At 67.9% G+C, this 55,389-nt stretch carries 55 protein-coding genes and 1 riboswitch (2 of these 56 running past the window's edge); of the genes, 25 read left to right on the plus strand and 30 right to left on the minus strand.

The genetic code is table 11. The annotated features are described in order from the left end of the window. Window positions 1-72, plus strand: the final stretch of a protein-coding gene (gene hisD, locus BLQ77_RS02805; RefSeq protein WP_089955130.1) for a histidinol dehydrogenase. 1,221 nt of this gene lie to the left of the window's left edge; only the last 72 of its 1,293 coding nucleotides appear in the window; its start codon lies beyond the left edge, outside the window; it ends in the stop codon at window positions 70-72. A 101-nt stretch (window positions 73-173) separates the two neighbouring features. Here hisD and BLQ77_RS02810 read toward each other — a convergent pair whose 3' ends face one another. After that, entirely contained in the window at window positions 174-521 is a 348-nt protein-coding gene (locus tag BLQ77_RS02810) for a hypothetical protein (RefSeq protein ID WP_008886155.1), read from the minus strand. A 172-nt stretch (window positions 522-693) separates the two neighbouring features. Between BLQ77_RS02810 and lepA the strand changes: the two genes are divergently transcribed. Continuing rightward, the gene (gene lepA, locus BLQ77_RS02815) at window positions 694-2,496 is read left to right on the plus strand and encodes a translation elongation factor 4 (RefSeq protein WP_040383928.1); all 1,803 of its coding nucleotides are present in this window, start codon (window positions 694-696) and stop codon (window positions 2,494-2,496) included. A gap of 207 nt (window positions 2,497-2,703) precedes the next feature. Further along, the gene (locus tag BLQ77_RS02820) at window positions 2,704-3,339 is read left to right on the plus strand and encodes a hypothetical protein (protein WP_089955135.1); all 636 of its coding nucleotides are present in this window, start codon (window positions 2,704-2,706) and stop codon (window positions 3,337-3,339) included. A 60-nt stretch (window positions 3,340-3,399) separates the two neighbouring features. Here BLQ77_RS02820 and BLQ77_RS02825 read toward each other — a convergent pair whose 3' ends face one another. Beyond that, the gene (locus BLQ77_RS02825) at window positions 3,400-3,852 is read right to left on the minus strand and encodes a DUF4168 domain-containing protein (RefSeq protein ID WP_089955138.1); all 453 of its coding nucleotides are present in this window, start codon (window positions 3,850-3,852) and stop codon (window positions 3,400-3,402) included. Window positions 3,853-4,147: 295 nt separating this feature from the next. On the opposite strand from BLQ77_RS02825, the gene BLQ77_RS02830 reads away from it, so the two are divergent. The 7 genes from BLQ77_RS02830 (at window position 4,148) to BLQ77_RS02860 (ending at window position 10,263) form a co-directional block, all read left to right on the plus strand. After that, window positions 4,148-4,486: a PA2433 domain-containing protein gene (locus tag BLQ77_RS02830; protein ID WP_207545807.1), complete on the plus strand. Its 339-nt coding sequence runs from the start codon at window positions 4,148-4,150 to the stop codon at window positions 4,484-4,486. A gap of 176 nt (window positions 4,487-4,662) precedes the next feature. Continuing rightward, entirely contained in the window at window positions 4,663-5,262 is a 600-nt protein-coding gene (locus BLQ77_RS02835) for an outer membrane protein (RefSeq protein ID WP_089955142.1), read from the plus strand. Window positions 5,263-5,392: 130 nt separating this feature from the next. Beyond that, a complete protein-coding gene (locus BLQ77_RS02840) occupies window positions 5,393-5,662 on the plus strand; it encodes a hypothetical protein (protein WP_089955823.1) in 270 nt (89 codons plus the stop codon). Between the two features lie 111 nt (window positions 5,663-5,773). Further along, window positions 5,774-7,732: a DNA topoisomerase IV subunit B gene (parE, locus tag BLQ77_RS02845; protein WP_008883717.1), complete on the plus strand. Its 1,959-nt coding sequence runs from the start codon at window positions 5,774-5,776 to the stop codon at window positions 7,730-7,732. A 262-nt stretch (window positions 7,733-7,994) separates the two neighbouring features. Further along, window positions 7,995-8,669 (plus strand): adenosylcobinamide amidohydrolase, encoded by a 675-nt coding sequence (locus BLQ77_RS02850; RefSeq protein ID WP_089955146.1) that lies wholly within the window; start codon window positions 7,995-7,997, stop codon window positions 8,667-8,669. A gap of 142 nt (window positions 8,670-8,811) precedes the next feature. Further along, the gene (locus BLQ77_RS02855; protein ID WP_089955150.1) at window positions 8,812-9,522 is read left to right on the plus strand and encodes a DUF1194 domain-containing protein; all 711 of its coding nucleotides are present in this window, start codon (window positions 8,812-8,814) and stop codon (window positions 9,520-9,522) included. Window positions 9,523-9,567: 45 nt separating this feature from the next. After that, window positions 9,568-10,263 carry a hypothetical protein gene (locus tag BLQ77_RS02860; RefSeq protein ID WP_008885550.1) on the plus strand — a complete coding sequence of 232 codons (696 nt, stop codon included), beginning with the start codon at window positions 9,568-9,570 and terminating at the stop codon, window positions 10,261-10,263. Between the two features lie 25 nt (window positions 10,264-10,288). On the opposite strand, the gene BLQ77_RS02865 is transcribed toward BLQ77_RS02860, so the two are convergent. Together BLQ77_RS02865 and BLQ77_RS02870 are read right to left on the minus strand one after the other, a co-directional pair. Continuing rightward, entirely contained in the window at window positions 10,289-10,696 is a 408-nt protein-coding gene (locus tag BLQ77_RS02865; RefSeq protein ID WP_089955153.1) for a c-type cytochrome, read from the minus strand. 92 nt (window positions 10,697-10,788) lie between these two features. Continuing rightward, on the minus strand, window positions 10,789-12,222 hold the full coding sequence (locus BLQ77_RS02870; protein ID WP_089955156.1) for a bromoperoxidase: 1,434 nt from the start codon (window positions 12,220-12,222) through the stop codon (window positions 10,789-10,791). Window positions 12,223-12,599: 377 nt separating this feature from the next. On the opposite strand from BLQ77_RS02870, the gene BLQ77_RS02875 reads away from it, so the two are divergent. Next, a complete protein-coding gene (locus BLQ77_RS02875) occupies window positions 12,600-14,657 on the plus strand; it encodes a S8/S53 family peptidase (RefSeq protein WP_089955160.1) in 2,058 nt (685 codons plus the stop codon). 118 nt (window positions 14,658-14,775) lie between these two features. Here BLQ77_RS02875 and BLQ77_RS02880 read toward each other — a convergent pair whose 3' ends face one another. Continuing rightward, complete coding sequence (locus BLQ77_RS02880) at window positions 14,776-15,858, minus strand: phosphatase PAP2 family protein (protein WP_089955164.1); 1,083 nt, start codon at window positions 15,856-15,858, stop codon at window positions 14,776-14,778. Between the two features lie 195 nt (window positions 15,859-16,053). On the opposite strand from BLQ77_RS02880, the gene BLQ77_RS02885 reads away from it, so the two are divergent. Next, complete coding sequence (locus BLQ77_RS02885; RefSeq protein WP_008885508.1) at window positions 16,054-17,655, plus strand: AfsR/SARP family transcriptional regulator; 1,602 nt, start codon at window positions 16,054-16,056, stop codon at window positions 17,653-17,655. Window positions 17,656-17,688: 33 nt separating this feature from the next. Here the strand turns inward: BLQ77_RS02885 and BLQ77_RS02890 are convergent, their stop codons facing one another. After that, window positions 17,689-18,186, minus strand: coding sequence for a MarR family winged helix-turn-helix transcriptional regulator (locus tag BLQ77_RS02890; RefSeq protein ID WP_008884378.1), 498 nt, complete (start codon window positions 18,184-18,186; stop codon window positions 17,689-17,691). 270 nt (window positions 18,187-18,456) lie between these two features. Between BLQ77_RS02890 and ectA the strand changes: the two genes are divergently transcribed. Genes ectA through BLQ77_RS02910 form a run of 4 tightly spaced genes read left to right on the plus strand, consistent with a single transcriptional unit; the run spans window position 18,457 to window position 22,160 of the window. Continuing rightward, window positions 18,457-18,993 (plus strand): diaminobutyrate acetyltransferase, encoded by a 537-nt coding sequence (ectA, locus tag BLQ77_RS02895; protein WP_008883608.1) that lies wholly within the window; start codon window positions 18,457-18,459, stop codon window positions 18,991-18,993. Window positions 18,994-19,052: 59 nt separating this feature from the next. After that, entirely contained in the window at window positions 19,053-20,327 is a 1,275-nt protein-coding gene (gene ectB, locus BLQ77_RS02900; RefSeq protein ID WP_089955167.1) for a diaminobutyrate--2-oxoglutarate transaminase, read from the plus strand. A gap of 6 nt (window positions 20,328-20,333) precedes the next feature. Next, window positions 20,334-20,726, plus strand: a complete 393-nt coding sequence (locus BLQ77_RS02905) for an ectoine synthase (RefSeq protein ID WP_089955170.1) — start codon at window positions 20,334-20,336, stop codon at window positions 20,724-20,726. Between the two features lie 3 nt (window positions 20,727-20,729). After that, window positions 20,730-22,160, plus strand: a complete 1,431-nt coding sequence (locus tag BLQ77_RS02910; protein ID WP_089955176.1) for an aspartate kinase — start codon at window positions 20,730-20,732, stop codon at window positions 22,158-22,160. A gap of 118 nt (window positions 22,161-22,278) precedes the next feature. On the opposite strand, the gene nrdF is transcribed toward BLQ77_RS02910, so the two are convergent. The 7 genes from nrdF to katG all read right to left on the minus strand — a co-directional run bounded on the left by nrdF (window position 22,279) and on the right by katG (window position 30,733). Further along, window positions 22,279-23,253, minus strand: a complete 975-nt coding sequence (gene nrdF / locus BLQ77_RS02915; protein ID WP_008884045.1) for a class 1b ribonucleoside-diphosphate reductase subunit beta — start codon at window positions 23,251-23,253, stop codon at window positions 22,279-22,281. Window positions 23,254-23,404: 151 nt separating this feature from the next. Further along, the gene (gene nrdE / locus BLQ77_RS02920; protein ID WP_089955180.1) at window positions 23,405-25,528 is read right to left on the minus strand and encodes a class 1b ribonucleoside-diphosphate reductase subunit alpha; all 2,124 of its coding nucleotides are present in this window, start codon (window positions 25,526-25,528) and stop codon (window positions 23,405-23,407) included. Continuing rightward, window positions 25,513-25,926, minus strand: a complete 414-nt coding sequence (gene nrdI / locus BLQ77_RS02925; protein WP_089955182.1) for a class Ib ribonucleoside-diphosphate reductase assembly flavoprotein NrdI — start codon at window positions 25,924-25,926, stop codon at window positions 25,513-25,515. Before nrdI ends, nrdE begins: the two co-directional genes overlap by 16 nt. Window positions 25,927-25,934: 8 nt before the next feature. Next, the gene (gene nrdH / locus BLQ77_RS02930; RefSeq protein WP_089955186.1) at window positions 25,935-26,159 is read right to left on the minus strand and encodes a glutaredoxin-like protein NrdH; all 225 of its coding nucleotides are present in this window, start codon (window positions 26,157-26,159) and stop codon (window positions 25,935-25,937) included. A 101-nt stretch (window positions 26,160-26,260) separates the two neighbouring features. After that, window positions 26,261-26,452: riboswitch (cobalamin riboswitch) on the minus strand. A gap of 128 nt (window positions 26,453-26,580) precedes the next feature. Continuing rightward, window positions 26,581-27,933: a PepSY-associated TM helix domain-containing protein gene (locus tag BLQ77_RS02935; protein ID WP_008883698.1), complete on the minus strand. Its 1,353-nt coding sequence runs from the start codon at window positions 27,931-27,933 to the stop codon at window positions 26,581-26,583. Window positions 27,934-28,034: 101 nt separating this feature from the next. Beyond that, on the minus strand, window positions 28,035-28,385 hold the full coding sequence (locus BLQ77_RS02940) for a hypothetical protein (RefSeq protein ID WP_131821983.1): 351 nt from the start codon (window positions 28,383-28,385) through the stop codon (window positions 28,035-28,037). 173 nt (window positions 28,386-28,558) lie between these two features. Further along, on the minus strand, window positions 28,559-30,733 hold the full coding sequence (gene katG / locus BLQ77_RS02945; protein ID WP_089955192.1) for a catalase/peroxidase HPI: 2,175 nt from the start codon (window positions 30,731-30,733) through the stop codon (window positions 28,559-28,561). A 174-nt stretch (window positions 30,734-30,907) separates the two neighbouring features. Between katG and BLQ77_RS02950 the strand changes: the two genes are divergently transcribed. Further along, the gene (locus BLQ77_RS02950; RefSeq protein ID WP_089955195.1) at window positions 30,908-31,876 is read left to right on the plus strand and encodes a hydrogen peroxide-inducible genes activator; all 969 of its coding nucleotides are present in this window, start codon (window positions 30,908-30,910) and stop codon (window positions 31,874-31,876) included. On the opposite strand, the gene BLQ77_RS02955 is transcribed toward BLQ77_RS02950, so the two are convergent. From BLQ77_RS02955 to BLQ77_RS03015, 13 genes are all read right to left on the minus strand, one after another. Further along, the gene (locus BLQ77_RS02955; protein ID WP_089955199.1) at window positions 31,813-32,937 is read right to left on the minus strand and encodes an alpha/beta hydrolase; all 1,125 of its coding nucleotides are present in this window, start codon (window positions 32,935-32,937) and stop codon (window positions 31,813-31,815) included. The genes BLQ77_RS02950 and BLQ77_RS02955 overlap by 64 nt on opposite strands. Before the next feature lie 121 nt (window positions 32,938-33,058). Continuing rightward, window positions 33,059-33,979 carry a PHP domain-containing protein gene (locus tag BLQ77_RS02960; RefSeq protein WP_089955203.1) on the minus strand — a complete coding sequence of 307 codons (921 nt, stop codon included), beginning with the start codon at window positions 33,977-33,979 and terminating at the stop codon, window positions 33,059-33,061. 62 nt (window positions 33,980-34,041) lie between these two features. Continuing rightward, entirely contained in the window at window positions 34,042-34,953 is a 912-nt protein-coding gene (locus BLQ77_RS02965; protein ID WP_089955206.1) for an ABC transporter permease, read from the minus strand. Continuing rightward, the gene (locus BLQ77_RS02970; protein ID WP_089955208.1) at window positions 34,950-36,023 is read right to left on the minus strand and encodes an ABC transporter permease; all 1,074 of its coding nucleotides are present in this window, start codon (window positions 36,021-36,023) and stop codon (window positions 34,950-34,952) included. Before BLQ77_RS02970 ends, BLQ77_RS02965 begins: the two co-directional genes overlap by 4 nt. Continuing rightward, complete coding sequence (locus BLQ77_RS02975) at window positions 36,020-37,528, minus strand: ABC transporter ATP-binding protein (protein ID WP_089955211.1); 1,509 nt, start codon at window positions 37,526-37,528, stop codon at window positions 36,020-36,022. Before BLQ77_RS02975 ends, BLQ77_RS02970 begins: the two co-directional genes overlap by 4 nt. Continuing rightward, window positions 37,529-38,620: a BMP family ABC transporter substrate-binding protein gene (locus tag BLQ77_RS02980; protein ID WP_089955214.1), complete on the minus strand. Its 1,092-nt coding sequence runs from the start codon at window positions 38,618-38,620 to the stop codon at window positions 37,529-37,531. It lies immediately after the preceding gene. A gap of 13 nt (window positions 38,621-38,633) precedes the next feature. Beyond that, window positions 38,634-39,989 carry an amidohydrolase gene (locus BLQ77_RS02985; RefSeq protein ID WP_089955217.1) on the minus strand — a complete coding sequence of 452 codons (1,356 nt, stop codon included), beginning with the start codon at window positions 39,987-39,989 and terminating at the stop codon, window positions 38,634-38,636. A gap of 1 nt (window position 39,990) precedes the next feature. After that, a complete protein-coding gene (locus BLQ77_RS02990) occupies window positions 39,991-40,665 on the minus strand; it encodes a glutathione S-transferase family protein (protein WP_089955221.1) in 675 nt (224 codons plus the stop codon). Beyond that, window positions 40,662-41,507: an aromatic ring-hydroxylating oxygenase subunit alpha gene (locus tag BLQ77_RS02995; RefSeq protein WP_089955224.1), complete on the minus strand. Its 846-nt coding sequence runs from the start codon at window positions 41,505-41,507 to the stop codon at window positions 40,662-40,664. Before BLQ77_RS02995 ends, BLQ77_RS02990 begins: the two co-directional genes overlap by 4 nt. After that, window positions 41,504-42,142, minus strand: coding sequence for a Rieske 2Fe-2S domain-containing protein (locus BLQ77_RS03000; RefSeq protein ID WP_089955228.1), 639 nt, complete (start codon window positions 42,140-42,142; stop codon window positions 41,504-41,506). Before BLQ77_RS03000 ends, BLQ77_RS02995 begins: the two co-directional genes overlap by 4 nt. A 157-nt stretch (window positions 42,143-42,299) precedes the next feature. After that, window positions 42,300-42,548, minus strand: a complete 249-nt coding sequence (locus BLQ77_RS03005) for an acylphosphatase (RefSeq protein ID WP_040383921.1) — start codon at window positions 42,546-42,548, stop codon at window positions 42,300-42,302. A gap of 74 nt (window positions 42,549-42,622) precedes the next feature. Continuing rightward, complete coding sequence (locus tag BLQ77_RS03010; protein WP_175583710.1) at window positions 42,623-44,083, minus strand: sensor histidine kinase; 1,461 nt, start codon at window positions 44,081-44,083, stop codon at window positions 42,623-42,625. Then, complete coding sequence (locus BLQ77_RS03015) at window positions 44,080-44,817, minus strand: response regulator transcription factor (RefSeq protein ID WP_089955231.1); 738 nt, start codon at window positions 44,815-44,817, stop codon at window positions 44,080-44,082. Before BLQ77_RS03015 ends, BLQ77_RS03010 begins: the two co-directional genes overlap by 4 nt. Before the next feature lie 243 nt (window positions 44,818-45,060). Here BLQ77_RS03015 and BLQ77_RS03020 point away from each other — a divergent pair, with 243 nt between their 5' ends. The 4 genes from BLQ77_RS03020 (at window position 45,061) to BLQ77_RS03035 (ending at window position 49,252) form a co-directional block, all read left to right on the plus strand. Next, on the plus strand, window positions 45,061-46,305 hold the full coding sequence (locus BLQ77_RS03020; RefSeq protein WP_089955234.1) for an ABC transporter substrate-binding protein: 1,245 nt from the start codon (window positions 45,061-45,063) through the stop codon (window positions 46,303-46,305). 68 nt (window positions 46,306-46,373) lie between these two features. Then, entirely contained in the window at window positions 46,374-47,249 is an 876-nt protein-coding gene (locus BLQ77_RS03025) for a carbohydrate ABC transporter permease (protein ID WP_089955238.1), read from the plus strand. Further along, window positions 47,242-48,150: a carbohydrate ABC transporter permease gene (locus BLQ77_RS03030; protein WP_008885338.1), complete on the plus strand. Its 909-nt coding sequence runs from the start codon at window positions 47,242-47,244 to the stop codon at window positions 48,148-48,150. Before BLQ77_RS03025 ends, BLQ77_RS03030 begins: the two co-directional genes overlap by 8 nt. A gap of 4 nt (window positions 48,151-48,154) precedes the next feature. After that, on the plus strand, window positions 48,155-49,252 hold the full coding sequence (locus tag BLQ77_RS03035) for an ABC transporter ATP-binding protein (RefSeq protein ID WP_008886191.1): 1,098 nt from the start codon (window positions 48,155-48,157) through the stop codon (window positions 49,250-49,252). A gap of 100 nt (window positions 49,253-49,352) precedes the next feature. Here the strand turns inward: BLQ77_RS03035 and htpX are convergent, their stop codons facing one another. The 4 genes from htpX to BLQ77_RS03050 form a co-directional block, all read right to left on the minus strand. Next, a complete protein-coding gene (gene htpX / locus BLQ77_RS03040) occupies window positions 49,353-50,282 on the minus strand; it encodes a zinc metalloprotease HtpX (RefSeq protein ID WP_089955242.1) in 930 nt (309 codons plus the stop codon). 118 nt (window positions 50,283-50,400) lie between these two features. Further along, window positions 50,401-50,559, minus strand: coding sequence for a hypothetical protein (locus tag BLQ77_RS28655; protein WP_165617014.1), 159 nt, complete (start codon window positions 50,557-50,559; stop codon window positions 50,401-50,403). A gap of 6 nt (window positions 50,560-50,565) precedes the next feature. Beyond that, a complete protein-coding gene (locus tag BLQ77_RS03045) occupies window positions 50,566-50,853 on the minus strand; it encodes a type 2 periplasmic-binding domain-containing protein (RefSeq protein ID WP_131821984.1) in 288 nt (95 codons plus the stop codon). Window positions 50,854-51,087: 234 nt separating this feature from the next. Then, window positions 51,088-52,164, minus strand: coding sequence for an ABC transporter ATP-binding protein (locus BLQ77_RS03050; protein WP_089955250.1), 1,077 nt, complete (start codon window positions 52,162-52,164; stop codon window positions 51,088-51,090). Between the two features lie 135 nt (window positions 52,165-52,299). On the opposite strand from BLQ77_RS03050, the gene BLQ77_RS03055 reads away from it, so the two are divergent. The 4 genes from BLQ77_RS03055 to BLQ77_RS03070 all read left to right on the plus strand — a co-directional run. Further along, window positions 52,300-53,001 carry a GntR family transcriptional regulator gene (locus tag BLQ77_RS03055; protein ID WP_089955252.1) on the plus strand — a complete coding sequence of 234 codons (702 nt, stop codon included), beginning with the start codon at window positions 52,300-52,302 and terminating at the stop codon, window positions 52,999-53,001. Then, entirely contained in the window at window positions 52,998-53,906 is a 909-nt protein-coding gene (locus BLQ77_RS03060; protein WP_089955254.1) for an alpha/beta hydrolase, read from the plus strand. The genes BLQ77_RS03055 and BLQ77_RS03060 overlap by 4 nt, the downstream gene beginning before the upstream one ends. Window positions 53,907-53,936: 30 nt before the next feature. After that, the gene (locus BLQ77_RS03065) at window positions 53,937-55,151 is read left to right on the plus strand and encodes an ABC transporter substrate-binding protein (RefSeq protein WP_008885863.1); all 1,215 of its coding nucleotides are present in this window, start codon (window positions 53,937-53,939) and stop codon (window positions 55,149-55,151) included. Between the two features lie 70 nt (window positions 55,152-55,221). Beyond that, on the plus strand, window positions 55,222-55,389 hold the 5' portion of the coding sequence (locus BLQ77_RS03070) for a carbohydrate ABC transporter permease (protein WP_089955256.1). 756 nt of this gene lie beyond the right edge of the window; 168 of the gene's 924 nt are visible here — the first part of the coding sequence; its start codon is at window positions 55,222-55,224; its stop codon lies off the right edge, out of view.

The following is a 55,389-nucleotide window of genomic DNA, read 5'->3' on the forward strand; positions in this document are numbered from 1 at the left end:
ATGGAAGGCCATGCCCGCGCCTGCGATGCCCGCCTGCCCGACCGCAACGCCGGTCGCTGCTGCGGGTCCTGAGGGGCATCACATGAAGACGCCAGGCGCCGCCCAGCGGACGAGAAAGGTCCGTGGGCAGCGCTGAACGGCTGTCATCGAGGTCGACGCCGAGCCGACCCGGCTCACAGTCCGCTGCAGAGCCTTTCGGCGCGCGCGACGTATTTGGCGTAGCGCTCCCAGAAGCTGCGGTCCGACGACCGGTCGGACTGGCGGACCTCCTGCGCGCTGTGCGGGTCCTGGTAGAACTTCACCGCCCGGCGCTGGTCGCCGTTGCTCAGTTCCTCGTTCGCCGCGGCCTGGATGCAGCCGCACAGCTGCGGGTTCCGTGCCGTCCGGTCCGAGGCGATGCAGGCCTTGCTGATCGGCCCGCTGGCCATCCGCGTCACATAATAGTCGCTGCCCGACCTTGATCCGCCACCGCCGCAGCCCGCCACGACGGCCAGTGCCACCACACAGGAAATGGTTCTCATACGCCTGTCTTCCTTACGCTCGACACCACCCTCGGGGCTTTTCGCCCTCGCTTCGGGGTGGCCTTTTCCACAGACTGCCGCAAAGACCGGAGGAATTCAATTCACCAGCCCGTCAGGTCATCACGCGATCCGCCTTGACCGGCCCGTGATTCACCAGCATATCCAGCAAATCATGACCGATCTCGCGCATATTCGTAACTTCTCCATCGTCGCCCACATCGACCACGGGAAATCCACCCTGGCCGACCGGCTGATTCAGCTCACCGGCACCGTCGCCGAACGCGACATGCAGGAGCAAATGCTCGACTCGATGGACATCGAGCGGGAGCGTGGCATCACGATCAAGGCCAACACCGTCCGCATCGAGTACCCGGCGCAGGACGGCGAGACCTATGTCCTGAACCTGATCGACACGCCCGGCCACGTCGACTTCGCCTACGAGGTCGCGCGCTCGATGCACGCGGTCGAAGGCTCGCTGCTGGTGGTCGACGCGACCCAGGGCGTCGAGGCCCAGACCCTCGCGAACGTCTACACCGCCATCGACGCCGACCACGAGATCGTGCCGGTGCTGAACAAGGTCGACCTGCCGGCCGCGGAACCCGAGCGGGTGAAGACCCAGATCGAGGACGTGATCGGCATCGACAGCCAGGACGCCTGCCTGATCTCGGCCAAGACCGGCGTCGGCATCCCCGACGTGCTCGAGGCCATCGTCAAGCGCCTGCCCGCCCCGCCCGAGGGCGACCGCAACAAGCCGCTCAAGGCGATGCTGGTGGATTCCAAGTACGACCAGTATCTCGGCGTGATCTGTATCGTGCGCATCATCGACGGCGTGCTCAAGAAGGGCGACCGCATCCGGATGATGAAGACCGGCGGCACCTACGACGTGGACGACGTGGGCGTCTACCGCCCCGCGATGACCAACGTGAAGGAGCTCGGACCGGGCGAGATCGGCTATCTCAATGCCTCGATCAAGCAGGTCCGCGACACCCGCGTCGGCGACACCATCACCCACGAGAAGAAGCCCTGCGCCGAGCCGCTGCCGGGCTTCAAGCCCTCGGTCCCGGTGGTGTTCTGCGGCCTCTTCCCGGTCGATGCCAACGATTTCGAGGACATGCGCGACGCCATCGAGAAGCTGGCGCTGAACGACGCGTCCTTCACCTTCGAGATGGAGACCTCGGCAGCGCTCGGCTTCGGCTTCCGCTGCGGCTTCCTCGGCCTGCTGCACCTCGAGGTGATCCGCGACCGGCTCGAGCGCGAGTACAACATCGAGCTCATCACCACGGCGCCGTCGGTGATCTATCACCTGTTCACCAAGGACGGTGAGCGCCGCGACCTGCACAACCCGGCCGACATGCCGGACGCCTCGACCGTGGACCACATTGAGGAGCCGCGCATCAAGGCCACCATCATGGTGCCCGACGAGTATCTCGGCGACGTGCTCAAGCTCTGCCAGGAGCGCCGCGGCATCCAGATGGACCTCACCTACGTCGGCGGCCGCGCGATGACGGTCTACGACCTGCCGCTCAACGAGGTGGTGTTCGACTTCTACGACCGGCTGAAATCGGTGACCAAGGGCTATGCCTCGTTCGACTACGAGATGATCGGCTACCGCGAGGACAGCCTCGTGAAGATGTCGATCCTCGTGAACGACGAGCCGGTCGACGCGCTGGCCATGATGGTGCACCGCGACCGCGCCGAGATGCGGGGCCGTGCCATGTGCGAGAAGCTCAAGGAGCTGATCCCGCGCCACATGTTCAAGATCCCGATCCAGGCGGCCATCGGCGGCAAGGTCATCGCGCGCGAGACCCTCTCGGCCATGCGCAAGGACGTGACCGCCAAATGCTACGGCGGCGACGCCACGCGGAAGAAGAAGCTGCTCGAGAAGCAGAAGGCGGGCAAGAAGAAGATGCGCCAGTTCGGCAAGGTCGACATCCCGCAGGAAGCCTTCATCTCCGCGCTGAAGATGGACAGCTGACCGAGCCCTGCCCCACGTGATCAAGGAATGGCCGCCCCTCGGGGCGGCTGTTTCGTGGCCGGGCACGGCTTGCGGATCACGGCTTCGAGAGACGGCCGCCTTGCACCCCCGCGCAGGCCTGCGTCGCGATTGCGAATCCCGCGGATTTGCCGTTCAGATCGCGCGGGGCCGCGGTGGCCCATGCACATTGCTCACTGGCGGTCCATCATGCGTCACGTCACGATCCCTCTCCTGCTCTCCCTGATCCTCGCCGCCGGCACCGCCCGGGCCGAGGTCTGCGACTATCGCCCCAGCCGGCTGCTCGGCGAGGCGGTAGGCGAGGCCGCCGGGGCGGTCTCGAAGCTTGGCGGCAACGCCATCGCGGGGGACGGCGGTTTCTACACGCTGCTCAACGCCACCAGCGGGCTTACGCTGCTCGGCACCAAGCTCGCCGCCTCGGGCACCGCCGCAGGCGTCGGCAGTTCCGGCAGCGGCGCGGGCGTGGCCTCGGTGGTGGCGAACCCCGGTGTCTGGATCCCGGCGCTGGTGATCGGCGCGGGCGGGGTCGGTTACGAGGCCACCTGCGCGCTCTTCGTGGACGAGCGCATCACCGACTACGACGCGGTGCTCAAGGTCATGCGCGATTTCCAGAACCACTCCGACCCGCGCGCCTTCCGGCTGGTCGAGGACAACCTGAACCCGTTCATCGAGCTTCACGACGCCGACGGCACCCGCAGCACCTACAAGGTGGCCGATCTCTACATCGTCGACGGCATGCTCCGGCACCGCGCCTGGGGACCGAACCGCACCATCGGGCGCGTGGTCTTCCTCCCGACCGAGATCTCTCCCAACTCGCTCTACTGACCCGTCCCAACGAAAAAGGCCGCCCCGAAGGGCGGCTTTGCACGATGAGGGAGACAGGGGTCACTCCGTCATCGTGGCCCCCGCGCCGTCCTGCTGCTTGGTCTGCAGCATCGCGAGCAGGCGTTCGTTCAGCTCCGGGTCGGCCTGGGCCGCGGCGCTGATCTGGTTGTAGGTCTGCACGTCCATGCCCTCGGTCTCCTCGACCGCGGAGGCCATCTCCTGCTGGGCTTCCTGCACCAGCGCCTGCTTGCCTTCGGGCTCTGCGGTGCCGTCGATGCGGGCGGCGTAGTCCTCTTGCACGTCCTGCACCTGCATCGCGGCGTCGATGAAGGACGTGAGCTGGGCTTCGCTGAAGTCCGCCGCGGGCGCCTCGGGCGCGGCCTGCATCGGAGCCGCCTCGGGCGCGGTCTCCGTCGCGCTCTCGGGGGCCGTCTGGGCCAGTACCGGCGCCACCGGAGCGGCGATCAGGGCTGCGATGACCGTGGACTTGAGCAGGATACCGTTGCGTTTCATGCTGTTTCCTTTCGGAGGTTCTGATCTTCCGACACGGGAGCATCCCGTGCCTTCGACCCAGAGCTATGCACCGTCCCCCGGCGCATCAAAGGGCATCCGGCGTTCTTGCCGCAGGGCAGCAAACTCCTGCCGGAACGCGGATTTTGCGGTGGCAACGCTCCGCGCAGCGAATTTGACTCGCGGATCGCCGCCGCCCCCGCCCCCCGCATCCGGCGGGAAATCGCGGCTTTTGTTTCCACGTCCGGGCGATCACGGTCCGTGCGATCCTTGGCGCCCACACAAGGAGGGCTCATCCATGATCCGTCGCGCAGTTGCAGCCGCGCTCTGTCTCGCGGCGGCCCCGGCCTTCGCCTTCCACTGTCCCGCCGACATGCAGAAGATCGACGCGGGCACCTCGCTCTCGGACCCCGACCTCACCACGGTGCGCGAAGGACGTGCCGCCGGAGAGGCGCAGCACAAAGCGGGCGATCAAGACGCCCCGGTCGCGACTCTGGCCCGCGCGACGAAGGTGCTCGGCATCCGGCAACGCCCCTTCGCGGCCCTCGCGCGCCCGAGACAGCCCGGAGCGCGCGTCAGCCCGGCCCGAGGTGGTTCCATTGACGTAGCGTCAGGTCGGCCAAACCCTGCCGGATGACGCTCACGTGGCGGCTGTTCTTGGCGCAGAGGCCAGGAAAGCCGCAAATCTGTCCCGGTTCCGCAACAGCAAAATGATGTGAGCGCTTCGTGTGGAGCCGGACGCCCGGCTCGTCGTTATCTCCCCAGTCGCCGGCCCCGACCATGGGCCAGACAGAACGACAAAGGAGCAGACACATGACTCTCAAATCTCTTATCCTCGTGCCCTTCCTCGCCACGCCCGCTCTGGCAGGCTCGCTGGAGCCGACGCCGGTCGAGCCCGCGCCCGTGGCTCCGCTCGCCCCCGTAGCCTCGCCGGTCACCGGTGACTGGACCGGCCCGTCGGTCGGTGCCCAGCTGGGGTACGGCAGCGTCGACACCGACGGTGCGGGCGACGATTCCGAGGACGGCATGGTCTACGGCCTGCGCGCCTTCTATGACCACGACTTCGGCAACTGGGTCGCCGGTGCCGGCGTGCAGTATGACGCCACCGACATCGATCTCGGCGACGCCGGCGATCTCGACGGCATTGCCAAGGTCGGCGGCCGTGTGGGCTACGACCTCGGCCGCACCATGGTTTACGGCACCGGCGGCTACGCCCACGCCACCACCGACGGCGGCAGCCTCGATGCGGGCAGCTCGGGCGGCTACTACGTGGGTGCCGGCGTCGAGACCTTCGTCTCCGACAATGTGACCCTGAACGGTGAAGTGAACTACAACGAGTTCAGCGACTTCGACGACGACGACCTGGAAGTCGGCGCGACCACCGCCACCGTGGGCATCAACTACCGCTTCTGATCCGACCGCGGATCGAGCACCGTCGCGCCCGGCCTCACCGCCGGGCGCGGCCTTTCGGATTGCTTTTGCAGATCGTCATGACGCCGTTACACTTTGGTGCATGCGGCCCCTCTTCCTGATTCCCCTCACGATGACCCTGGCCCTCGCCGCCCCGGTGCAGGCGGCCTCGCCCATTGCCGACGTAGTCTGCGAGCCGGGCGCACGCATGACCGAACGCATGACCCGCCGCCAGGGCGCGACGCTGAGCTCGACCGGGCTGCGCAGTCCCGAAGAGGTCGTCGAGCTCTGGACCTCGCCCGACGGCGACTGGACCATGGTCATCGCCTATGCCTCCGGCACCTCCTGCATCGTGGCCATGGGAGAGCACTGGTCGGTGCTTGCGCCACAAGATCCGGCATAATCCACAGCATTCTCCCCACCATCATGGGGTCGCGCGGGGTTCCGGCCTTTTCCAGCCCGCCCTGCTCTGACATACTGCCTGCCAATCAACGAACCAAACGAGCAGCGGACCATGGCAGACGATCTCCTCGCGGCAACCGAGACCACGACCTACGATGCGTCCTCCATCGAGGTGCTGGAAGGGCTCGAACCGGTGCGCAAGCGTCCGGGCATGTATATCGGCGGCACCGACGAGCGGGCCCTGCACCACCTCGTGGCGGAGGTGCTCGACAACTCCATGGACGAGGCGGTGGCGGGACATGCCAACCGCATCGAGGTCGAGCTGCACGAGGATTACGCCCTCACCATCCGTGACAACGGCCGCGGCATCCCGATCGACCCCCACCCCAAGTTCCCCGGCAAGTCCGCGCTCGAGGTCATCCTCTGCACCCTGCACGCGGGCGGCAAGTTCTCGGGCAAGGCCTACGAGACCTCGGGCGGCCTGCACGGGGTCGGCGCCTCGGTGGTGAACGCGCTGTCGGACTCGATGGTCGTGCAGGTGGCGCGCAACAAGGAGCTGTTCGAGCAGCGCTTCTCGCGCGGGATCCCCCTTGGCGGGGTCGAGAAGATCGGCGCCGCCCCCAACCGCCGCGGCACCACGGTGACCTTCCACGCCGACGAGCAGATCTTCGGCCACCACCGCTTCAAGCCCGCCCGGCTGTTCAAGATGGTGCGCTCGAAGGCCTACCTGTTCTCGGGCGTCGAGATCCGCTGGAAATCCGCCATCGAAGACGGCGAGACCCCGACCGAGGCCACCTTCCACTTCCCCGGCGGCCTCGCGGACTACCTGAGCGAGACCATGAACGGCTCGTCCACCTACGCCGACAAGCCCTTTGCCGGCACCGTGGATTTCAAGGAAAAGTTCCAGACCCCGGGCAAGGTCGAATGGGCGATCAACTGGACGCCCTCGCGCGACGGGTTCATCCAGTCCTACTGTAACACCGTCCCCACCCCCGAGGGCGGCACTCACGAGGCGGGCTTCTGGTCCGCCATCCTCAAGGGCATCCGCGCCTATGGCGAGCTGGTCAACAACCGCAAGGCCAGCCAGATCACCCGCGACGACCTGATCACCGGCGGTTGCGCGCTGGTGTCCTGCTTCATCCGCGAGCCGGAATTCGTCGGCCAGACCAAGGACCGCCTGGCCACGACCGAGGCCCAGCGACTGGTCGAGGGCGCGGTGCGCGACCACTTCGACAACTGGCTGGCCTCGGACACCAAGTCCGCCGGCGCCATCCTCGACTTCCTCGTGCTGCGCGCCGAAGAGCGGCTGCGGCGGCGCCAGGAAAAGGAGACCGCGCGCAAGTCCGCCACCAAGAAGCTGCGCCTGCCCGGCAAGCTCACCGACTGTACCGCCAAGAGCCGCGAGGGCACCGAGCTCTTCATCGTCGAGGGCGACTCGGCCGGCGGCTCGGCAAAGGGCGCGCGCTTCCGCGAGACCCAGGCACTGCTGCCGCTCAAGGGCAAGATCCTGAACGTGCTCGGCGCCGCCTCGAACAAGCTGACGTCCAACGCCGAGATCCGCGATCTCTGCGAGGCGCTCGGCGTCGGGCTCGGTACCAAGTTCAGCCTCGACGACCTGCGCTACGAGAAGATCATCATCATGACCGACGCGGACGTGGACGGAGCCCACATCGCCTCTCTGCTGATGACCTTCTTCTACACCCAGATGCGCCCGCTGATCGACCAGGGCCACCTCTACCTCGCCTGCCCGCCTCTGTATCGCCTGACCCAAGGCGCGCGCCGGATCTACGTGGCCGACGACGCCGAGAAGGAGGAGATGCTGAAGAAGGGGCTCGGCGGCAAAGGCAAGATCGACGTGCAGCGTTTCAAGGGTCTGGGCGAGATGGACGCGAAGGACCTGAAGGAAACCACGATGGACCCCGCGACCCGCAAGCTGATCCGCGTCACCATCGACGAGGACGAACCGGGCGAGACCGGCGACCTCGTGGAGCGCCTCATGGGCAAGAAACCCGAGCTGCGCTTCCAGTACATCCAGGAGAACGCACGGTTCGTGGCGGAGCTTGATGTGTGAAGTCTGCTCCAACTGGGTCTAGGGTCAGCCGCGCCATCGCCCGTGGGGCGGGCCGGCGATGGCGCGGCGGCCTTCGGCCTTGTTCCGCGCCGGGGCACCGAACAGGGGTCGGATCCCCGATGCCGGCATGCGGTCTCGCCAACAGCCCGGGACAAGCGCCCGGAAGCCCGACACGGCCGCCGCCACAACAGCGCGCCCGCAAGCCTCTTGCCTCGCCGCCCCACAGCGGGTTCAACAGGGCGACACCAGACGCGGCGGCACGATGCTTCACCTCTCCCCTCCCTGGCTCGATTTCGATCTCGGCGCCGAGATGCCCGTGCTGAGCTTCGCGCCGCACCGGGGCGACTTCGCCCGCGCCCGCCGGATCCTCTGGCGCGAGGTGCGCAACGAGGACCTGGCCGAGGATTTCGACGCCCTGCGCTGGCTCGGAACCGAGCTCGCAGGGCGCGACGCCACGGACGCGGTCTGCTTCCTGACCTCGCGCCGGCTCGCGGCGCACCGGGTGGCGGAGGCTGTCGAGGGCGGCGTCGGCGCCACCGCCGTGGTCACCGCCGGTCTCTCGAACGCAGAGCGTATCGGCTCGCGGCTGCCGCAGACCTGGCTCGAGCCCGCGCCGCAGGACTACGGCACCATCAACATCGCCGTCCGGCTGTCCTGCCCGCTCGCGCCCACCGCGCTGATCGAGGCCATCACGCTTGCCGCCGAGGCCCGCACCGCCGCGGTGCTCGACGCCGATGTCACCCTGCCCGGGGGCAAGGCCACCGGCACGGGCACTGATTGCATCGCCGTCGCGGCCCCCGGGGGCGACACCCCTTTCGCGGGCAAGCACACGGCAGCGGGCCATGCGCTCGGGCGGGCGGTCTACGAGGCCACCCTGCAGGCGGTCACCGAGTGGGCCGACGAGGCGCGCCACTGGGGCACGGCTGCCCCCCGCTAGGCCCACAGGCGAACACCCCCAGGTGAAGCGGCAGGCGAAGGCCTCGCCCAAATCTCACATCTGCGTCAGCGCCCCCACGCGGCGCTTCGCGAATGGCGCCCGGCCCGGCTAGCCTTTAAAGGCGACCACGATGGAGCCCCGGATGCGCCGCCTCAGTCTTTGCCTCGCCGCCACATTGCTCGCCCTGCCCGCCGCCGCGCAGGACACCGACCTCGAGCTGGTGCTGCTGGCCGATGCCTCGGGCTCGATCACCGCCTCGGAGCTGATGTTCCAGCGCGAGGGCTACGCGCAGGCGATGACCGACCCCGAGGTGCTGTCGGTGATCGGCAACACCGCCTATGGCGAGATCGCCGTGACCTACGTGGAATGGGCGGCAAACCAGGGCCAGGTGGTGAAGTGGATGCGCATCCGCGGCCCCGAGGACGCCGCGGAATTCGCCGAGCAGCTGCTGACCACGCCGCGCATGGCGTTCGGGCGCAACGCCATCGGCGCGGCGCTGCTGCAGGGCGCGCATCTGATCGAGAGCAACGACATCGACGGCTGGCGCCGGGTCATCGACTTCTCCGGCGACAGCGCCGGCAACTGGTCCGGCCCGCCCATCGAAGAGGCCCGCGACGCGGTGGTCGCCAAGGGCATCACCATCAACGGCCTGCCGATCCTGCGCCCCGACGACCCGGGCCGGGCGCAGGGCGGGCTCGAGCGCATCTACGAAGAGCGCATCATCGGCGGGCTCGGCGCCTTCGTGGTCACCGCGGGCGACCGCGACAGCTTTGCCGAGGCAGTGAAGCGCAAGCTGATCCTCGAGATCTCGCAATCGGGCATGGTGGAAAAGCGCCATGCCGCCGCCCCCTGACCGAGGCCCCTTGCGCCGCCGCGCGACTCCTGTCCCTATCCCGCCATGCGCACCCTTGTCCTCGCCCCGCTTCTCGTCCTCTGCCTGATCGTCTCCGCCTGCGGCCGCCCGCTGTCGGAGAACGAGACCGCCTTCCTGCAGGCAATGCAGGGCGACCAGCTCGACACCCGCCGGGTGCGGTTCCACGACGGGCTCTGGGCGGGCTCAATCACCTACCAGCGCCCGATCCGGCCGCGGCTGACCTGCATGGAGCGGGTCTGGCCACCGTCGCAGGGCGAGACGGTGACCGTGTCGCCGGGCGCGATGACGATCTTCAACCGGGTGTTCTACCGCGACGACCTCTACCGCGAGGATTTCGTGCCGGACTACCCGCAGCGCGTCGACCTGCTGGACGCGATGCTGCTGGCGCACGAGATGGTGCATGTCTGGCAATGGCAGCACCGCGACCGCACCGGCTACACCCCGCTCAAGGCGGCGCTGGAGCATGGCGTGTCCGAGGATCCCTATCTCTTCGAGCCCGACAAGCCCGGGCGCTTCCTCGACCACGGCTACGAGCAGCAGGGCGCAATCGTCGAGGAATACGTCTGCTGCCACATGCTCGACCCCGACGCGCCGCGCACCTCGCGCCTGCGCGAGATGATCTCCGCCGAGCTGCCGGTCGACGGGCTCGAGCGCGCGCTCGACAACCCCGAGGTGATGGTGCCCTGGTCGGGGATCCAGCAGAAGAACATCTGCCGCTAGGCACCCTGCCCGTTCGCGGGCCGGCTCATTCCTGCCGCTGGATCTCGAGCAGGTAGGCCACGAGATCGACCACCGGCTCCGAGGTCAGGATCGGCTGGCCGGCGGGGGTCTTGATGGGCCGGTCGAAAGTGCCCTCGAAGTAGTCGCCGTAGACCGGCATGGGCGAGCCGTGGCTCACCAGCGGGTCACGCCCGTCGATCCGCTTCACCACCCGCTCGAGCGGGAAGACCCCGGCATTGGCGGCGGTGAGTTCGGTGAGGTTCACCGGCTTGACGATGAGCACACCCGCCATCGGGCCATCGCCGCGGCCTTCGAGCCCGTGGCAGGTGGCGCAATGGGTGTGAAAGAGGGACCGGCCGATATCGGCGTCCTGTGCCTCAGCACCCGTGGCGGCCAGCGCCGCGACGAGGGCAAGGCGGATCAAGCTTCGCATGGCATCCTCCCCTGCTAGCTGGCCGATTGTCGCACCGGCCGCAGGGGAGCGCCTTGATCCGGGTCAACCGGGACGCGCGGCGCGCGCGCCGGTCAGACCACCGCGAGATGGGCGCCGGAGCGCATCCGCTCCATCGGCCAGGGCGCGAGGCGCCCGTCGCGCTGGAAGGTGGCGTGGCCGCCATGCAGACCACGGGGATGCACCGAGAGCGAGACCGCGCGGCCATCGAAATCGGTGAAGCCCAGCGACAGGCTGCGACCCTGAGCCTCGAGCCGCCTGCGCAGAACCTGGCAGGCCAGTGCCTCGCCGAGGCGGAGATCCTGGTGGTTCTCGGCCTGGAAGTAGCCGCCCGCCACCGAGCGCGCCAGCGCCACGTCCGCCGCCAGCCGGTCGGCCTCGGCACAGATGTCCACGCCGCACCTGTCGGCGCCGACCATCCGCAGCCGCGCGTGGCGGCGCGAGTCGAAGAGCGCCTTGAGCAGGGTCGAGAGAGCGCCCGCGATCATTGCCTGGGCGACGTAGTCCGCCCGGTGCTGGGGCACCGACCAGCGCATCGCCGGCAGCAGCAACGTCTGGCCGTCAAGGCCGTCGCGGCCGTGCACCCGGTTGTAACGGTCGATCCAGTGCAGCAGGTTCGGCGCCTTGTGCGACAGTTCCTCGGCGGCGGCGCGCAGCGTGCCGTTTTCCTGCGCCGGCATCTCGTCGGTCCTGAGCAGCGAGGTGATCCGCGCCGCGAAGACCCCCGGACGGCTGAGACGGTCGGCCCGGCCCTGCATCCGCATCGCCGAGGAGAACGCGAGGTCGGCGGCCTCGGCCATCATCGACAGGATGCCCTGCGGCGCCAGCGGCGCCTCGCCGGCCAGCGGCCGCAGCCCGGTGTCGAACTCGGCCCCGCGCGCCAGCAGCCGCAGCACCGCGTTGAAATAGGTGCGGCACGGGTGGCTCTTATGGATGCGCTCGACCAGCGCCCGTGGCGTGTCGACGCCCGGCGGCGCCATCTCGGGCTCGTCCGGGAGGGTCAGCGAGGCGCCGGAGCAGCGCTCGATCCAGTCGAGCCAGCGCGACATCGGCGCGGTGGCATCGGGCACCTCGCTGGGTTCGAGGTCGGTCCGCGCATCGGGATCGGCGCGGTGGAAGGCCGACAGCCGCATCTCTGTGCCATGCCGGGCCACCACCCCGCGGAAGAGCGTGCGCAAGGTCAGCTGACCATCGCCGTTGAGCCGAAGGCCCCGGCGATGGTCAGCTTCCCCGCAGACGGTCCGGGAGCAGAGGACCGTCTCGATCGGCCCGGGGACAGGGAGGGCCTGATCGTCAAACCAGCTCAAACTGCGCAGCTCGCAGAGCAGTTCGTGCAAGGTGAAGCGCGTGGTGCCATCGATCCAGACGGTGCAGTGCGGATTCTGCATGAGTTCGAAAGGCAGGTCCCGCACCAGCGAGAGAGCGTAGAGTTCGGCCAGTTCGGCGGCCAGTTCGGCGGGGCCCATGTGCGGCGCGGCGGGAAGCTGCAGATTCGGAGCAGCCGGCATCCCGGGCTGGCGTCCGCCATCAATCAAGCGGAGGCAGGGCATATCAAAATCGGTCCGAGCGGACATGCTATCGTCCCTTGTCGTGGACGCCGCGGAAAGTGAGCGCCCCTGTTATGAATTTTTCTGGCACCTGGTAAGTTCGGCGCCTTGTTAACTAACGTAACGGCAATCTGACGCTTCACCGTGAATGCAGCGTTATCAGGGCGCAAAATCCCCGTGAGTTTAGCGCGAATTTGGTAAGAAAGATCAAATCTCTCAGGAAAACCATGCGTGAATATTGCGCAAAACCCGTGTTTACCGATTCCGGCTCGCTTGACCAGCCCTCAACCGTCGGTTTTCCTTACACCATAGTTTAAGCCTTTCACGGAGAGCCAGCCATGACGCTGACATGGGCAGACGCCGAACCGAACGCCCCTCGCGATCCCTACGTGCAGTTCTCCTGGATGCTGCGGCAGCGTCACGAGCCGCCCCTGGGCACGCACATCTACCAGCCGATCTTCGTGCGCCTGCACGGCGGCGACCCGCTGGCCGAGCGGCGCGAACTGCTGAAGGAGGTGCTCGATCCGCTCTCGCCCCTGCTGATGGATCCGTTCGAGCTCGAGCTGCTGGCGGCGCGCTGCGGTCCGGTCGATCCCGACGCCGGAATGCCCGACGAATACGCGCTCTACTGGAAGCTCGACACGCCCGAGGACCACTACGTCGCGCTCTTCAATCTTCAGGACACCGGCACACCGGTGGCGCTCGATCCCACCGGGCTCAACACCGAGATGCCCGAGACGTCGCCGAGGCCGGACGAGATCCCCCCAGAGGCGGCGGCCCCCGGCCCCGTCCGCCCCATCGTGGCGATCATCGACGACGGCATCGGCTTCCTCAACGCCCGCTTCCGCCGGGAGGACAGGACGCGCTTTCACGCGATCTGGCTGCAATCGCTTGAACGCCGTGGCAGGACGCCCCGCAGCGTCATCCTCGGCGAGGTGCTGACCCGAGACGAGATCGACGACCAGATGCTCTCGCAGGGCAGCGCCCTGAGCGAGATCACCGTCTACAATGCGCTCAACGCGAAGCTCTCGCTCTATGACGGCTTCCGCTCGACCGATCACGGCAGCACCCACGGCACCCATGTGCTCGACCTCGCCGCCGGGGCCGATCCCGCCGACGGCGCGGACGAGGTCCGCGACTGGCCGCTGATCGGGGTGCAGCTGCCGCCCCAGGCCATCGCCGACACCTCGGGCACCAAGATGGAAAGCTACCTGATCCAGGCGGTGCGCTGGGTGCTGCGGCAGGCCCATGTCATCGACCCCACGGCGCCGGTCATCGTGAACCTGTCGCTGGGGATGCTGGCAGGTCCCAAGGACGGCACCCGCTTTGCCGACTACCAGATCACCCGCGAGGCCGAGGCCTGGGAGCGGGTGAAGAACCAGCCGGTGCGCATCGTCTGGTCCTTCGGCAACGACTACCGCAAGCGGCTGGTGGCGCGGCTCGACTACGAGCGCCGGGGCAGGCAGAGCATCGACTGGATCGTGCAGACCGGCGACCAGACCGAGACCTACATGGAGGTCCGCCCGATCCCGGGCCAGAGCCTAAAGGACGTGTCGCTTTCGCTCGAGACGCCCGCCGGGCCCGCCTCGGGCTTCGGACCGGTGCCGCCGGGCTGCTCGCGCGATCTCAAGCTCGATGGCAAGACCGTCGGGCGGATCTACCACGTGCCCGAGCGCCATCTCGACCCCGAGACGTTGCAGCGGCCCTATTATCTGCTGGCGCTCTCGCCCACCGCCTCGGCCTTCAACGAGCCGCTGGCGCCTGCGGGCACTTGGAAGCTGGTGTGCCGCTACAAGGGCAAGGGACCACTCAGCCTGATCCTGCAGATCCAGCGCGACGACAGCCTCATCGGCTACCGTCCGAAGGCACGGCAGAGCTACTTCGACAACGACAAGGCCTATGGCTGGAGCGAGGAATACCTCGACCACCGCAAGCTCCTGCCCGATTGCGTGATCCGGCACGAGGGCACGTTCAACGCTCTGGCGTCGTCCACGGCGCGGCAGGTGTTCCACACCGGCGCCGCACAGTTGGCGCGCGAGATGGGGCTGATCGTGCCCTCGGTCTACACCGGCGAGGGCGCGGAGTGGGCGGTCCCCGGCCCCTCCGCCGCAACCATTGCCGACCGCTCGCGCATCCATCCCGGCGTCAAGGGTGCGGGCACCTTCAGCAGCAGCACCCGCTTCCGCAACGGCACCAGCGCCGCGGCGGGACGGTTGACCCGGGCGCTGGGGCTCTCGGCGGCGCGGCTCGAGGCCAACGCCACCACGCCCAAGAGCTATGATTTCGACCCGGACAAGCTGACCATCTGGCCGGTGCCGGCACCGCTGCGGTCGCGCCTCGGCGACGAGGTCATCCAGCCCTTCGTCATGGAAGACGCCGGTTCGCTCAAGGTCTGACGCGGACACGGCAGGCCAGGGAAAGACAGGCAACACAAAAGAGGCCGGGGCGACGCCGCCCCGGCCCTTCACTCGTCAACATGGCGCGGAACGCTCCGCACCCACCCTTTAAACACCCTCAGCCCTCGAGCTTGGCTGTGTCCCACATGTCCTGAAGCCAGTCGGGCACGCCCTTGGGGTTGATCGCCAGCGGCTTCTGCTTGATCGTCCCCCCCGGCTGCATCTCGGCCGAAAGCAGCGACAGGTTGAAGTCGCCCTTGTACCTGTTGCCGAAGTAGGTCCGGGCCGTGGTTTCCTTCTTGCCCTCCATCAGGTTCACCAGCGCCTCGACCATGGTCACGCCCAGCACCGCGCCCGCCATGCTGTCGGTCGGGTAGTGCACGCCCGCGACGGTGCGGTTGATGGCGATGCGCTCGGACTGGCGGTAAAGCGGCACCTGCGCCGCGATCAGCGCGTCGGGATCGAACTTCGGAGCGTTCTTCCCGTTCGGGTCGCGCACCAGCCAGTTGAGCAGCGTGGCACCCGCAAAGCTCTCGGTCGCGTGGCCGCTGGGCCAGGCCGGGTGACCCGGGGTCTGGATGATCGGCTGCACCTGGTAGGACAGCGTGATCGGACGCGGCACGTCGAAGCCCAGCTTCACCGGCATCTCGACCCGGGTGCAGAGCCGGAACACCGCCTGCAGAAGCGCAATGGTCCATTTGGTGGCGCCCGGGCTCAGGTAGCTGACGCTCGAGAAGAAGGTGGCGATGTCGCCGGTCTCGACGAGGATCTCGTTGAGACGGTCATAGCGCAGATCTGCGGCAGAGCGCAGGAACGGGAACTGGTCTTCCTCGATGATCTTGAGCGTCGGCGCGTACATGGTGACCAGCGGCTCGTCCTGAAAATACACCGTGCCCTTGGTGTTGGCCTTCCTGCTGTTCTTGAAATCGACGCGGAAGAGCCCCTGGATCGTCTGATCGATGACCGCCTGCCGCGGCACCGTCGCCAGCGACTTGACCGTGTCCCAGGCCGAGCGGCCGACGACCCGGCTGGTGCGGTCCGGGTAGCCATCCCAGTACCCCAGCGTGCCATCCCGCGTGCTGCCAAGGGCGGAACTTACCGCTCCGGCGCTGCTTCCGGAGCCACTCGCAGAGCCTTCGTGTCCCTCATGACCCTCGTGGCCTTCGTGGCCCTCATGACCTTCGTGACCGTAAATCGGCATCTTGTTCCCCCCCAAGGGATCTAATCTGCACTCAAAATGAGGTTTCCCCCGACAAACTCGCAAAAATCCGCCGACCCCGTCAAAAGCTTATCGCGCGGACCGGGAAATATTCACGGACAATTCACGCCAGTTGCCGTCGCGGGGAGCCAATGTTACCGTTGCGTCACAACGTAGCCTCCTGCGCGGGGACACCGAATGCGCGACTGCGCTCCTCTGATCCGGATTTCCGTGCTCGGCCCGCTGCGCGTGCAGTCGGCCGAAGGGCTACAGGTGACTCCGAAAGGCGCGAAGAACCAGGCGCTGCTGGCGCTGCTCGCGCTCAGCCCCGAGATGGCCCGCCCCCGGCGCTGGCTCGAGGACAAGCTCTGGAGCACCTTCGGCCCCGAACAGGCCAGCGCCAACCTGCGGCAGGCGCTGAGCAAGCTGCGCACGGCACTGGGCGAGGACGCCGACGCGCTGATGGCCGACCGCAGCTCGGTGTCTCTCGACGTGTCGCGGGTGACGGTGGACCTGCACGACGACGGATTGCCGCTCGATCTCCGGACCGAGCTGCTCGAGGGGCTGGACGCGCGCGACCCCGAATTCGAGGAATGGCTCCGGATGGAGCGCGCCGACCTGCAGGCCCGGCTGTCGAAGGCGACGCCGAAAGAGGCCAAGGGCATCCTCATCAACTGCCGTGCCTCCGCGCCCGACGGCGGCGCCGGCGTCATCATGGCCGACGTGCTCGCCAACCAGATCGGCGAGAACATCGCCGAGCAGATCCGCGCCTGGCGGCAGGCCAACGACCCGGACTGCCCCGCCGACCTGCCGGTCAGCGACCTGTCGCTGTCCTGCGACATCATGAAGACCAGCGACGGCCACACCGTCTTCGTCAAGGGCATGCACCTGCCGACCGGGCGGATCCTGCATTCCAAGCTGCAGACCATCCGCCATCTCGAGGACATCCTGAACCCGGACGAGGCGATGTCGCGGCTGGTGTTCGAGGCCGCCGACGTGATCATCGGCAAGCTGCCGCAGGTGCTCGACAGCAGCCGGCCCGAAAGCCGCGCCACCGCGCTCTCGCGTCTCAGCATGTACCGGATGTTCAGCTTCGAGCGAAACGCCTTGCGCGAGGCCTACTCGCTGCTCAGGCAGGCGCATGAGCTCGACGGCAACGGCATCTACCTCGCGTGGTCGAGCATGGTGCGGATGATCCAGCTGATGGAGCTGCTCGAGGACGACCGCGAGGCGCTGCGCGAGGAAGCCATCGCGCTGAACTACCGCGCCATGGAGGAAAGCGAGGGCAACGCGCTGGTGCAGGCGTTGATCTCGAAGGTGCGCGGCACCGCGCAGCGCGACGCAGCCGGAGCCTTTGAGCTGGCCGAAACCGCGGTCACCCGCAACCCGGCGTCCGCCTTTGCGTGGAAATCGCTGGCCGAGGCCAACATGATGAAAGGCGACGTGAGCGCCGCCTTCGACGCCTCGGCCCGGGCCCGGGCCATCGCCCGCAGCTCGCCGTTCAAGCAATGGTGGGACATGGGGCACTGCATCATCGCCATCGCCGGCGGCCGCCCGCAGGAGGCCATCGAGGCAGGCGAGGCCGCCGCCCGCGCGGCGCCGCTCTCGCGACCGGCGCACCGGCACCTGCTCGCGCTTTACGCGCTCGAGAACCAGCTCGACAAGGCGCAGGCCACCGCCGTGAAGCTGGCCAAGATCGAGCCCGGCTTCACCATCGACCGCATCGTCAACGACGAGAACTACCCGGTGCGCACGCTGCGCAACAAGGGGCTGCTCGAGCCGATCCGCGCACTGCTCTGAGCTGCGCGCGAGGGCCGCTCAGGCCGGGATTTTTCAGGCCGGGCGTTTCTCGGGCTTGTCGGCGTGGATGGCGCCGGTGGTCAACACCGGCGAGGCGTCGAGGTCGCGGGCGTCTAGCATGGCCGCGACCCGCTCCAGCGACGACAGAAGCTGCGCCTGCTCCCAGTCCTCGAGCCGCTCGAACTCGCGCACGAAGCGCTGTTGCAGCGCATCGGGAGCGCGGTGCAGGGTCTCTCCCCCGCGCTCGCTCAAGACGACGTTGACCTGACGGCGATCCAGGCTGGACTGGGCCCTGTGCACAAGCCCGTCCTTCACCAGCTTGTCGACAAGCCCGGTAATCGTCGCCTGCGTCACCCCCATCTGGGTGGCCAGCGCCTTGGGCGTCGCCGTGCCGCCACGCGCATGAACGATCTGCATGACGCGCAGCTTGGCCGGCGTCACCCCGGCTGCATTGGCCAGGTCACGTTCATAGAGCTCGGTGGCTCGCAATATGCGCCGCAGGGCGATCAAGCTGTCATCCGTTCGATCCATCGGACCAACGCCTCATACGTTCAGGGGTGAAGGGCCTTTGTTTGCATGGAACGGGAAATACTTCAACTGACTAAGCATCTCCCGCGATTTCTTCGTTTCCCTAAGGATAATGCTTTGCAGAATGTTTTCAAGAACGAGAAAATACTGGCTATATTACAGCCTATTAACATAAGATCAGCGAGAAAGTGTCGAAAAATACTTTGGCTGTTGAAACTTTACCCTGCTTTGACTAGTTTACCAACCAAAGGAACCGAAAGGGAACGAGACCCGATGCCGAAAGACAGCTTCACGACCCGGAAGGAATCGCTCCTTCTCCGCAAGCCCGAGGCCACCGATGGCGCCGCCATCTGGGAACTGGTGCGCGCGTGCAAGCCGCTCGACGAGAACTCCATGTACTGCAACATCGTGCAGGCCGAGCACTTCCGCGACACCTGCGTGGTGGCGGAACTCGACGGAGATGTCGTCGGCTGGATCTCGGGTCACCTGATCCCCAACAAGGACGCCTTCTTCGTGTGGCAGGTGGCGGTGAGCCCCAAGGCCCGCGGCCTTGGCCTTGGCAAGAAGATGCTCTCGCATCTGGCCAACCGTGACGAATGCGCGGACGCCGATCACCTCAAGACCACCATCACCGAGGACAACGATGCGTCCTGGGGCCTGTTCCGCAGCTTTGCCCGCGACATCGGCGGCGAGCTCACGGACGAACCCCACTACGAGAAGGAAGTCCACTTTGACGGGCAGCACGACACCGAGCACATGGTGACGATCAGCCTGCCCCGCGACGAGGCCGAGGTGCTGCGCGCCGCCTGAGGCGCGCCACCACCCCCTCTTCGCCGACACCCCGACATCAGAAGACGAAAGGACGTCTCATGACACGCGACATCTACACGCGCCGCGAAAGCGAAGCGCGCTCCTACTGCCGCAGCTTCCCGACCAGCTTCGTGAAGGCCAGCGGCTCGATCCTCACCGACGCAGAGGGCCGCGAGTACATCGACTTTCTCGCCGGCTGCTCGTCGCTGAACTACGGCCACAACGACCCCGACATGAAGGCCGCGCTGATCGAGCACATCAGTGCCGACGGCGTGACCCACGGGCTCGACATGCACACCGACCAGAAGGAAGCCTTCCTGACCGCCTTCGAGGACATCATCCTCGCGCCGCGCGGCATGGACCACAAGGTGATGATGGTCGGCCCGACCGGCACCAACGCCGTCGAGGCCGCCATGAAGCTCGCCCGCAAGGTGACGGGCCGCCACAACATCGTGGCCTTCACCAACGGCTTCCACGGCATGACCATGGGCGCGCTCGCCGCGACCGGCAATTCCGGCAAGCGCGGCGGCGGTGCGATGCCCCTGCAGGGCGTCACCCACCTGCCCTATGACGGTGCCTTCGGCGAAGACACCGACACGCTGAAGCAGATCGAGTGGATGCTCGACAACCCGTCCTCGGGCCTCGACGCCCCCGCCGCCTTCATCGTGGAGCCGGTTCAGGGCGAAGGCGGTCTGAACGCCGCGTCGAAGGAATGGATGCAAGGCATTGCCAGGCTCGCCAAGAAGCACGGCGCGCTGCTTATCGCCGACGACATCCAGGCGGGCATCGGCCGCACCGGCACGTTCTTCTCGTTCGAGGAGTTCGGTATCGAACCGGACCTCATCCCGCTGGCGAAATCGCTGTCAGGCATGGGCCTGCCGTTCGCCGCCCTGCTGGTGAAGCCGGAGCTCGATATCTGGAAGCCGGCCGAGCACAACGGCACCTTCCGCGGCAACACCCACGCCTTCGTCACCGCCCGCGTGGCGCTGGAGAAATTCTGGAAGGACGATGCCTTCCAGGAGGAGCTCAAGAAGAAGGCCCGCATCGTCGAGATCGGCCTCACCTCGATTGCCGACATGGTCGATGGCGCCCGCCTCAAGGGGCGCGGTCTCATGCGCGGCGTCGACGTGGGCTCGGGCGAGCTTGCCTCCGAGATCTGTGCCGAGGCGTTCAAGCGAGGGCTCATCATCGAGACATCGGGCGCGCATGACGAGGTGGTCAAGGTCCTCGCACCGCTGACCACCACGGACGAGCAGTTCGCGAAGGGCTTCGAGATCCTGCGCGACGCCACCCGTGCCGCCCTCACCGAAACAAGCAAGATTGCAGCGGAGTAAATCATCATGATCGTTCGCGACTTCAACGACCTCAAGAAAACCGACAAGCACGTGGCCGACGCCCAGTGGACCTCCACCCGGATGCTGCTGGCGCAGGACGGCATGGGCTTCTCCTTCCACATCACCATTCTCGAGGCGGGCTCGGAGCACACGTTTCACTACAAGCACCACTTCGAGAGCGTCTACTGCATGAAGGGCAAGGGCTCGATCACCGACATCGCCACCGGCGAGACGCACGAGATCAAGCCCGGCGTCATGTACGCCCTGAACCTGCACGACAAGCACATCCTGCGCGCCGAGGAAGAGCTGCACATGGCGTGCTGCTTCAACCCTCCGGTCACCGGCAACGAGGTGCACCGCGAGGACGGCTCCTACGCGCCGGCCGAGGAGGTGGCGTAAGCCATGGCAGAACATACGGTTGAAAAGATCGGCGGAACGTCCATGTCCCGCCTCAACGAACTGCGCGACACGCTGCTGATCGGCGGTCGCGAGGGGCCTGAGCTTTATGGCCGTATCTTCGTGGTGTCCGCGTTCGGCGGCATCACCAACCTGCTGCTCGAGCACAAGAAGACCGGCGAACCCGGCGTCTACGGGCAGTTCGCCGAGAGCGACAACTCGCACGGCTGGCACGACGCGCTGAACCGCGTGGCGGACGCGATGATCGACGCCCACAGCTCGGTGCTCGATCACCCCGGCGACATCCAGCAGGCGACCGATTTCGTGCGTACCCGCATCGACGGTGCGCGCAACTGCCTGATCGACTTGGCCCGCGTCTGCTCTTACGGGCACTTCCGGCTGTCCGAGCACATGCTGCAGACCCGCGAGCTGCTCTCCGGTCTCGGCGAGGCACACTCGGCCTTCGTCACCGTGCTGATGCTTCAGCGCGCTGGCGTCGATGCCCGGCTGGTGGATCTCAGCGGTTGGCGCGGCGACGGCGACGTGACGCTCGAGGAACGCATCCTCGGCGCGCTCGAAGGCGTCGACCCGATGTCCGAGATGCCCATCGTGACAGGCTACGCCCAGTGCAAGGAAGGGCTCATGCGCGAGTTCGACCGCGGCTATTCCGAGGTCACCTTCTCGCACATGGCAGCGCTGACGCAGGCGCGCGAGGCGATCATCCACAAGGAGTTCCACCTCTCGTCGGCGGATCCCAACCTCGTGGGTCAGGACGCGGTGCGCAAGCTCGGCCGGACCAACTACGACGTGGCCGACCAGCTGTCGAACCTCGGGATGGAGGCGATCCACCCCAAGGCCGCCAAGACCCTGCGCCAGGCCTGCGTGCCGCTGCGCGTGACCAACGCGTTCGAGCCGAACGATCCGGGCACGCTGATCGACGACCAGCCGGCGGACCACTCCGCGGTCGAGATCGTCACCGGGCTCGACATCATCGCGCTGGAAGTGTTCGAACAGGACATGGTCGGCGTGAAGGGCTACGACGCGGCGATCCTCGACGTGCTGACACGCCATGGCGTGCGCATCGTGTCGAAAGTGTCGAACGCCAACACCATCACCCACTACGTGGATGCGTCGCTGAAGCTGATGCGCCGCGTGGAGAAGGATATCGAGAGGCTCTACCCGTCGGCGCGGATCTCGTCGCGGACGCTGGCCATGGCCTCGGTGGTGGGGCGCGATCTCAACGGGCTGTCCTGCCTGCAGCGTGGCCTCGTGGCCATCGCGGGCGAAGGGCTCGAGGCGATCGGCGCCACCCAGGGACCGCGCAACGTGGACGTCCAGTTCATTCTCGAGCGCGACATCCTGAAGCCGGTCATCAAGGCGCTGCACCGCACCTTCATCGAGGGCGAAGCCGCCCCTGATCTTCGCGAAGCCGCCTGAAGCGCGGCACGCCTACGACCCGAACTGACCGCCCCGCATCGCGCGGGGCGGTTTTTTTGTGCCTTGCCCGAAGGCCCAGGGATCGAAGGCGGAATCGGTGGCGGGACCAGACGCGGGATCAGAAATCCCAGTCGTCGTCCTCGGTCGCCACGGCGCGGCCGATCACGTAGGACGAGCCCGAGCCCGAGAAGAAGTCGTGGTTCTCGCTGTCGGGGCTCAACGCCGCGAGGATCGCCGGGTTGACCTCGCAGGCCTCGGGCGGGAACAGCGCCTCGAAGCCGAGGTTCTGCAGCGCCTTGTTGGCGTTGTAGTGCAGGAAGCTCTTCACTTCTTCGGTCAGGCCGAGATCGTCGTAGAGCTCTTCGGTGTAGTGGCCCTCGATCTCGTAGAGTTCGAACAGTAGGCCGAAGGCATAGTCCTTGAGCTCCTGCCGGCGCTCTGCCGTCTCGCGCTCCATGGCGCGCTGGAACTTGTAGCCGATGTAATAGCCGTGCACCGCCTCGTCGCGGATGATCAGACGGATCAGGTCGGCGGTGTTGGTGAGCTTGGCGCGGCTCGACCAGTACATCGGCAGGTAGAAGCCCGAGTAGAACAGGAAGCTCTCGAGGAAGACGCTCGCCACCTTGCGCTTCAGCGGGTCGGCGCCGGGCGCGTAGGTCCCGAGGATGGCGCGGGCCTTGGCCTGCAGGTGCGGGTTCTCGTCCGACCAGCGGAAGGCCTCGTCAACCTCGCGGGTGGAGCACAGCGTCGAGAAGATCGACGAGTAGCTGCGCGCGTGCACCGCTTCCATGAAGGCGATGTTGGTCAGCACCGCCTCTTCGTGCGGGGTCTGGGCGTCGGGCATCATCGCCGGCGCGCCGACCGCGTTCTGGATCGTGTCGAGCAGCGTCAGCCCGGTGAAGACCCGGATGGTGAGCCGCTGCTCCTCGGGGGTCAGCGTCGCCCAGGACGGCACGTCGTTCGACAGCGGCACCTTCTCGGGCAGCCAGAAGTTCACCGTCAGGCGGTTCCAGACCTCGAGATCCTTGTCGTCCTGCAGCCGGTTCCAGTTGATCGCCCGCGGCACGGCGGGGGCGTTGATCGTGTCCTTCATCGCGGATCGTCCCTTCTTCGGGCCAGCCGGCCCTCGTTCTTTCCGAGGCGCGCTGCGGCGCCCCTTGCATCCTGTCCGGAAAGGGGTGCGGCCGCCCCTTTCGTCTTTCCTCGGATCGTCGTCATCCCGGCGCCGGCGGCGCAGGCCGCGGTCACAGCGTGCAGGAGACGCAGCCCTCGACCTCGGTGCCTTCCAGCGCGGTCTGGCGCAGGCGCACGTAGTAGATCGTCTTGATCCCCTTCTTCCAAGCGTAGATCTGCGCGCGGTTGATGTCGCGCGTGGTCGCCTCGGCCGGGAAGAACAGCGTCAGGGACAGGCCCTGGTCGACGTGCTCGGTCGCCGCGGCGTAGGTGTCGATCAGCGCCTCGGGGCCGATCTCGTAGGCGTCGCGGTAGTACTCGAGGTTCTCGTTCGACATGAACGGCGCCGGGTAATAGACGCGGCCGATCTTGCCTTCCTTGCGGATCTCGATCTTCGACACGATCGGGTGGATCGAGCTGGTCGAGTTGTTGATGTAGCTGATCGACCCGGTCGGCGGCACCGCCTGCAGGTTCCGGTTGTAGAGCCCGTGCGCCATGACGTCGGCCTTCAGCGCCGCCCAGTCGTCGCGGGTCGGCAGGGTGACGTCGGCGAAGAGCTCGGCCACGCGGGCGTTTTCGGGCAGCCAGTCGCGGCTCGTGTACTTGTCGAAGAACGCGCCCGAGGCGTACTCGCTGTCGGCAAAGCCCTTGAAGGTCTCGCCCCGCTCCTTCGCCAGCGCGCAGGAGGCCCGCAGCGCGTGATAGGCCACGGCGGCGAAATAGACCGAGGTGAACTCGATGCCCTCGGCGCTGCCGTAGTGGACGTGCTCGCGGGCGAGATAGCCGTGCAGGTTCATCTGGCCGAGGCCGATGGCGTGGCTCTCGTCGTTGCCCTTGCGGATCGACGGCACCGACTCGATCGACGACATCTCGGAGACGGCGGTCAGCGCCCGGATCGCGGTCTCGATGGTCGCGCCGAAGTCCGGCCCGTCCATGGTGCGCGCGATGTTGAGGCTGCCGAGGTTGCACGAGATGTCCGTGCCCATGCGGGAATAGCTCAGGTCCTCGTTGAACTCGGAGGCCTCGTTCACCTGCAGGATCTCGGAGCAGAGGTTCGACATGGTGATGCGACCCGCGATCGGGTTCATCCGGTTCACCGTGTCCTCGAACATGATGTAGGGATAGCCGCTCTCGAACTGGATCTCGGCCAGCGTCTGGAAGAAGGCGCGGGCGTTGATCTTCTTCTTGCGGATGTGCTTGTCGGCGACCATCTCGGCGTATTTCTCGGTGACCGAGATCTCGGAGAACGGCACGCCGTAGACCTTCTCGACGTCATGCGGCGAGAAGAGGTACATCTCCTCGTTGCGCTTGGCGAGCTCGAAGGTCACGTCGGGGATCACCACGCCGAGGCTCAGCGTCTTGATGCGGATCTTCTCGTCGGCATTCTCGCGCTTGGTGTCGAGGAAACGCAGGATGTCCGGGTGGTGGGCGTTGAGATAGACCGCCCCTGCCCCCTGACGCGCGCCGAGCTGGTTGGCGTAGGAGAAACTGTCCTCGAGAAGCTTCATGATCGGGATCACGCCCGAGGACTGGTTCTCGATGCCCTTGATCGGCGCGCCGTGCTCGCGGATGTTGGTCAGCATGAGCGCGACGCCGCCGCCGCGCTTGCTGAGCTGCAGCGCCGAGTTGATGCCGCGGCCGATGCTTTCCATGTTGTCCTCGAGCCGCAGCAGGAAGCACGAGATCAGCTCGCCACGGCTCTTCTTTCCGGCGTTGAGGAAGGTCGGCGTGGCGGGCTGGAAGCGGCCCGTGACGATCTCTTCCATGAAGGACATCGCCAGCGCCTGGTCGCCGCGCGCCAGCGTCAGCGCCACCATGACGACGCGGTCCTCGTAGCGCTCGAGGAAACGTTTCCCGTCGCGCGTCTTGAGCGTGTAGGAGGTGTAGTACTTGAACGCCCCGAGGAAGGTCGGGAAGCGGAACTTGCGCTTGAAGGCGGCGTCCCAGATCGCGTGCAGGAACTCACGCGGGTAGGCGTCGAGCACCTCGGCCTCGTAGTAGCCCTCCTCCACGAGGTAATCGAGCTTCTCGTCGAGCGAGTGGAAGAACACCGTGTTCTGGTTCACGTGCTGCAGGAAGTACTGACGCGCCGCCATGCGGTCCGCGTCGAAGCGGATGCGGCCTTCGGCGTCGTAGAGGTTCAGCATCGCGTTCAGCGCGTGGTAGTCGAGGCCGTCGGTCAGGCGGTCAAGCATCGGGATCCCCAGAAAGCAGTCAGCCCGTCGTTCACGCGGGCGATATCGGTGTCGGTGCCCGCGAGCTCGAACTTGTAGAGCAGCGGGATGCCGCATTTCGCGGCGATGATGTCGGCGGAGAGCCCGTAGGTCTTTCCGAAATTGCGGTTGCCGGAGCCGATGACCCCGCGCAGCCCGGCACGGCGTCCGGCGTCATTGAGGAAACGGATCACCTGCTTGGGCACCGCGCCGCGACCCTCGCCGTCGGCGTAGGTCGGGCAGATCAGCACGTAGTCGGCGGGGGGCTCGGGCATCGGCTCGGAAGGCGACACCGGGATGCGCAACGCCGCGCGGCCAAGCCGCGCGACGAAACGGTCGGTGTTGCCGCTGCGCGACGAATAGTAGAGCAGCCCCGCCATGGTCGTGCTCAGGAGACGAGACGCCCGATCATGTCCGGACGGAAGCCCGACCAGTGGTTCTCGCCTGCGATGACGACCGGCGCCTGACGGTAGCCAAGCTCGGTGACGCGGGCCATCGCAGCGGCATCCTCGGTCAGGTCCACGACATCATAGGGCAGACCGCGTGCATCCAGCGCACGGGTGGTCGCGGTGCACTGCACGCAGGCGGGCTTGGAATAGACGATGATGGTCATGGCGGCGTCCTCTGTCCTGTCTCATTCGTGAAGGGAACAGGCGACGCGCACGCAACGGGCACCGCCCGTTCCGCCGACACGCCCCGAACCCTCCGTTCGCGGTCAAATCCATGCTCCAGGCAGGTCTCCTGACTTCGCGGATCACCGCAGCGGCCCACCTTCCCGGGATGATCCCAGTGGCATCTTGGGCCGTGCTCTCCACTGACAGTTGCGGGGGCAGCGCCGGAGTTTCACCGGCTTCCCTCTTCACCGGAGGAGGCGACTCCCCCGACACCTGAAGCACCTACATTTAGATACGACACGTGCAGGGACGTCAACATGGTGTTTCTGAAAAGCCGGAATTTTGGTGAAGGAGTGGGCCGCCCTGCCCGGCTTTGCGGCGGCGGAAGGCGCCCGGCAGGGCTGCCGGGCAGCCCTGTTCTCAGGCCGCGCGCAGGCGCCTGCGGCGTGACAAATGCACCACGATTTCGACGGCGGCAAGCACAAGCATCGACAAACCGACCAACGGGAAGAAGATCCCCGCCGCCACTGCCATCAGAAGCAGCGTTCGCGGGATTCGCCAGTCCGCCGGCACCTGCGGCACGCCGAGCGCGCCCGACGGGCGGCGCTTCCACCACATCATCGCGGCCGAGACGCAGAGCATCACCATGGCCGCGCAGGCCGCCAGCAGTACGAGCTGGTTCGCGAGGCCCCAGGCCTGCCCCATGTGGATGCTGATGCCCCACTCCGCCGCCCATCCGAGCGCGCCCAGATCCGCGAGACCCGCGTCATACAGCACCTCTCCGCTGTACTGGTCGAGGTGAATCACCCGCTCGTCCGAGATGTCGTCGGGATAGACCGAGGCGGTGAACACGCCATCGGGACCGTTCGGCATCGACACCGCGTAGCCCGGCACGAGTCCCAGCCCCTCGACCGTGGCCACCACCGAGTCGAGCGCCTGCGGCACGCCCGCCGAGTCGCCCGACAGCGGCAGCGGCTGCTTCTCCATGATCCACGGCGCGCGATTCACCACGTCCCCCACGGGCACGGTCGAGACCGGCTTGCCCGACCAGTAGCCGTCCGGCATGCCCAGCCCCAGCGCATAGGCGTAGTCGTAGAACTTGCCACCCCAGACGCCGGACCACGGCAGGCCGGTCATGGCGAGGAAGACGATGAAGGCGCCGGTGTAGATCCCCGTCACCGCGTGCAGGTCGCGCCACCACGGGCGGCCGCGGCTGGCCTTTATCGAGACCGTGCCGAGCTTTCGCCCGCGCGGCCACCACAGGTAGATGCCGGTACCCACGAGCAGCACCATCCAGCCCGCGGCGAGCTCAATCAGGCGGTTGCCGAACCATCCGACGTATTCCAGCGAGTGCAGCTTGCGCACCACGTACATGGCGGGGCTGCCCGCGGCTCCGCCGTCCCAGAGATGGCCGAGCACCGTGCCGCTGTAGGGATCGACGTAGACGGTATCCTTGAGCCCGTCCTCGCCACGGATGCCGACCGCGGCGCTGCGGTCGGCGGCGGCGGGCGGTGCGTAGGAATAGAGCGTGCCGGGATGCGCCTCGAGCGCCGCGGCGGTGATCTGCGACGGCGCAAGCTGCGTGCTGCCCGCCTCGACGAGGCGCAGCCGGGTGTAGGCGGCGTCGTTGATCTCGTCCTTGAAGAGATAGATGCCGCCGGTGACGGCGAGGATCAGCACGAAGGGCAGGATCACCAGCCCGGCGATGAAATGCCAGCGCCAGACAGCGCGATAGAGCGCGGCACCGGCCGCGCGGTTGGGGGTTTCGGTCATGTGTCCAGTCCGATGGGCCGCGTCAGGCGCGGGCAATACGAGAGAGGCCCGGCGGCGGGGCGCCGCGGGCCGGGTCCGGTCGCGGGGACGGCGGGATGCCGTCAGGCGCGCTGCGGAGGGGCTCTCGGGGCGTGACTGGGGTTGCGGGCCTGCGCCGCACGATGCAGGTCGCGCATCCGCCGCCAGCCGTCATGCGGCAGCAGCAGGCTCTGCGCGTCCTCCGGCTGCGGCAGCGCCGCCTCGGGCAGGCCGTGACAGAAGGGACAGTGGTGATCGTGGCCATGGCTCTTGCCGCAGAGATCGCCCTGCACGGCGCCATGGGCGTGCTCGAACTGCGCGAAGGCCACGGCATCCGCATCCGGCGCCATCATCCCGGCCGAGGTCACGCCGGTCGCCGCGAGGGCGACAGCAAGCAGGACGGCCGGCAAGAGGGACAGGAGGCGCTGCAGCATCCCCTCGCTATGCCACGGCGCGGGCGGCATCGGAAGCTGCGTTCGCAGCCGTGCGGCGCATCGGCGCAGCGCGCCCTGCCCCGTCTGGCCATGAAAAGACCCCGCACGGCCAGCGCCATGCGGGGTCCGATGTTGCTTGAAGCTGCCGGGACAGACGCCCCGGCGCGCCGTCGTCAGGCCGCGATGTCGAAGCGGTCGGCGTTCATCACCTTGGTCCAGGCCGCCACGAAGTCCTTCACGAACTTCTCAGCGTTGTCGTCCTGGGCGTAGACCTCGGCATAGGCGCGCAGCACCGAGTTCGAGCCGAACACCAGATCGACGCGCGAGGCGGTGAACGTCACCGCGCCGGTGGTGCGCTCGCGGATCTCGTAGGTGCCGTCCGCGACCGGGACCCAGCTGTAGGCCATGTCGGTCAGGTTCACGAAGAAGTCCGTGGTCAGCGCGCCCTCACGGTCGGTGAACACGCCCAGCTTCGAGCCGCCGTAGTTGGTGCCCATGGCGCGCATGCCGCCGAGCAGCACGGTCATCTCCGCCGCCGTCAGGCCGAGCAGCTGTGCGCGGTCGAGGAGCATTTCCTCGGCGCTCACCACGTAATCGGCCTTCTGGAAGTTGCGGAACCCGTCGGCGAGCGGCTCGAGCGAGTCAAAGGACGGCGCGTCGGTCATCTCGTCGGTCGCGTCACCGCGGCCCGGCGCAAAGGGCACCTCGATGTCGAAGCCCGCCGCCTTGGCGGCCTGCTCGATGCCGAGGTTGCCCGCCAGAACGATCACGTCGGCGACAGAGGCACCGGTCTCGGCCGCGATCGGCTCGAGCTTGGCCAGCACCGCAGCGAGACGGGCGGGCTCGTTGGCCTCCCAGTCCTTCTGCGGCGCGAGACGGATGCGCGCACCGTTGGCCCCGCCGCGCATGTCCGAGCCGCGGTAGGTACGGGCGCTGTCCCATGCGGTCGAGACCATGTCGGTGAGCGACAGCCCGGCGGCGGCGATCTTGGCTTTCACAGCGGCGACGTCGTAGGAGGTCGAGCCGGCGGGGATCGGATCCTGCCAGATCAGGTCCTCGGAGGGCACATCCGGGCCGAAGTAACGTGCCTTGGGGCCCATGTCGCGGTGGGTCAGCTTGAACCAGGCGCGGGCGAAGGTGTCCTCGAAGTACTTCGGGTCCGCCATGAACTTCTGGCAGATCGCGTTGTAGGCCGGGTCCATCTTCATCGCCATGTCGGCGTCGGTCATGATCGGCATGGTCTTGATCGAGGGATCCTCGACATCCGCCGGCATGTCCTTTTCGTCGATCGAGACCGGCATCCACTGCCAGGCACCGGCGGGCGACTTCTTGAGCTCCCACTCGTGGCCGAAGAGCATGTCGAACCAGCCCATGTCGAACTTGGTAGGCTCGCTGGTCCAGGCGCCCTCGATGCCGGACACCACGGTGTCACGGCCGACGCCGCGGCCCTTGGTATTCATCCAGCCGATGCCCTGATACTCGACGCCCGCCATCTCGGGATCGGCCGAGAGGAAGCCCGCGTCGCCGTTGCCGTGGCACTTGCCGATGGTGTGGCCGCCCGCGGTCAGCGCGGCGGTCTCCTCGTCGTCCATGGCCATGCGGGCGAAGGTCTCGCGCACCTGCGCGGCCGTCTTCAGCGGGTCGGGGTTGCCGTTGACGCCCTCGGGGTTCACGTAGATCAGCCCCATCTGCACAGCGGCAAGCGGGTTTTCCATGGTCGAGGGATCGTCGACGCTCTCGTAGCGGCCGTCGGAGGGCGCGAGCCATTCCTTCTCGGCGCCCCAGTAGACGTCCTTCTCGGGGTGCCAGATGTCCTCGCGACCGAAGGCGAAGCCGAAGGTCTTCAGGCCGGCCACCTCATAGGCGATGGTGCCCGACAGGATCATCAGGTCGGCCCAGGAGATCCTGTTGCCGTACTTCTTCTTGATCGGCCACAGCAGGCGGCGGCCCTTGTCGGTGTTGACGTTGTCCGGCCACGAGTTCAGCGGCGCGAAGCGCTGGTTGCCGGTGCCGCCACCGCCACGGCCGTCGGCCAGGCGATACGAGCCCGCGGCGTGCCACGCCACGCGGGCGAACATGCCCACGTACGAGCCCCAGTCGGCCGGCCACCACTCCTGGCTCTCGTTCATCAGCGCGCGCAGATCGTTCTTCAGCGCCTCGACGTCGAGCGACTTCAGGGCTTCGTGGTAATCGAAGTCCGGGCCCATCGGGTTGGTCTTGGTGTCATGTTGGTGAAGGATGTCCAGGTTCAGCGCGTTCGGCCACCAATCCATCACCGATTTGCCCATGGCAGTCTGGCTGCCGTGCATCACGGGGCATTTGCCCCCACCCACGTTGTTTCCGTCCATGATGTCCTCCGGGACTCGCTCCAAGCAATTCTCATTAGGTTCGTTGAGGCGACCGTAGCATGACGATGTATCGCGTCATGTGTGCTGGCCCCCTCTGCCAACCTAGAATCGTTCTACCATCGGAGTTTCATCATTCCCAATTGCATTTTCTTAAACATCCGATAAGCAGTGCTTATGATACCTCTGTCGATGAAACACCTCCGCTATTTCGAGGCCCTCGCCCGGGTCGGCCACTTCGGCCGCGCCGCCGAGGTCTGCGCGATCAGCCAGCCGGCGCTGTCGATGCAGATCCGGGAACTCGAGGACATCATCGGCGCTCCGCTCGTGGAACGCGGCGCCCGGCAGATCCGGCTGACCACGCTTGGCGAGGATTTCGCCACCCGCGCGCGCGAAATCCTGCGCGCCGTCGACGACCTCGGCGATCTCGCCCGCGCCTCGCAGGGGCCGCTGGCGGGCCGGCTGCGGATCGGGGTCATCCCCACCGTCGCGCCCTACCTGCTGCCCGCCGTCATCACCGCGCTGACCGACCGCTACCCGGGGCTCGACCTGCGCCCGCGCGAGGCGGTCACCGGCACCCTGATCCGCGACCTGCTCGACGCCCGGCTCGACACCGCCATCGTCGCCCTGCCGATCTCGGAACCCTCGCTCGAGGAGGTGCCGCTATTCGACGAGGAATTCGTGCTGGTGCGCGCCGCTCAGGACGCCCGCAAGCCGGTGCCGCGGCCGGACATGCTGCACGAGATGCGGCTGCTGCTGCTCGAGGAGGGCCACTGCTTCCGTGACCAGGCCCTGTCCTATTGCAAGCTCTCGCCCTCGGTCAGCCGCGACCTGATGGAGGGCAGCTCGCTCTCGACGCTGGTGCAGATGGTGGGCGCGGGCATCGGCATCACGCTGATCCCCGAGATGGCGCTGCCGATCGAGACGCGCTCGGCGCAGGTCTCGCTCGCCCGCCTGCCCGAGCCCCGGCCCCGGCGCACCGTCGGCATGGTCTGGCGGCGCTCCAACCCGCTGGCCGCGCAGCTGCGCGAGATCGCCGCCATCGTGCGCGACGCCGGGCTGCAGCGCCGCGACGCCGCCGATCAGTTGCCGGTGAGCGAGGCCCCGACGTCGATAAGCCCATTGCCGAGCGAATCCAGAACGTAGGCTCCGGCCACGGTCACCGACTCGATGGTGCCGCCGTCCTTGCGCAGCGTCTGGTAGAGCCGCGCGAGCTCGTGGCTGCGGTCATGCAGCATGGCGGTCGCCGCCGGCAGCGTCGAGATGTCGACGATGCGCACCTGCGATTCCAGCGCCCGCTCGAGCGCAACGGGGTTCTCGACGTCCACCGCCCCCAGCCGAGGCCGCTTCGAAGCGAGCCGCGACGAGAGCCGCAGCGCGCGGTCGTCCTTCGAGACCATGACCGAGATCGGCGTCTCGAGATCGGGCAGCGCCGAGAGCTGCTCGCGGAAGACCAGCACGTCGATGTCTGGGGCGATCAGCACGACCTCGGCGTTGTTGACCACCCGGTCCTCGCCGCGCAGCGCCAGCGTGCGCAGCGCCTCCATGGTGAGCCAGCTTCCCATGGAATGCGAGGCCAGCAGGGTGCGGCCGCGCTGCGGGTCGAGATCGACGATGAGGTCCGCCAGCGCATCGCGCGACAGCGCGGCCTCCTGCCGGTCGGCGACATATTCCAGCGGGTGCCCCTTGGACGGCCACGAGAACAGGATCGGCGGCGAGGTCATCCCCGCCTCCTTGCTGTACTGCGCCAGCCGCAGCAGCGCCTCGGCGAAGCGGTAGTTGAAACCGTGGACAAAGACCGTTGGCTCGGACGAGGGGCTCTGCGCCACCGCGCGTCCGGTCTCGGCAAGGAACGACCTGCGGTCGAGCGCGCCGGTGCCCACCACGAGGTAATCCTGCTTCGGGTCCGGCGTGCCGTCGTTCCAGAACACCTCGCGCGCCGAGGGGGTCGTCGGCACCGAGATGTCGTAGTAGCGATAGCTCACCGCCAGCGACGGCTGGGAGGAAAAGCCGATGGACGGCGGCGCCAGCGGCGCCCGCGTGGTGGCGACGTAGACGCGGACCACGTCGGCGCCCTCGGGGCGCGCGACCGGGACCAGCGCCGAGGTGTCCGGACGCGGTGCGCAGGAGGCCAGCGCCAGCAGCAGGAGCGCCGCTCGCAGGACCGCCCCGGTCCGCGATGGTTGCCTGTTCATGCTCTTCGCCATGTGCCTGCTCCGGTGACCTCGGTCGCGAGCTTGATACCCGCTTGCCGCAACCTCCGGAAGCCGGTTGGCTGCGGCGCGGGGCCGCGCACGGTCGGCGTGCGCGGAGGGCTGACCGCCGCGATCAGCGCCAGATCGGGTTCGACCACGCCCGCTTTCCGGCGCGGTCGATGACGGTGACGCGCAGCCACGGGCTGTTGCGGAACCGCTCGAGCGGGATCTCTGCCACGGTCATCGACTCGCCGTGACGCGCCACCGCCGCCGAGCCGTGGCCCTGCACGATCACGCTCACCACCGAGGTACATTCGACCCGCACGCTGGTGTCGCCCAGCAGGACGCCACGCAGCTCGGGCCCCTGGCTCGAGTAGAAATCGCCGCGCTTCAGCGCCTCGAGCAGCAGCTTGGGGTGGTTGGCCTCGGCCTTGACCATGACCCAGCCGCCGAAATGGTCGGGCTCGGTGAAATGCGCGTCGTCGGTGGCGATGAGGCTCAGGCGGCGCCCCTCGGATAGCAGCAGGTCGGCGGTATGCGCGCCGTCCGCGCGGTCGCAACCGGTGGCGCAGCCGTGGTTGTAGATCTCGACCGCGTGGGCGGCGTCGATGCTGCGCGCGTCATCCAGCGTCAGCCCCGACCATTGCGGATGCGCGATCGCCACGAAGGCCCCGGCGGCGCGGGCGCGGGCGGCAAGCTCGGGGCCCGTCTCCTGCCCCTCGACGGGGACGAAACCGGGCGCGTTGGGGGCGCGGAAATCCTCGGGCAGGCCCACGGCGAGGATGTGCCAGAGCTCGCCGTTCTGCATCGCGCCCGAGTGCAGCTCGGCGCCGAGGATGGTGGTGAAGCTGTTCGAGCGGTAGGGCCGCGTGTCGGCGATGGGATAGCCGAACTGGCCGATGAAGTGATCGGTCAGGGCGAGGAAGTCGTAGCCCTCGGCGGCGTAGCGGCGGCACACCTCTTCCGGCGCGAGGCAGCCGTCGGACAACGTCGAGTGGGTGTGCAGGTTGCCGCGCCAGAAGCGCCCCCTTGCGGTGAAGGCCGAAAGCGCCATGCGCGTGTCTCCTGTGTCTTTGGCCCCGGGTATCGTGGCCGGGCGACGGTTTCGTGACAGGCTCAGGGGCCGAAAGGTTCGCCCAGAGAGGCCACGCCGTTGATCTTCAGGAGCCGTTTGTTGGCCGAAATCACCCCCAGCACAAGGATGGTGACGATGTAGGGTAAACTCGCCAGCAGCTGCGAGCTGAGCGCAACGCCCCCTGCCTGCGCCGCGAGCTGGGACAGCGACACCGCCCCGAAGAGCACCGCGCCGAAGAACACCCGGCCCGTCATCCACGTGGCGAAGACCACCAGCGCCAGCGCGATCCAGCCGCGGCCCGCGATCATGCCCTCGGCCCAGAGCGGGGTGTAGACCGTCGCCGCATAGGCGCCCGCGAAGCCCGCCATCAGCCCGCCGAACGCCACCGCCCCGTAGCGGATGCCGATCACGTGATAGCCGAGCGCCCGGGCCGCGTGGGGGTTCTCGCCCACCGCTCGGATCACGAGTCCCAGCTTGGTGAAGCGCATCGCCGCCCAGATCGCCAGCGTGCCGAGCAGGCCAAGCCAGACCACCGCGTCCTGCGCGAAGAGCCCGCCAATGACCGGCAGGTCGGACAGGCCGGGGATTGCGAGCTTGGGCAGACCGGGGACGGTCAGGCTCTCGTAGCCCTTGCCGAACAGCGCCGAGAGCCCCTGCCCCAGGATGCCGATCGCGAGCCCTGCCGCCACCTGGTTCGACCGCACCGCCAGCGCCAGCCACGCGAAGACCAGCGAGAGCGCCGCGCTCGCGAGCCCCGCCGCCACGAAGCCCATGGCGTGGCCGCCGCTGTGGCGCACGACGATGAAGGCCACGACCGCACCCAGGGCCATCATGCCCTCGATCCCGAGGTTCAGCACGCCCGAGCGCTCCGCCACCAGCTCGCCCAGTGCCGCCAGCAGGAAGGGCATGGCGGCAGCGAGCATACCGGCCAGGATGAAGGAGAGCGCGCTCATGCCGCGACCTCCGCCGGTCGGGCGAAGCGGTAGCGGACCAGCACGATGGCGGCGAGGTAGCAGACCAGCAGCGAGCCCTGGAACACCTCGACCGCCGAAGCCGGCAGCCCGGCCGAGACCATGGCGTTGTCGCCGCCGATGTAGAGCGCCGCCATGAAGAGCGAGGAAAACACGATACCCACCGGGTGCAGCCCGCCAAGGTAGGCCACGATGATCGCCGCGTAGCCGTAGCCCGAGGCGATGCCGCGCTGGAGCTGGCCGAGCGGTCCCGCGACCTCGGCGGCGCCCGCGAGCCCCGCCGCGAAGCCGCCGATCAGCAGCGACAGCCAGACCGCTCGGCCCTCGGAAAAGCCCGCGTATGCGGTGGCATGGGGGGCGAGGCCTCCGACCACCAGCTGGTAGCCCTGGAAGCTGCGCTGCATGTAGACCCAGGCCAGCACCGACCAGACCAGCGCGAGGATCAGCGCCACGTTGACCCGCGTCCCGGGGAAGAGCGTCGGCACCATCGCGTCCCACTGGAACATCACCGTCTGCGGGAAGTTGAAGCCCATCGGATCCTTCCACGGCCCCACCAGAAGGTAGGCCAGAAGCTGCGCCGCGATCAGGTTCATCATCAGCGTCACGAGGATTTCCGACGCGTTGAGCCGCACCCGCCAGAATGCCGGCAGCGCGGCCCAGAGCGCGCCGCCGATGGCCCCCAGCAGCAGCATCAGCGGCCAGAGCCACCAGCCGGTGGCCTGCGGGAACCAGACCGGGACCGACGAGGCGAAGATCGCGCCCAGCACGAACTGCCCCTCGGCGCCGATGTTGATGACCTTTGCGCGGAAGCCGATCGCCAGCCCCTGCGCGATGAGCAGAAGCGGCGTCATCTTCAGCAGCACCTCGGCGAAGGAATTCCACGAGATGAAGGGCTCGAGCAGCATGGCGTAGAACACCGCGCCCGGGTCCTTGCCCATCAGCAGGTAGAGCACGAAGTTCAGCACGATGGCGGCCAGCAGCGCGGCCAGCGGCGCCAGCACCGCCATGCGCCGCGAGGCGGTGGTGCGGCGGATCATCCGGTAGCCCATCATGGCCGCGCCCTCTCTTCCGCGCCGATCATGTAGCGGCCCACGTCCTCGACCCGGGTCTCGGACACGTCGAGCGAGGGCGACAGCCGGCCCTCGCGGATCACCTGGATGCGGTCGCAGATCTCGAACAGTTCCTCGATCTCCTCGGAGATTACCAGCACGGCGGTGCCCGCGTTGCGCAGGTCCACGAGCTTGCGCCGGATCGCGGTGGCCGCCCCGATATCGACGCCCCACGTGGGTTGCGCCACGAACAGCAGTCTCGGCCCGAGCTCGATCTCGCGGCCCACGATGAACTTCTGAAGGTTGCCGCCCGACAGCGCCCCGGCTTCGGCCTGCGGCCCCGGCGTACGCACGTCGTAGTCGGCGATGCAGCGCGCGGTGAAGGCCTCTTCGGCGCGCCGGTCGATGAGCCCGCGCTTCACCAGCCCCAGCCGGTGCGCGGTGAGCAGCGTGTTGTCCGCCAGCGACATCTCGGGCACGGCACCGCGTCCGAGCCGTTCCTCGGGCACGAAGGCAAAGCCCAGCTTGCGGCGGGCAGCGGCACCGAGATGGCCCACCGGCTGGCCCATCATCATGACCTCGGCCCGGGCCTCTGGGTGGCGGCGGGTCTCGCCCGAGATCAGCCGGGCAAGCTCGCCCTGCCCGTTGCCCGACACCCCCGCGATGCCGAGGATCTCGCCCGCGTGAAGCTGCAGGCTCACCGACTTCAGCGAAATCTGGAACGGGTCGTCGGGCCGGCAATCAAGCCCCGCGAGTTCGAGCATCACCGGCCCTGGCGCGCGCGCCTCGAAGGGCCTGGGCGCGGGCATGTCGCGGCCGATCATCATCTGCGCAAGGTCATGCGCGTCGTGCTCGCGCGGGTCGACGTTGCCGGTGACCGCGCCGTCGCGGAGGATCGTGGCGTGGTCGCAGATCGAGCGGATCTCTTCCAGCTTGTGCGAGATGAAGAGGATCGACACCCCCCGGTCGCGCAGTTTCAGCAATGTCTCGAAGAGTTTCTCCACCGATTGCGGCGGCAGCACCGAGGTCGGCTCGTCGAGGATCAGGAGCTTCGGGTCGGTCATCAGGCAGCGGATGATCTCGACCCGCTGGCGCTCGCCCACCGAAAGCGCATGCACATGCGCGGCCGGGTCGACCTCGAGACCGTAGTCGCGCCCGAGTTCGCGGATGCGCGACGTGAGCTCGGCCTTCCGGCCCGGCACGATCAGCGAGATATTCTCGACGACCGTCAACGTCTCGAACAGGGAAAAATGCTGAAAAACCATACCGATGCCGCGCGATCTTGCCTCGGCAGGTGAAGACAGGGAGACCTTGTCCCCCTGCCAGAAGATCTCGCCCTCGTCGGGGCTCTCGACACCGTAGATCAACTTCATCAGCGTCGACTTGCCGGCACCGTTCTCGCCCAGGATCGCATGGATGGAGCCCTCCGCGACATCGAGGTCGATGCCGCGGTTGGCCCGCACGGTCCCGTAGGACTTGCTCAGCCCCCTGAGCGAGAGCAGCGACATCTACTTCGGCAGCGGCGTGGTCACGCCGGCGACGTGCCAGTCCATCGACACGATCGCCTCGTCGGACAGCGTCTCGCCGTCCTCTACGCCCACCGTCTCGTCCTGCCTGACGATGCGGCCGGTGAACGGATGGAACGAGCCGTCGGCGATGCCGGCGGCGGTCTCGTCGATCCTCGCCTTGGTCTCGGCGGGGATGTCCGGGTTCCAGTCGACGATCTTCACCACTCCGTCCTCAACGCCAAGGAAGGCGTTGCGGCCCTCGAACGTGCCGTCCATGTGCGCCTTGACCGACTCGACGAAGAACGGCGACCAGTCGGTCTCGACGCAGCCGAGGTAGAAGTTCGGCGCGTTGGCCTTCATCGACGAGTTGAGGTTGAAGACGTAGGCGCCCGCCTCCTCGCAGACCGAGACCACCGAGGGCGTGTCCTGCGCGTTCGAGAAGATGACGTCGCAGCCCTGCGCCAGCAGCGCCTTGGCGGCGTCCTGCTCCTGCGCGGGGTCGAACCAGGAGTTGACCCAGACCACCGAGACCTCGACGTCGGGGTTGACCGACTGCGCGCCCAGCGCGAAGGCGTTGATCGAGGTGATGAGTTCGGGGATCGCGAAGGCCGAGACCGAGCCCAGCTTGCCGGTTTTCGACAGCGCCGCGGCGGCCATGCCCATCAGGTAGGTGCCCTGGAAGTACTTCGCCGCGAAGGGCGAGAAGTTCGGTGCGACCATGAAGCCCGAGGCGTGCAGCACGGTGACGTCGGGGTTGCGGCGGGCGATCTGCATGGCGCCGTTCTGGTAGCCGAAGCTGCCGGCGACCAGAACCCTGGTACCGTCCGAGACCACCTTGTTCATGATGCGGTCGGCGTCCGGGCCCTCGGGGATGTTCTCGAGAATGGTGATGTTCACGCCATCGCCGTACTCGGCCTTGATCGGCTCAAGCCCCATGGCAAGCGCGTGGGACCAGCCCACCTCGCCCACCGGCGACGGCACGACGAGCGCGATGCCCAGCGGGTCCTGCGCGTGGGCGAGCCCGGGAAGACCGGCGGCGAGGCCGGTGGCGGCGGAGGTCTGCAGGAATCTGCGGCGGTTCAGAGTGGTCATCGATGTCTCCCTGTCAAATATCGATGGTTGCGAGGGCCGCTTCTGCGTCGGCGGCCATCTCCCGTTCGTCGAGCCCGGGGAATTCCCCGTCGGCCCAGACGATCTTGCCGTTGACCATGGTCATGTCGGTGGCCATGCCGATGCCCACGCGGGGGATCAGGCTTTCTGGGTCGTGGCGGGTGCCCACGTAATCCATCCGGCGGCTGTCGATGGCGAAGAGATCCGCCGCCATGCCGGGCACCAGCTGACCGATGTCGGTGCGGCCCAGAAGCGACGCCCCGCCCGAGGTGCCGTAGCGCAGGAACGTCGCCGGGTCCGGCACCGGATGCTCGCGCGAGGACGCGACGAGGCATTGCAGCATGTAGGCCGAGTGCAGGCAGTGCATGAGGTTCGAGTTGTCGTTGCTCGCCGCCCCGTCACAGCCCAGCCCCACGCGCACGCCGAAGGCCTCCATCGCCGGAATGGGCGTGACTTCGGCGCCCACGAGGTAGACAGGCTCGGGGCAATGCGACACGCCGGTGCCGCTGGCCGCCATCTGGCGCAGCTCGGCGTCGGTAAGCTCCCAGCAATGGGCGTAGAAGGTGTCGGGGCCACAGAAACCCATCTCTTCGAGGTAATCGACGGTGCGCATGCCGTGACGGGCGCGGATGACCTCGGATTCGCCCTCGCCCACATGGGTGTGCAGGATGGCGCCCTTGTCGCGGGCAAGCCGGATGCTCTCGACAAAGGTCTCGCGGTAGCCGTTCACCGGCTGGCACGGCGCCAGCGACACCTGCCGCATCGAGAACGGCCCCGCATCGTGGTAGGCGTCGATGAGCCGCTCGCAATCGGCGAGGAACTCGTCGGTGGTCTCGAGCATCTCGTCGGGGATGGTCGAGCCTTCGGACTTCGGCAGCGTGTTGGTGCCCCGGCCCGCATGGAAGCGCAGGCCGATCTTCTCGGCAGCCTCGAACTGGCGGTCGACGATGCCCTTCCCGGCCTTGCGCGGGAAGCAGTACTGGTGGTCGAAGGCGGTGGTGCAGCCGTGCTTGGCAAGCTCCGCCAGCGCCGTGACCGAGGCGTGGTAGAAGCAGTCCTCGGTGAGCTGGGCGAAGATCGGATAGATCCGGTCGAGCCACTCGATGACGGAAAGCCTGGTCCAGTCCAGATCGACGCGGTTGCGCACGAAGCACTGGAAGAAGTGGTGGTGCGTGTTGACGAGCCCCGGGTAGACGAACCAGCCCGCGGCGTCGATGACCTCGGCCCCCTTGGCCTCGAGCGAGGGGCCAATGGCCTTGATGGCGGGGCCCTCGGTCAGCAGGTCGACATCGCGCAGCACCCCGTTGCCGGTCACCACGGCGGCGCAGCCTTTCAGAAGGTATCCGGGCATGTCAGGCACGCTCCTTGCGGATCACGTCAGGCATCGGCCCGGGTTCGGGCAGCAGCTCGTGCAGGCGGTGGATGCCGGGCATCTCGATGAAGCCCTCGAGCCCGCGCAGCGCCCGCATCCAGAGCCGGATCGACGGATAGGGGTCGAGCGGCAGCCCCCCGTCCGGCGCCAGCGCCACGTGCGGGAAGCAGGCGATGTCGGCGATGGTCGGACGGTTGCCCGCGAGGAAGCTCTCGCCCCGCCGGCGGGCGGCGGAGAGCGCCGCCTCGAGCTCGCGCAGGGCGGTGGTGGCCTCGGCGCGCAGCGCGTCGATGTCGCCGGGCGCCAGCAGCATGTCATGGGCGCGCGCAGCACCTGCGCTGTCGGTCAGCCGCTGCGCGAAGGCCAGCCACTGCGCCACACGGGCGCGCATGACCGGGGTGTCGTCGCCCAGCCAGGCGGGGGCGTCATGGGCGGCGAGATAGGTCAGGATCGCGGTGCTCTCGGTCAGCACGATGCCGTCGTCCTTCAGCACCGGAAGGGTGCCCGCCGGATTGAGCGCCAGCATGGCGTCCGAACGGTGCTCCTGCCCAGGGTGGAAGTCGACGGCCCGCAGGTCGAGCCGGCGGCCGATCACGGCCGCGAAAAGCCGCACCCGGTAGCAGGAGGGCGAAAGAATGTAGTCGTAGAAGATCATGCCGCCACCAGTTGCGCGCCGTAGGTGAAGCCGTGCCGCTTGAGCCAGCGGCGGTAGGCGATCGAGGTCATGTCGGCCCGGGTCGGAATCTCCATCCCCGGATCGAGCGGCAGCAGCGCCGGCAGCTGGTTCTCCAGCACCGAACGGTCCTGCACGAAGATCATCTGCTGGAAATGGATGAGGTCGGTCATCTCGGCCGCGTCGTCGTAAAGCGCCATCCACGGCCAGACCTCGCAGAGCGTCTCGGTCAGCGGCTGCACGAAAAGCGCGATCACGTCCCATTCGCCGGGTTTCGGCGGGCAGGTCTTGTAGAGCACCGAGCAGGTCGGCGCGCAGACCCGGTACATGTAGTCGGTGGTGATGCCGCCCTCGGCGGACTTGGCGGCCTGCGGCTGGTAGAACTTCACCTTGGTGGCCCAGACCTCGTCCACGTCTTCGCGGATCTCGACCTCGTAGCGCTGCACCTCGGTGTGCGGCTCGGAGCCGAGGATGTCGGTGTGAACGAAGGGGAAATGCGCGATGTCGAGGAAGTTCTCGACCGCCCGCAACGGCGAGCAGCGCACCCGGCAGACGCCCACGTCGACAAGGCGCCGGCCCGGCTGGTCGGCCTCGGGGATGGTGAAGAGATCGCGGTTCGGCGCCCCGAGCGAGGTCCAGACATGGCCGAAGCGGTCGATGACCGGCAGGCTGCGCCCGGTGCCATCTGAGACCGCTGGCGCGCCGTTGTCGAGGTAGACCCGGATCGGCTCGCCCATCAGCAGCGTGTCGCGGCCGCCCGCGGTCAGTTGCTTGGTCATGCCCACCGGGTACCAGTGGTCGCGCATCGCGCCCTGATCGCTCATGCGGTCTCCTCCTCTGCCTGCTCTGCCTGCGCCTCGGCGGTGCGCCGCAGCGCCTCGGCCGCCAGCGACAGCGCGTCGAGCGTGGCGGGCCCGGCGCCCTCTGGCGCCAGCAGGTGCAGCGCCGAGACGTTGCCCGGCAGCGGCTGGATCAGCGCCACCACCGCGCACGGCCCGAGCGTGCCCTCGATCACATGGCCCGCGCCGCCGAAGGCCCGCGCCAGCACCGTCGCGGGGGCGTGGATGCGCAGGCTGCGGAAGCCCTCGAAGCCCGGAAACTCGGGCGGCGCGCCTGCGGGGGTCCCGTCGGCGACCCAGACCACGCCGCTGGCTTCGGCGGCGGCGAAAACCGGCACCTTGATGGCCTCGGGCGGGGTCAGTTCCGGGTGGGCCGGGATGCGCACGCACTGCCCGCCCTCGCCGTAGCCCCAGCCGTGGTAGATGCACGACAGCCGCTCGCCGCGCACGAAGCCGTGCGACAGGCGCATGCCCCGGTGCGGGCAGCGGTCGGACCATGCTGCGATGCGCCCCGAGGCGCTGCGCCAGATCGCGAGATCGGTCTCGCCAAGCTGCCCCGGCGCGGCGGAGGCCGCGGGGATGTCGCGCGAGAGCGCCGCGGGTGTCCAGTCGGTCGTCACGGAAGTATTCCTGTCCTGAGTACCAAGTTTCGGTGCCGCGCGATCCGATCATCCGGCCTGCCCTAAGGCTAGCAGATCCGCCGGAAAACGTCGCGGTATCGTGCCGGAAATCGCATCGCGAGGGGGGAGTTCGCCTATTTTCAGGTCAAACGCAAGATCACGCCCCGGCCGCGCAAACCCGTTCGCGCACAATCGATTCGACCCAGACCTCGATCGGCCCGAGCAGGCAGCCCATCTCCATCGCGTCGAGCAGCGCGGGCGGACCCTCGACCTCGATCTCCACATGGTCGGACGCGGCCTGCAGCAGGGTGACGCCGACGCCGATGCGGCGGGCGTGGCGTTCGATCCACGGTGCGAAGCCGGGCGCGTCGACCTGCCCCGCGATGCTGAAAAGTTCCGTGGCCATGGTGGCGGGCTCCCCTGCGTGAGGCCGTCCAGTGAACGCCCGCGCGGGCCGAAGGTCAAGCCTGACCCCGCGCCCTAGCCGCGCTGGATCTGCAGGCAGGCGCGCAAGCCATGGGCGCCCTCCTCGAAGTAGAGCCGCCCGCCGTGCTGTTCGGCCACGGTGTCGACGATGGTGAGCCCCAGCCCGAAGCCGTCGATGCTGCCATGGTTGCTGCCGCGCTGGAACGGAGCGATGACCGCCTCGATCTCGGCGACAGACAGCTCAGACCCCTCGTCCTCGACGGTGATCACCACGTGGGTGACACTGGCCTCGATGCCGACGATGGCCCGGCGCCCGTATTTCAGCGCGTTGTCGATGAGGTTCGAGACCGCGCGCTGCAGCGACAGCGGCCGGCCCACGACCAGCACGTGATCGGGCCTCGGCAGCGCGCCGTGGCCACGCTTGGCGCTGAAGAGCGAACCTCCGCCCTCGACGATGCGGGCGGCGCGGGCAAGCAGTTCGACCGGGCGGCCGGTGTCGCGGTAGTCGTCCACCATCGCCTCGACCAGCGAGTTCAGCGACAGCTGGCGCGGCGCCTCGGCGTTGATCTCGCTGCGGGTCAGGGTCAGGACGCTTTCGATCATGCCGGTCATGCGGTCGATGTCGGCCTCGAGCTTCTCGCGCAGCGCCGGGTCCGGGATCAGCGCCGCGCGCAGCCGCAGCCGCGTCGCCGGCGTGCCGAGATCGTGGCTGATCCCCGAAAGCACCACCGCGCGCTTCTCGAGCTGGGCGCGCTCGGTGTCGAGATAGGCGTTCACCGCCGAGACGATCTCGCGCAGTTCCTCGGGGCCGTCGGCGGTGTAGCTCTCGGGCCCGCCGAGCCGCCGGCGGTCGCGCAGCGCCCGGGCGAAACGGTCGAACTGCGCCGAGGTGTCGGCCACCACGGTCACGAGGATGACCAGGGCCACCAGCGACAGGAACACCGCGAGCAGGCGGTAGTCCGAGGGCCCCGCGCCGCAGCCCCAGACGGCGGTGCCGTCGATGCGCAGCCAGTCGCCGTCGCCATGGCGGGCGACGAGGATCGGCTCGCTGCAGTAGGTGGCCAGCAGCCGGGTCACGCTGGCGAGCTTCTGTGGCACCCCCTGCCCCTCGGCCGAGACCACGGCCGCGACCGGATATTGCAGGCTGTCCGAGACGATGGCGAGCGACAGCGCCGTGCCCGAGACCGGGTCTGGGCCGGGCTCGATCAGCGAAACGTTGGTGATGATGGACGGCCTGGGCAGCCCGTCGAGCCGCGAGAAGGCGCCGCGCCCGGCCAGTGCCGCCTGCGCGGGCGGCAGCGGCGTCACCGAGACGCCCTCGGGCGGGGCCAGCCCCTGCTGCAGCGTCTCGCTCAGGTTCAGCCCGGCGATGAAGGCCCGCTCGAGATGCCGGTCCCAGGCGCGGCTCGAGGCAAACCACAGCACCGAGGCGCCGACGCCGCTCAGGAAGGCGGCGAGGCAGAGCAGCATGCCCAGCGTCCGCAGCCGCAGCGGCACCGGCCAGCGCCGCGTCATCCCGCCTCGACGGCCACGTCCGCCGCAAGGACGTAGCCGATGCCACGCTCGGTGCGCAGAAGCTCGGGATCCTTGGGGCGGGTCTCGATCTTGCCGCGCAGCCGCCCGACCAGCACGTCGATGGCGCGGCCCGGGGTCTCGCCGCCGCCCGCGCCCTCGCCCGAGACATCCATCGCGGCGGCGATCTCTTCGCGCGTCAGCGGGATGCGGGGGTTGGCGAGGAACACCTTCAGCAGCGCCGTCTCGCGCCGCGACAGCGCGATCTGCACGCCGTCGGGGCTGCGCACCTCGTCGTGCTTGGCGTCGTAGCTCCAGCCGCCGAAGCGGAAGGTCGAGGTCTGCCGGCGGTAGATCAGCGAGGACGACCGCCGCGCCCGCGCCAGCACCGCCTTGACCCGCGCCAGCAGCAGGTCGGGGTTGAAGGGCTTGGCGATGTAGTCGTCCGCCCCCACTTCGTAGCCCGCCATGCGCTGGTGATCCGCCGACAGCGCCGAGACGAGGATGATCGGCACGTCCTGGTCGGCGCGCAGCCGGGCGCAGATCTCGACGCCGTTCTCGTCGCCCAGCATGACATCGAGCAGGATCAGGTCGACACGGCCGCTGGCGAGATGGCTGCGGATGCCGGTCTCGCTGTCGCAGGGCAGCGCCATGAAGCCGTTCCGGTGCAGGAACTCGGTCATCATGCCACGGGTCTCGGCATCGTCGTCGACCACCAGCAGCCGCGGTATCGTCATGTCCTCATCCCGTGCAACCCATCGCCTCCCCCCGGCCTGCCCCTTTCTCGCATCCGCAGCATCTGCAGGTCGAGTCAGGACGTCGCGAAACAGCGTGTAACAATCTGTAACAGCGATCGCAATTTTCTTGCCCGCAGCGTGGAGCCGACCTGCTGCAGCGCATTGAAGCACGAGGCGCAAACGGCAAACATGGAGGCACGCAGCCGCCCGTGGCGGCCGTTGTTCTTTGGGAGGAACATTCAGATGAAACTATCCGCTCTGGCGGCCTCGTCGGCCGTCCTCTTTGCCCTTGCCGCCCCGGTCGCAGCCGAGCCGCAAGCCGAGGTCCTGCACTGGTGGACCTCCGGCGGCGAGGCCAAGGCCGTCGGCGTCCTGCAGGAAGAGTTCTCGGCCAACGGCGGCACCTGGACCGACATGCCCGTGGCGGGCGGCGGCGGCGACGCCGCCATGACCGCCCTGCGGGCGCGCGTCCTGTCGGGCAATGCCCCTGCCGCCGTGCAGCTCAAGGGCCCCGCGATCCAGGAATGGTACGAAGAGGGCGTGCTGGCCGACATCTCGTCCGTGGCCGAGGCCGAGGGCTGGGCCGACGTGCTGCCCGCCTCGATCGCCGAGCACATGAAGTGCGAGGGCCACTGGTGCGCCGCGCCGGTGAACGTGCACCGCGTCGACTGGATCTGGGCCAACGCCGAGGTGCTCGCGGCCAACGGCATCGAGATGCCCACCACCTGGGACGAGTTCAATGCCGCCGCAGACAAGCTGAAGGAAGCGGGCGTCATCCCGCTTGCCCACGGTGGTCAGGCCTGGCAGGACGCGACCGTGTTCGAGGTCGTGGCGCTGGGTCTTCTCGGGCCGGACGGGTTCAAGAAGGCATTCGTCGATCTCGACGCCGACACGCTGAGCTCGCCCGAGATGGTCGCGGTCTTCGACCAGATGCGCAAGATGCGCGGCTACGTGGACGAGAACTTCCCCGGCCGTGACTGGAACCTCGCCACCGCCATGGTGATGAACGGCGAGGCCGCGTTCCAGATCATGGGCGACTGGGCCAAGGGCGAATTCCTCGCCGCCGGCAAGGTCCCGGGCGAAGACTTCCTCTGTGAAAGCGCCCCCGGTGACGGCTACCTCTACAACGTCGACAGCTTCGCCATGTTCGAAGTGGACGGCGACGACAAGAAGGCCGGGCAGGAGCTGCTGGCCAAGCTGATCGTCGGCCCGAACTTCCAGAAGGTGTTCAACCTCAACAAGGGCTCGATCCCGGTCCGCACCGACGTCGCTCTCGACGAGTTTGACAGCTGCGCCAAGAAATCCTCCGAGGACATGGCGGCAGCGTCCGAGAACGGCTCGCTGCTGCCCTCCTACGCCCACGGCATGGCGCTGCGCGGTGCGCAGGCCGGCGCCATCACCGACGTCGTGACCGCGCATTTCAACTCGGACATGAGCTCCGAGGACGCCGTGAAGATGCTGGCCGAGGCCGTCGCAAACTCCATGTAAGACAACCTTCCCCGTGTCCGGGTCCGTCCCGGGCGCGGGGTCCTTGTCTTGACCCGAGGAACACCACGATGACTGTGTGGCTGGAACGCAACCTGCCCCGGATGGTGCTCGCACCCTCCTTCATCGCCGTCCTCATCTTCGTCTACGGCTTCATCGGCTGGACCGCATGGGTGTCTCTCACCCGCTCCAAGCTGATGCCGCGCTACGAGATCGACGGCTTCATCCAATACAAGCGCCTCTTCGCCTCGCCCCGATGGGACACGGCGATGGACAACCTCTACATCTTCGGGGGGCTGTTCATCTGCATCTCGATGGTGCTGGGGCTGCTGCTGGCCATCATGCTCGACCAGCGCATCCGCATCGAGGGCGCGCTGCGCACCATCTACCTCTACCCCATGGCGCTTTCCATGATCGTCACCGGCACCGCATGGAAGTGGATCATGAACCCGGGCCTCGGCATCCAGGAGATGGTCCGCGGCTGGGGCTACGAGAGCTTCACCTTCGACTGGATCGTGAACCCCGACAGGGCGATCTACGCCGTGGTGATCGCCGGCATCTGGCAATCCTCGGGCTTCGTGATGGCGCTGTTCCTCGCCGGGCTGCGCTCGGTCGACGGCGAGATCATCAAGGCGGCGCAGGTGGATGGCATCCCGACGTGGCGGATCTATACCGCGATCATCATCCCCTCGATGGCGCCGATCTTCCTGTCGGCCTTCATCGTGCTGGCGCATCTCGCCATCAAGGCCTTCGACCTCGTGATCGCGCTGACCGGGGGTGGCCCCGGCTACGCCACCGACCTGCCCGCGACCTACATGTACGCCATGGCCTTCTCGCGCGGTGACCTCGGCCAGGCGGCCAGCTCGGCCATGGTCATGATGGCCGTCGTCTTCGCCATCGTGGTCCCCTACCTCTACTCCGAGCTGAGGGCGAAACCCCATGACTGACATTCCCCTCTCCACCCAGACCAGCGTCGCCGGAGCGGATCGCAAAGGCTGGAGCACCATCGCCCTGCGCTGGCTGCTCTTCGTGATGCTCGGCCTCTTCGCGCTGTTCTACCTGATGCCGCTCTTCGTGATGGTCACCACCTCGCTGAAGAGCCTCGAGGAGATCCGCACCGGCAGCCTCATCGCCCTGCCCCGCTCGGTCACGCTCGAGGCGTGGCGCACCGCCTGGTCCGGCGCCTGCACCGGCATCCAGTGTGAGGGGCTGCGTCCCTACTTCTGGAACTCGGTGCTGCTGGCGGTGCCGGCGGTGCTGATCTCGACCGTGCTCGGGGCGCTCAACGGCTACGTCATCGCGCAATGGCGCTTCAAGGGCGCCAACATCATCTTCGCGCTGATGCTCTTCGGCTGCTTCATCCCCTTCCAGGTGGTGCTGCTGCCGATGGCGCGGATGCTGGGCATCCTCGGCATCGCCGGCACCATCCCGGGGCTGATCTTCGTGCACGTGATCTACGGGCTCGGCTTCACGACGCTGTTCTTCCGCAATTACTACGTGACCATCCCGCACGAGCTGGTGAAGGCCGCCAAGGTCGACGGCGCGGGGTTCCTGCGGATCTTCTTCGCGATCTTCCTGCCGCTGTCGCTGCCGATCATCACCGTCTCGGTGATCTGGCAGTTCACCCAGATCTGGAACGACTTCCTGTTCGGTGTCTCGTTCAGCTCGGCCGGGACCCAGCCCGTGACCGTGGCGCTCAACAACATCGTCAACTCCACCACCGGCGTGAAGGAATACAACGTCGACATGGCCGCCGCGATCATCGCGGGCCTGCCGACGCTCTTCGTCTACGTGCTCGCCGGGAAATACTTCATCCGCGGCCTGACCGCCGGTTCCGTAAAGGGCTGATCCCATGGCTCCGATCCTGAACATCAAGAACCTCGACAAGGCCTATGGCCCGGTGGAGATCCTCAAGGACATCAACGTGGCCATCGAGCCCGGCGACTTCCTCGTGCTCGTCGGCCCCTCGGGCTGCGGCAAGTCCACCCTGCTCAACTGCATAGCCGGGCTCGAGCCGATCACCGGCGGCAGCATCGAGATCGGCGGGCGCGACATGACCAGCGTCTCGCCCAAGGACCGCGACATCGCCATGGTGTTCCAGAGCTACGCGCTCTACCCGACCATGTCGGTGGCCAAGAACATCACCTTCGGCATGAAGGTGCGTGGCGTCGATGCCGCCACGCAGGAGAAGAAGCTCAAGGAAGTGGCCCACCAGCTGCAGATCGAGCCCTACCTCAACCGCCGTCCCAGCCAGCTTTCGGGCGGGCAGCGGCAGCGGGTGGCGATCGGGCGGGCGCTGGTGCGCGATCCCAAGCTCTTCCTCTTCGACGAGCCGCTGTCGAACCTTGACGCCAAGTTGCGGGTCGAGATGCGGTCCGAGATCAAGAAGCTGCACCACCGGCTGGGCGCCACCATGGTCTATGTCACCCACGACCAGATCGAGGCGATGACGCTGGCCACCAAGATCGTCGTGCTGAAGGGCGGCGTGGTGCAGCAGATCGGTTCGCCCGCCGAGATCTACAACCGGCCGGCCAACCTCTTCGTGGCGGATTTCATGGGCTCGCCCGCGATGAACCTCGTGCCCGCCAAGACCCGGCCCAACGGCCAGGGGCGGCTGATCGAGATCCGGCGCGAGGACGGCGCGCCCATCGTGCTGCACGATCACCACGCCGGCGACCTGCCCGACGAGGTGATCCTCGGGCTGCGCCCCGAGGACGTGGCTGAGGCGGGGTTCCGCGCAGGCGAGGACGTGCAGGAGGCGGAGTGCCTGATCGACATGGTCGAACCCGCCGGTGCCGACACCTATGTGGTCTCGCGGCTGGGCGGCGCGCCCTTCACCGCGCGGCTGCACGCCGAGACGGTGGCCAAGCCGGGCGAGACCATGCGGCTGGCCTTCGACCTTGCCAAGGTGTCGTATTTCGAACCGCAGAGCGGCGCGCGGCTGAACTGACGCCCGGTCCCGCACGTTGATCCGGGCACGCCCCCGGACATGAAAAAGGCCCGGATCCGGATCGCCCCGGGACCGGGCCTTCACCTGTCGTACCGGGCGCTCAGCCCCAGGGGCCGCGCGACTTGTCCTGCCGATCCCGCGGGGCCTCGCCGCCCCACGGCGCCTGCGCCTCGCGGCGCGGCTGCGGGCGGGGCGCCGCACCGCCGGCCATCTGGCGCAGCGCCGCGATGCGGTTCTCGGTCGCCGGGTGGGTGGCGAAGAGGCTGTCGCGCTTGTGCGCGTGCAGCGGGTTGACGATGAACATGTGCGCGGTGGCCGGGTTGCGCTCGGCGGCGTCGTTGTCGATCCGTGAGGCCCCCGCCTGGATGCGCTCGAGCGCCGAGGCGAGCCACAGCGGCTGGCCGCAGATCTCGGCACCTGCCTTGTCGGCGGCGTATTCCCGCGTCCGCGAGATCGCCATCTGCACCAGCCCCGCCGCCAGCGGCGCGAGGATCATCATCGCCAGCGTGCCCACGATGCCCAGCCGCTCGCGGCTGCCGCCGAAGAACAGCGCAAAGTTGGCCAGCATCGAGATCGCACCGGCGAAGGTCGCGGTCACCGTCATGATGGCGGTGTCGTGGTTGCGGATGTGCGCCAGCTCGTGCGCGACCACCCCCGCCAGCTCCTCGCGCGAGAGGGTGCGCATGAGCCCGGTGGTTACCGCGACAGCGGCGTTCTGCGGGTTGCGGCCGGTGGCGAAGGCGTTGGGCTGCGGCGTGTCGATGAGATAGACCGCCGGTACCGGCATGCCCGCATTGCGCGCGAGCTCGGCCACCATCTGCGACAGCCCGCTGCGGTCGTTCGCGCCCACCGGGTGCGCGTTGTGCATCCTCAGCACCATGCGGTCCGAGTTCCACCAGGTGAAGGCGTTCATCGCGCCGGCGATCACCAGCGCGATGATCATGCCTCCGCTGCCGGCCATCAGGTAGCCGAGCCCCATGAAGAGCGCCGTCATCGCGGCCATCAGCATGGCGGTCTTGAAGTAACCCATCCTGCGAATTCCTCTGCTCTGCGGCATTGATCGTCCCCCGTGATATAGGGGCGCCCCGCGTCCGCGCAAAGCACCGGCCGGAACGGAACCGCCGCCCGGGCGGTGCCGGGCGGCGGGGTCAGCGATCTCCGTGAATGGTGGACCGCTTCTGCAGGTCGGTCCAGATCCGGGTGCAGATCTGCCGCACATCCGGCGGGCAGGTCGAACGGAAGACGTCCGGGGCCTTCAGCTCTTTGGGGATGACGATCCAGCGCGCGGTCTTCATGTCCTCGGGCATGAACGCTTACGAACCCGAGCTGCCGTTGGCGTAGCGCGCGACCTCCGAGATCATCGCAGCGGTCTCGGGCTCCATGGTGGAATTCATGGACGTCTTTGCGGCCTCAGGGTTCTGCGCGTCCTTGAGCACGGCGACGGAGTCCATCCACAGCACGTAGCCCTCTCTCGGGTAGCCGCAGGCAATGCTCTCGTTGGCGAGCCGCAATTGAGCAGCGCGGCGCCCGGCCCGTCCTCGATGCTCTTGATCTGACGCGACAGCGGCGGCTTCGAGGACGAAACGCAGCTCCTCGGCCACGACGATGAACTGTGCAAGCTGCTTGAGATTGACGTCACGCTCGCCCCCGTCGGCATGCTCGCGCGAAACGAGAAAAAGAAAGCCCCCAAGGATGGGGACTTTTCAGCCTGCATTCCATTTCGGCCCGTGCCGTGCCCGCAACCGTCCCGGATGCGGGCACGACGCGGGCGATTGCGGCTGCAACGCCCGCACCCTCGCCGATTGAGCACCCCGAAGGGTGCCCGGGTGTGCGGATCAGGCGGCCTCGAGCCGCCGGCCGGTCTCGCTGTCGAAGTAGTGCAGCTTGGCGCGGTCGTAATCGAGCATGATCTCCTGCCCCGAACGCAGCGCCACGTTGGGTGCGAGCCGGGCCGAGACCTCGGTCTCGCCAAGGCGGCAGATGGCGATGGTGTCCGAGCCCAGCGGTTCGAACACGTCGACCACCGGCCGGATCAGCCCCTGCCCCGGTGCCGCGAGCCCGAGATCTTCGGGCCTCACGCCGACGTCGATCTTCGCGCCGTCGCGCGCCGCCACCTCGCCCAGCGCGATCGCCGCACCGCCGGTGCGCAGGATCGGCGCGCCGGTGCTGCGGTCGAGCTCGCCCGAGAATACGTTCATCTGCGGCGAGCCGATGAATTCGGCCACGAAACGGCAGTTGGGACGGTCATAAAGCTCCATCGGCGGGCCTTCCTGCACGATGTGCCCGGCCTTCAGCACCACGACCTTGTCCGCCAGCGTCATCGCCTCGGTCTGATCGTGGGTGACGTAGACCGTGGTGGTGCCCAGCATCGCGTGCAGCCGCTTGATCTGCGTGCGCATCTCGACCCGCAGCTTGGCGTCGAGGTTCGAGAGCGGCTCGTCGAAAAGGAACACCGAGGGCTCGCGCACGATGGCGCGCCCCATGGCCACCCGCTGGCGCTGGCCGCCCGACAGCTGGCCCGGCTTGCGCTCGAGATAGTCGCCGATCTGCAGGATGCGCGCCGCGTCCTCGACCTTGGGCGCCAGGTCCGCCGCCTTCCAGCCGCGCATCTTGAGCCCGAAACCGATGTTCTCGCGGATCGTCATGTGCGGGTAGAGCGCGTAATCCTGGAACACCATAGCCACGTCGCGGCCCTTGGGCTCGACGTCGTTGACCTTGCGCCCGCCGATGCTCAGCGTGCCGCCCGAGATCTCCTCGAGCCCCGCGATCATCCGCAGCATGGTGGACTTGCCGCACCCCGAGGGCCCCACGAAGGCGACGAATTCGCCGTCGTTCACATGCAGATCGACACCGTGAATGGCGCGGTGCGCGCCGTAGTCCTTCACGATCCCTTCCAGCCGGATCTCTGCCATCTGGTCCTCCCTGACAGGCCGCCCCGAAAATTCGGGGGTTGCATTATCGATATACCTGACGTTATCAATATTGATAATTGACGACAAGCCCGAAGATTCCGGCTTGCCGACACCGAGGGAGGAGGACGGCGGAGGATGGCCGTGGAGAGTTTCAGCAGTGTCACGTCCCTTGCCGACACGCAGGGCCGGACCAGTCGCCGCAGCCACGCGCTGTTCGAGGCGCTGCAAAAGGAGATCGTGCTGGGCTCGCTCCTGCCCGAGCAGGCCCTCACCGAGATGGACCTCGCCCAGCGCTTTGACTGCAGCCAGGGCACCGTGCGCGAGGCGCTGATGCGGCTCAACGAGGAGGGGTTGGTCAAGCGCCTGCCCAACCGCGGCACCCATGTCGCGCCCTGCCATGCCGACGACGCCCGCGCCCTGCTGCACATCCGCCGCGAGGTGGAGTGTTCCTATCTCGACCGCGTGGTCGCCCGCGCCGACGCGGCGCTCGACCGCGACCTGCACGAGATGCTGAACGGCATGCGCAACGCCGCGCGCGACGGTGACGAATACATGCTGTCGGTCTGGGACCGGGCGTTTCACAGCCGGCTCTTCCTGGCCGCCGACCTGCCGCTGGTGGCGCCGATCCTGACCCGCTGCCTGATCCACAACCACCGCTACAAGATCCTGAACTCGACGCCCAACCGCGCGCTCGAGGCCACCGCCGAGCGGCACCTGCCGATCCTCGACGCGCTGGCCGCCCGCGACGTGGCGGCGCTGCGCGAGCTGCTGGCGCATCACATCGCGACCATCGTCGATTTCGGCCCGGACCTCAGCGACGGAGACAGCAAGCCATGAGCACGCCCAGCGACACCATGATGGCGGTTCTCGAGAGGCTCGCGCGCGAGGATGCGGGCCTTGGCGATCCGACGCTGATGCCGCCGCAGCACGCCCGCGCGCTGGCGGAACTCACCAACACGCGCTGGAACGCCGGGCTGCCCGAGATGGCCGAGACCCGGACCGTGATCCACGCCGGCATGCCCGCCCGCTGGGTGGTGCCGAAGAACGACAAGGGCACCGAGGCGATCCTGCACGTGCATGGCGGCGGCTGGGCGCTCTGCTCGGTCTCCACCCATGAGGGCGCCGCGCGGCGCATCGCCGAGGCCTGTGCCTGCCCGGTGCTGACCTTCGACTACCGGCTCGCCCCCGAGAACCCCTACCCCTCGGGCCTCGCGGATGTGCTGAGCGCCTGGCGTGCGCTCGACACGGGCCGGCGATGGAGCATCGGCGGCGACAGCGCCGGGGCCAACCTGTCGCTTGCCGCGATGCTGGCGCTGCACGACGAGGGCGCCCCCCTGCCCGCCGCCGCGCTGCTGTTCTACGGCGTCTACGGCGCCGACTTCGACAGTCCCAGCTACATCCGCAACGCCGAGGGCCCCGGGCTCACCCGCGCCAAGATGATGCGCTACTGGGACTGGTACGCCCCCGAGACCAAGCGCGGCACGCCCACCGTGGCGCCGCTGGCCGCGAGCGACGCGCAGCTTGCCGCGATGCCGCCGCTCTATCTCAACGCCGCCGAACTCGACCCGCTGCTCTCGGACACCGAGGCGCTGGTGGCGCGGCTGCGCGCGCTGGGACGCAACGATGACTATGACCTGATCCCGGGCGTCGTGCACGGGTTCATGCAGATGGGCCTCGCCCTGCCGGAGGCGGCGGACGCCTTCAGCCGGGCCGGCGAGGTCTTTCAACGCATTACCGCCTGAGGAAGAGGCGGACATTTAGGGAGGAAGACAATGAAATTCAGAACCTTGACCGGGCTCGCATCGACCCTTGCGCTGTGCGCGGGCATGGCCAGCGCCGACAGCACGGTGCGTTTCTGGTACCACTTCGACAACGCCGACAACCCGATGGACGCGCTGGTCGAGAAGTTCGAGGCCGCCAACCCCGACATCACCGTCGAGGCCGAGAACATCCCGTGGAACAGCTACTACGACCAGCTCTACACCGCGATCATCGGCGCCAACGCGCCGGATGCGGCGATGGTCAAGATGTTCGCCCAGCCGCGCCTCGTCGAGATGGGCGCGCTGGCCCCGATCGACGACTGGCTGGCCTCGTGGGAGGGCACCGAGGGGCTGCAGGATAACCTGATCGAGCTCACCAAGGGCCCGGACGGCAAGCAGTATTACCTGCCGGTGCAATACGTCGTGCTCTACCTCTACTACCGCCCCGACATGTTCGAGGAACTGGGCCTCTCGGTGCCGACCACCTGCGAGGAGTTCCGCGACGCGGCCAAGGCGCTCACCCGCGACACCGACGGTGACGGCCAGATCGACACCTACGGCTTCGGCTTCCGCGGCGGCAAGGGCGGCCACGACCACTGGGCGAGCTTCGTGCTCGGCGCCGACGGCGTGAGCCTGACCGAGGGGCTGACCTCGGAGGCGGGCATCGCCGGCACGCAGTTCGTGGCGGACCTGTTCCAGCAGGACAAGGTGTTCCCGCCCTCGGCCCCCAACGACGGCTTCCAGGAGATCATCGGCGCCTTCAAGGCCGGCAAGACCGCGATGACCATCCACCACATCGGCTCGGCCAACGGCATGGTCGAGGCGCTTGGCGACAACGTGGCGGCGGCGCCCGTGCCCGCCTGCGGCGGTGGCCAGTGGACCGCCTTCGGCGACGAGAGCACCGCGGTGCTGTCATCGGCCGAGGATCCCGAGGCCGCGTGGAAGTGGATCTCGTTCCTGTCCTCGCCCGAGAACAACGCGCTCTTCAACGAGGCCACCGGCCAGCTTCCGGTGGTGAAGTCCGACAGCGAGGCCTGGAGCCTGCACCCGCAGCGCTTCGTGCAGGCCACCGTCGACAGCCTGCCCTTCGCCGAGATGCTGCCCAACAGCAACGCCACGGCGGACTTCGTCAACACCGAGTGGCCCACGAACATGCAGCGGGTCCTCACCGGCGACATCACCGCAGAGCAGATGAACACCAACATCGAGAAGCTCTTCGCCGAGTGACCCACCCCCCGGGCGCCCATCCCCAGGGCGCCCGGACTTCCCTTCCCCCGGACACCGAAAGACCGTGCCCATGACGGACGCGACCATGACACATGTCTCCGAAAGAACCGCCCGCCGCGCCTCGCTGGGACGCCATGTGCTGCCCTACGCGATGCTGTCGCCGGCGGTGCTCGTCACCCTCGCCATCGTGTTCTTCCCGATGATCCAGACCGCCTGGATGAGCCTGCACGACTACGTG

It is taken from the genome of Salipiger thiooxidans, from assembly GCF_900102075.1.
GTDB lineage: Bacteria > Pseudomonadota > Alphaproteobacteria > Rhodobacterales > Rhodobacteraceae > Salipiger > Salipiger thiooxidans.

Bases quoted from the DNA above. Each gene is read 5' to 3' on its own strand.
- BLQ77_RS02810 (WP_008886155.1), bottom strand. From the start codon at position 521: ATGAGAACCATTTCCTGTGTGGTGGCACTGGCCGTCGTGGCGGGCTGC.
- lepA (WP_040383928.1), top strand. From the start codon at position 694: ATGACCGATCTCGCGCATATTCGTAACTTCTCCATCGTCGCCCACATC.
- BLQ77_RS02820 (WP_089955135.1), top strand. From the start codon at position 2,704: ATGCGTCACGTCACGATCCCTCTCCTGCTCTCCCTGATCCTCGCCGCC.
- BLQ77_RS02825 (WP_089955138.1), bottom strand. From the start codon at position 3,852: ATGAAACGCAACGGTATCCTGCTCAAGTCCACGGTCATCGCAGCCCTG.
- BLQ77_RS02830 (WP_207545807.1), top strand. From the start codon at position 4,148: ATGATCCGTCGCGCAGTTGCAGCCGCGCTCTGTCTCGCGGCGGCCCCG.
- BLQ77_RS02835 (WP_089955142.1), top strand. From the start codon at position 4,663: ATGACTCTCAAATCTCTTATCCTCGTGCCCTTCCTCGCCACGCCCGCT.
- BLQ77_RS02840 (WP_089955823.1), top strand. From the start codon at position 5,393: ATGACCCTGGCCCTCGCCGCCCCGGTGCAGGCGGCCTCGCCCATTGCC.
- parE (WP_008883717.1), top strand. From the start codon at position 5,774: ATGGCAGACGATCTCCTCGCGGCAACCGAGACCACGACCTACGATGCG.
- BLQ77_RS02850 (WP_089955146.1), top strand. From the start codon at position 7,995: ATGCTTCACCTCTCCCCTCCCTGGCTCGATTTCGATCTCGGCGCCGAG.
- BLQ77_RS02855 (WP_089955150.1), top strand. From the start codon at position 8,812: ATGCGCCGCCTCAGTCTTTGCCTCGCCGCCACATTGCTCGCCCTGCCC.
- BLQ77_RS02860 (WP_008885550.1), top strand. From the start codon at position 9,568: ATGCGCACCCTTGTCCTCGCCCCGCTTCTCGTCCTCTGCCTGATCGTC.
- BLQ77_RS02865 (WP_089955153.1), bottom strand. From the start codon at position 10,696: ATGCGAAGCTTGATCCGCCTTGCCCTCGTCGCGGCGCTGGCCGCCACG.
- BLQ77_RS02870 (WP_089955156.1), bottom strand. From the start codon at position 12,222: ATGCCGGCTGCTCCGAATCTGCAGCTTCCCGCCGCGCCGCACATGGGC.
- BLQ77_RS02875 (WP_089955160.1), top strand. From the start codon at position 12,600: ATGACGCTGACATGGGCAGACGCCGAACCGAACGCCCCTCGCGATCCC.
- BLQ77_RS02880 (WP_089955164.1), bottom strand. From the start codon at position 15,858: ATGCCGATTTACGGTCACGAAGGTCATGAGGGCCACGAAGGCCACGAG.
- BLQ77_RS02885 (WP_008885508.1), top strand. From the start codon at position 16,054: ATGCGCGACTGCGCTCCTCTGATCCGGATTTCCGTGCTCGGCCCGCTG.
- BLQ77_RS02890 (WP_008884378.1), bottom strand. From the start codon at position 18,186: ATGGATCGAACGGATGACAGCTTGATCGCCCTGCGGCGCATATTGCGA.
- ectA (WP_008883608.1), top strand. From the start codon at position 18,457: ATGCCGAAAGACAGCTTCACGACCCGGAAGGAATCGCTCCTTCTCCGC.
- ectB (WP_089955167.1), top strand. From the start codon at position 19,053: ATGACACGCGACATCTACACGCGCCGCGAAAGCGAAGCGCGCTCCTAC.
- BLQ77_RS02905 (WP_089955170.1), top strand. From the start codon at position 20,334: ATGATCGTTCGCGACTTCAACGACCTCAAGAAAACCGACAAGCACGTG.
- BLQ77_RS02910 (WP_089955176.1), top strand. From the start codon at position 20,730: ATGGCAGAACATACGGTTGAAAAGATCGGCGGAACGTCCATGTCCCGC.
- nrdF (WP_008884045.1), bottom strand. From the start codon at position 23,253: ATGAAGGACACGATCAACGCCCCCGCCGTGCCGCGGGCGATCAACTGG.
- nrdE (WP_089955180.1), bottom strand. From the start codon at position 25,528: ATGCTTGACCGCCTGACCGACGGCCTCGACTACCACGCGCTGAACGCG.
- nrdI (WP_089955182.1), bottom strand. From the start codon at position 25,926: ATGGCGGGGCTGCTCTACTATTCGTCGCGCAGCGGCAACACCGACCGT.
- nrdH (WP_089955186.1), bottom strand. From the start codon at position 26,159: ATGACCATCATCGTCTATTCCAAGCCCGCCTGCGTGCAGTGCACCGCG.
- BLQ77_RS02935 (WP_008883698.1), bottom strand. From the start codon at position 27,933: ATGACCGAAACCCCCAACCGCGCGGCCGGTGCCGCGCTCTATCGCGCT.
- BLQ77_RS02940 (WP_131821983.1), bottom strand. From the start codon at position 28,385: ATGCTGCAGCGCCTCCTGTCCCTCTTGCCGGCCGTCCTGCTTGCTGTC.
- katG (WP_089955192.1), bottom strand. From the start codon at position 30,733: ATGGACGGAAACAACGTGGGTGGGGGCAAATGCCCCGTGATGCACGGC.
- BLQ77_RS02950 (WP_089955195.1), top strand. From the start codon at position 30,908: ATGATACCTCTGTCGATGAAACACCTCCGCTATTTCGAGGCCCTCGCC.
- BLQ77_RS02955 (WP_089955199.1), bottom strand. From the start codon at position 32,937: ATGGCGAAGAGCATGAACAGGCAACCATCGCGGACCGGGGCGGTCCTG.
- BLQ77_RS02960 (WP_089955203.1), bottom strand. From the start codon at position 33,979: ATGGCGCTTTCGGCCTTCACCGCAAGGGGGCGCTTCTGGCGCGGCAAC.
- BLQ77_RS02965 (WP_089955206.1), bottom strand. From the start codon at position 34,953: ATGAGCGCGCTCTCCTTCATCCTGGCCGGTATGCTCGCTGCCGCCATG.
- BLQ77_RS02970 (WP_089955208.1), bottom strand. From the start codon at position 36,023: ATGATGGGCTACCGGATGATCCGCCGCACCACCGCCTCGCGGCGCATG.
- BLQ77_RS02975 (WP_089955211.1), bottom strand. From the start codon at position 37,528: ATGTCGCTGCTCTCGCTCAGGGGGCTGAGCAAGTCCTACGGGACCGTG.
- BLQ77_RS02980 (WP_089955214.1), bottom strand. From the start codon at position 38,620: ATGACCACTCTGAACCGCCGCAGATTCCTGCAGACCTCCGCCGCCACC.
- BLQ77_RS02985 (WP_089955217.1), bottom strand. From the start codon at position 39,989: ATGCCCGGATACCTTCTGAAAGGCTGCGCCGCCGTGGTGACCGGCAAC.
- BLQ77_RS02990 (WP_089955221.1), bottom strand. From the start codon at position 40,665: ATGATCTTCTACGACTACATTCTTTCGCCCTCCTGCTACCGGGTGCGG.
- BLQ77_RS02995 (WP_089955224.1), bottom strand. From the start codon at position 41,507: ATGAGCGATCAGGGCGCGATGCGCGACCACTGGTACCCGGTGGGCATG.
- BLQ77_RS03005 (WP_040383921.1), bottom strand. From the start codon at position 42,548: ATGGCCACGGAACTTTTCAGCATCGCGGGGCAGGTCGACGCGCCCGGC.
- BLQ77_RS03010 (WP_175583710.1), bottom strand. From the start codon at position 44,083: ATGACGCGGCGCTGGCCGGTGCCGCTGCGGCTGCGGACGCTGGGCATG.
- BLQ77_RS03015 (WP_089955231.1), bottom strand. From the start codon at position 44,817: ATGACGATACCGCGGCTGCTGGTGGTCGACGACGATGCCGAGACCCGT.
- BLQ77_RS03020 (WP_089955234.1), top strand. From the start codon at position 45,061: ATGAAACTATCCGCTCTGGCGGCCTCGTCGGCCGTCCTCTTTGCCCTT.
- BLQ77_RS03025 (WP_089955238.1), top strand. From the start codon at position 46,374: ATGACTGTGTGGCTGGAACGCAACCTGCCCCGGATGGTGCTCGCACCC.
- BLQ77_RS03030 (WP_008885338.1), top strand. From the start codon at position 47,242: ATGACTGACATTCCCCTCTCCACCCAGACCAGCGTCGCCGGAGCGGAT.
- BLQ77_RS03035 (WP_008886191.1), top strand. From the start codon at position 48,155: ATGGCTCCGATCCTGAACATCAAGAACCTCGACAAGGCCTATGGCCCG.
- htpX (WP_089955242.1), bottom strand. From the start codon at position 50,282: ATGGGTTACTTCAAGACCGCCATGCTGATGGCCGCGATGACGGCGCTC.
- BLQ77_RS28655 (WP_165617014.1), bottom strand. From the start codon at position 50,559: ATGCCCGAGGACATGAAGACCGCGCGCTGGATCGTCATCCCCAAAGAG.
- BLQ77_RS03050 (WP_089955250.1), bottom strand. From the start codon at position 52,164: ATGGCAGAGATCCGGCTGGAAGGGATCGTGAAGGACTACGGCGCGCAC.
- BLQ77_RS03055 (WP_089955252.1), top strand. From the start codon at position 52,300: ATGGCCGTGGAGAGTTTCAGCAGTGTCACGTCCCTTGCCGACACGCAG.
- BLQ77_RS03060 (WP_089955254.1), top strand. From the start codon at position 52,998: ATGAGCACGCCCAGCGACACCATGATGGCGGTTCTCGAGAGGCTCGCG.
- BLQ77_RS03065 (WP_008885863.1), top strand. From the start codon at position 53,937: ATGAAATTCAGAACCTTGACCGGGCTCGCATCGACCCTTGCGCTGTGC.